This is a genomic window from Bradyrhizobium sp. YR681 (assembly GCF_000282615.1).
Taxonomy (GTDB): Bacteria; Pseudomonadota; Alphaproteobacteria; order Rhizobiales; family Xanthobacteraceae; genus Bradyrhizobium.
On the sequence record NZ_AKIY01000054.1, the window covers coordinates 1 to 46,843 of the forward strand.

Below are 46,843 nucleotides of genomic sequence, written 5' to 3' on the forward strand. Positions count from 1 at the left end.
GGGCGGCCGTCCGCCACTCAAGCGCATCCGCTTCCTCGAAGTGCCGGAGGTCGCGAGCCGCATCAACGGGCTGCTCTCGGGCGAATACCAGTTCGCCTGCGACATTCCGCCGGACCAGATCGCCGGCATCGAGAAGAACTCCGCGTTCGAGGTGCAGGGCGGCACCATCCTCAATCACCGCCTGACCGTGTTCGACAAGAACCACGCCGTGCTCGCCAATCCGCTGGTGCGCCGCGCCTTCACCCATGCGATCGACCGCCAGGCCATCGTCGACAGCCTGTGGGCCGGCCGCACCCGCGTGCCGAAGGGCCTGCAGTGGGAGTTCTACGGCGACATGTTCAACGCCGACTGGAGCGTCCCGGCCTACGATCCCAAGCTCGCGCAGGATCTGCTGAAGCAGGCCAATTACAAGGGCGATCCGATCCCGTACCGTCTGCTCAACAACTACTACACCAACCAGGTCGCGACCGCGCAGGTGCTGGTCGAGATGTGGAAGTCGGTCGGCCTCAACGTCCAGATCGAGACCAAGGAGAACTGGTCGCAGATCATGGAACGTGCGCCGACGCGCGCGGTGCGCGACTGGTCGAACTCGGCCGCCTTCAACGATCCGGTCTCGTCGTTGGTCGCCCAGCACGGCCCGAACGGCCAGCAGCAGCAGATCGGCGAATGGACCAACGTGGAGCTGAACAAGCTCTCCGAATTCCTGGAGACCTCGACCGACCGCGCCGCCCGCAAGAAGGCATTCCACCGCATGCTGGAGATCGCCGAGCGCGAGGACCCCGCCTACACGGTGCTGCACCAGAACGCGACCTTCACGGCCAAGCCGAAATCCATCAAGTGGAAGGCCTCGCCGGCCTTCGCGATGGATTTCCGCGCCGGCAATTTCGAGGTCTGAGGTGGCACCGCTGGTCAGCATTGAAGGCCTGAGCGTCGCCTTTGGCGGCGTGCCGGTGCTGCGTGGCGTCGATCTCGCCCTCGGCAAGGGCGAGGCCCTCGGCCTCGTCGGCGAGTCCGGCTCCGGCAAGTCGGTGACGTGGCTTGCCGCGCTCGGCCTGTTGCCGCGGCATGCCAAGGTCGCGGGCTCGGTGCGGCTCGACGGGTGCGAGCTCCTCGGCGCGCCTGCGGCCGAACTCGACCGGATCAGGGGCGGGCGGGTCGCCATGATCTTCCAGGATCCGGCGAGCGCGCTCAATCCGGTGCTGACCATCCGCAAGCAGCTTTGCGAGGCCTTGGCCTTGCATCGCGATCTCTCCGGCGAGGCGGTGAAGGCGGAAGCGCGGCGGCTGCTGGATATTGTCGGCATTCCCGATGCGGCGCGGCGGCTGTCCGCCTATCCGCATGAATTCTCCGGCGGCCAGGTCCAGCGCATCATGATCGCGATGGCGCTCGCCGGAAACCCTGACGTGCTGATCGCGGACGAGCCGACCACCGCGCTCGACGCCACCATCCAGGCGCAGATTCTGGAGCTGCTCTCGACCATCCGCCGCGAGATGGGCATGGCGATGGTGCTGATCAGCCACGATCTCGGCGTGGTCGCCGAAAACTGCGACCGCGTCGCCGTGATGTATGCCGGCCGCATCGTCGAGCAGGCGCCCAGCAACCAGCTCTTCGCCGACCCTGTCCACCCCTATGCGCAAGGCCTGATTGGTGCGCTGCCGCCGCTCGACGGGCCGCGCCGGCGGCTGACCGCCATTCCCGGAACGGTGCCCGATCCTGCGCACATGCCTGATGGATGCGCCTTCGCGCCGCGTTGCGTGCTGGCAGCCGAGCCGTGCGGCCTTGCGGCCCCAACCCTCGCGCCGATCGCAAACGACCGCGCCGTGGCCTGCATCCGCGCCGAGGCTTCGCGCCGCGCGCTGCTCGGGATCGCGGCCGAATGAGCGCGCCGCTCGTCGAGGTGTCCGCGATCTCGCGCAGCTACGCTATGCGCTCCGGAATGTTCGGTCGTAGCACGGCCGTCCATGCGGTCGACGGCGTCTCGCTGTCGATCCGCAAAGGCGAAACGCTCGGCCTCGTCGGCGAGTCCGGTTCGGGCAAATCCACCACGGGGCGGATCGTGCTCGGCCTCGAGTCGCCCGATCGCGGCGAGGTGCGGTTCGACGGCAAGCCGATGGCCGCGCCCGGGACGGCCGCCTGGCGTGCGCAGCGCGCGCGGATGCAGATGATCTTCCAGGACCCGCTTGGCGCGCTGGACCGGCGCTTGCCGGTCGCCACTCAAATCCGTGAGCCGCTGGACATTCACGGTCTCGGCACGCCCGTCGGGCGCGAGGAGCGCGTCCGCGAATTGCTGCGCGCGGTCGAGCTGACGCCGGCGCATGGTGTGCGCTATCCGGGCGCGCTCTCGGGTGGACAACGCCAGCGCATCGTGCTGGCGCGCGCGCTCGCCACGAAGCCGGAATTTCTCGTCTGCGACGAGCCGGTCAGCGCACTCGACGTCTCGATTCAGGCCCAGGTGGTGAATCTGCTGTGCGATCTCCAGGCGCAACTTGGGCTGACGCTGCTGTTCATCAGCCACGATCTGCGCGTCGTCAGGCAGATCAGCAATATCGTCGCGGTGATGTATCTCGGCCGCATCGTCGAGATCGGGAGTGCCGACGATCTGTTTGCGCGTCCAGAGCATCCGTATACGCAGGCGCTGGTGTCGGCCTCGCCGGCGCCGGGCCGCCGCAGCGCCGGCCGCATCGTGCTCGCAGGCGATCCGCCGAACCCGGCTGCGCGCCCCCAAGGCTGCGCCTTCCATCCGCGTTGCGCGCGCGCGATCGCGCGGTGTGCGAGCGAGGTGCCGGTTCTCTCGGCCGTCGGCGGTGACAGGCAGGTCGCGTGCCATCTCGTGACGGGCCCGCAGCTCGCGACGCAGGACGCGGCGTGATGGGGCGTTATTTCGCCATTCGGATCGGACGCGCCGCCCTGACGATCGTGCTCGTCGTCACCTTCGCCTTCGTCGTGCTGCGCCTGTCCGGCGATCCCGCGCTGATGATCCTGGGACCGGAGGCGCCGCCGGAGGTCATCGCGGCCTTCCGCAAAGCCTGGGGCCTCGATGATCCCATCTGGTTCCAGTATCTCGATTACTTTCACGCCATCGCCAAGGGCGAGCTCGGCCGCTCCATGCGCGACGGCAGGCCCGCGATCCAGCTCGTGCTGGAGCGGATCCCCGCAACATTGGCGCTGACGCTGCCGGCCTTTGTCTTCAAGGTCGCGCTCGGCGTTCCCGCCGGCATCTACGCCGCGCTGCATCGCGGCTCGGGAATCGACCGTGTCGTCATGATGACGGCCGTGGCCGGGTTCACCGTCCCGAGCTTCGTGCTGGCGCTGATCCTCGTTCTCGTCTTCGCCGTGCAGCTCGGCTGGCTGCCCTCGGGCGGGCAGGACAGCTGGCGTCACGCCATCCTGCCGATCGCGACGCTGAGCCTCGGCGGCGCCGCGGTGCTGGCGCGCTTCACCCGCAGCGCGATGCTGGAGGTGCTGGGCCAGCCTTATATCCGCACCGCCTCCGCCAAGGGCGTGCCGTGGCGCAAGGTGGTGACCTCGCATGCGCTGCCGAATGCGGCGATCCCGACCGTCACCATTCTCGGCTTCATGGTGGGAACGCTGATCGCGGGCGCGGTCGTGGTCGAGAGCGTGTTCTCGTGGCCGGGGGTAGGGCGGCTTCTCGTCGTTGCGGTTGCCAATCGCGACCTCGCCGTCGTGCAATGCATCCTGCTGCTGGTGGCGCTGACCATGGTGACGTCGAACCTGATCGTCGACTTTCTCTACGGCTTCCTTGATCCGCGCCTGCGCGCCAAGGGAGCGCACGCATGACCGACGCGACATTGAAAGACACGACTGTCCGCCGCCGCGTCAGCCTTCCCACAATCCCGGTCTCGGTGGCGCTCGCCGTCGCCTGGATCGTCGCGATGCTGGTGATCGCCGCGCTCGCCGAGAAGATCGCGCCCTATGGCTATACCCAGCTCGACCTGCGCAACCGGCTCTCGGCGCCCGGCAATGTCGCGCACTGGCTCGGCACCGACGAGCTCGGCCGTGACGTGCTGTCGCGCCTGCTCGTCTCGATCCGCATCTCGCTGCTGATCGCCTTCGGCGCCACGGCGATCTCGGCGATCGTCGGCACCACGCTCGGCTTTCTCGCCGCGCATTTTCGCGGGGTGGTCGAGCAATTCGTGCTGATGCTGTCCGACTTCCAGGCCAGCATGCCCTTCCTGATCATGGCGCTCGCGGTGCTCGCCTTCTTCGGCAATTCTCTGCCCTTGCTGATCGGCCTGATGGGATTTTTCGGCTGGGAGCGCTACGCCCGCATCGCCCGGGGCCTTGCCATCTCGGCCAACGCGCAAGGCTATGCGGCCGCCGTCCGCCAATTGGGGGCGACGCCGCCACGGATTTACCTTCGGCACATCCTGCCCAACATCGCCTCGACCCTGATCGTCTCGACCACGCTTGTTTTCCCCGAGGTGATCCTGATGGAATCGGGCCTGTCCTTCCTCGGCCTCGGCGTGCAGCCGCCGATGACCAGCCTCGGCAACATGGTCGGCTATGGTCGCGAATACCTGACCCGCGCACCCTGGATCATGCTGGCGCCGGCGGCGACCATCGTCGTGACCACCCTGGCGGTCTCCGTGATCGGCGACTGGCTGCGCGACCGGCTCGATCCGACCCTGCAATAACGGCAAAGTGCGCTTCCGTAGCCCGGATGGAGCGAAGCGAAATCCGGGGCCGCTTTATCCGCGGCGCGAATCCCGGATTGCGCTTCGCTCCATCCGGGCTACGACGGGCTACGAAGAGCCCGCGCCGGGAGCAGGGGAGCCCTGTCCGGCCCAAGTTCCCGTTGCGCCGGCCCAGTCCGTGCGCTATCCGGCCACAAAGGCCTGAGGCGGCTTCCATATTTTCCCGCCCGGCTGCCCAACCGAGGACGGAAACCGCCATGCCAGCCTATCGCTCCCGCACCACCACCCACGGCCGCAACATGGCGGGCGCCCGCGGCCTCTGGCGCGCGACGGGCATGAAGGACGGCGATTTCGGCAAGCCGATCATCGCGGTGGTCAACTCCTTCACCCAGTTCGTGCCCGGCCATGTCCATCTGAAGGACCTCGGCCAGCTCGTCGCCCGCGAGATCGAGCAGGCCGGCGGCGTGGCGAAAGAGTTCAACACCATCGCGGTCGATGACGGCATCGCCATGGGCCATGACGGCATGCTCTACAGCCTGCCGTCGCGCGAATTGATCGCCGACAGCGTCGAGTACATGGTCAACGCGCATTGCGCCGACGGCATGGTCTGCATCTCCAATTGCGACAAGATCACGCCCGGCATGCTGATGGCCGCGCTGCGGCTCAACATCCCCGCCGTGTTCGTCTCGGGCGGCCCGATGGAGGCCGGCAAGGTCAAGCTCCAGGGCAAGACCAAGGCGGTCGACCTCATCGACGCCATGGTGGCCGCGGCCGACTCCAAGGTCAGCGACGAGGACGTCAAGGTGATCGAGCGCTCGGCGTGTCCGACCTGCGGCTCCTGCTCGGGCATGTTCACCGCCAACTCCATGAACTGCCTGACCGAGGCGCTTGGCCTCGCGCTGCCCGGCAACGGCACGGTGGTCGCCACCCACGCCGACCGCAAGCGCCTGTTCGTCGAGGCCGGCCACACCATCGTCGATATCGTGCGCCGCTATTACGAGCAGGACGACGCCTCGGTGCTGCCGCGCAACATCGCGAATTTCACGGCGTTCGAGAACGCGATGACGCTGGACATCGCCATGGGCGGCTCCACCAACACCGTGCTGCATCTGCTCGCCGCCGCCCATGAGGGCGAAGTGAAGTTCAGCATGCAGGACATCGACCGGCTGTCGCGCCGCGTGCCCGTGCTCTGCAAGGTCGCGCCGTCGGTCGCCGACGTGCATGTCGAGGACGTGCATCGCGCCGGCGGCATCATGGGCATCCTGGGCGAGCTCGACCGCGCCGGCCTGATCGACACCTCGGTCTCGACCGTGCACGCGCCGACCATGAACGACGCGCTGGAGCGCTGGGACATCAAGCGTTCGAAGAGCGAGTCCGTCCGCACCTTCTTCCGGGCCTCGCCCGGCGGCATCCCGACCCAGGTCGCCTTCAGCCAGGAGCGCCGCTACGACGAGCTCGATACCGATCGCGAGAAGGGCGTCGTGCGCAATCTCGAGCACGCCTTCAGCAAGGACGGCGGCCTTGCCGTGCTCTACGGCAATCTCGCGCAGGACGGCTGCATCGTGAAGACCGCCGGCGTCGACGCCTCGATCCTGAAGTTCTCCGGCCCCGCGCGCGTGTTCGAAAGCCAGGACGCGGCGGTGGAAGGCATCCTCGGCGGCAAGGTCGTTGCGGGCGAGGTCGTGGTCATCATCTATGAAGGCCCGCGCGGCGGCCCCGGCATGCAGGAGATGCTGTATCCGACCAGCTATCTGAAATCGATGGGCCTCGGCAAAGCCTGCGCGCTCGTCACCGACGGACGCTTCTCCGGCGGCTCGTCCGGCCTGTCGATCGGCCATCTGTCGCCGGAAGCCGCCGAAGGCGGCAACATCGGTCTCGTGCGCACCGGCGATATCATCGCCATCGACATCCCGAACCGCAGCATCACGCTGGAAGTCTCCGACGAGGAGCTCGCCAGCCGCCGCGCCGCGGAAGAGGCGAAGGGCGACACCGCCTGGCAGGCGGTGGGCCGCAAGCGCAACGTCTCGACCGCGCTGCAGGCTTACGCCGCGCTCACCACCAGCGCCGCGCGCGGCGCGGTGCGCGAGGTGAAGCGTCGCGCGAAGTAGGCGCGCCTGCGTCTCGCCGCGAACTGTGACCTCATCCTGAGGGCCCGCCAAAGGCGGGCGTCTCGAAGGATGGCTACGGGGCAGGTCGCGGCTCGCTTCGTCGGGGCGCGATTCCGCGCATGGTCAACAAGTGCTGAACGGCCGGCGAAAGCCGGCCGTTCGCATTAAGGACGTCCCCATGAACTTCAGCGGGGTTGGATTTTGCGGCGTATACTTGCTGCGACCTTCGCAAATCCATTTCTGGCAACTGGGGCACCACATAATGTCTCGTACTCTTGCTGTTGTTTTGTCCACGGCCGTCGCTGCGATCTCGATGACATCAGCTGCGTCCGCCGGCTGCTACAATTGCTACACCCCGCCGCCGTGCCAGACCTGCTACCAGCAGCAATACGTGCAGCCGCAATACCGTACCGTCGACGAGACCGTGATGGTGTCGCCGGGCGCGACCGTCGCGCACCGCACGCCCGCGCAGTACCGCACCGTGATGGTGCCGCAGACCGTGATGGTCGCCCCGCCGAGCGTCCAGTACCAGCGCATCCCGCCGCAATACGCCACGCGCCAGCGCGTCGAGATGGTCTCGCCCGGCTATTCCTACTACGCCCCGGTGCAGACGGGCTGCGCGTCCTGCGGCTACTGAGCTAGCGCGGCAACGACACATTCCAGGCGGCGCTCCTGACGGGGCGCCGTTTTCCCCGTCTCCACAAAGCGCTGCATTACGCTAGGAAAGCGGGACGCCCGAGTCGGGGCAGATCAAAACGGCGCACAATCGTTCCGGTGGGAGAAGGTCTAACGAGCGGAACAGCGCTTCTCCCCGGTCGTCTCTCGATACGTCGCGCCGTTGATTCGATGTTCACCGGGTGGAGCAGATTCCCAGACGCAATCTGAAGTCCCACGTTTGCATTCGTATACATCAATGAGGTAGTTCGAATTGTTCGTGCAATAAATATGGTTGAATGCGCCATTGGCGACGGGAACTGTTTTACAGCTGATCAGGCTCTCCCAGCCTTGGGGGCAAACCCCAGCGCTCGGGGGCTTGGAATTCTGTGCAGCCTGTTTGATGGCCGCAGCGGCTGATTGGGCCTCTGCAAACTTTTTTTCCGGGTCTTGCGCGAATGCCGCCTGTACGTTTGTGATGCAGAACTCAGAATTAGGTCCATAAGTCGTCGCGAAAGCGGATTCACCGCTCTTTTCGTCGATCGCGCTACAAACTGCTTCGGCATGCTCGCGTGAGCCAAACTCAAACGCGTCTGGATCTATCCTATAGCAAGCGCCGTTCCTACAGTTGGGATGATGCTCCCATTTTTGAGAGGTTGGGGCGCTGGCACGTGGGGGCGCGTTTTGCGCCGGCTGCTGTCGTGAAGGACGCGCTATTTCGCTCGACTGCCCCTCGTCTTCGAGCCGATCCTTTCGTTTTGCAATAGCCAGCGCATCTTCGTAGGGGATACAGCCCGCCGGCCCGCCCATTGCTGGGTTCGCAGAATTTGTTATCAGGTTCGAGCAGAAGAAAACCCGCTTTTCTCTCTGACACTCACGAAGCGTTGGATACAGCCTTATTTTCTCACTTTCTCGCACCCAGGATTTACTAGAGTATTCTATGCAGCGGTCAGCGCTTGCGGGCGCCGATACAAATAGCAATCCGACTGCGATGACGGCCTTTCGCATTAAACCCTCAAACATCTGAGCGGAACCCGCGTCTCTGAAGCGCCGAAAAGCTTAAAGCGCCAGATTAAAGAGCAAGACGGTCCATAATGGTCGATGTGAAAAATGGTGTCCCCGAAGAGAACGAGGTCGACGGCCTTTTCCGTTCGAAGCTGGACACACTTATCGGAGGGGCAGACGATCTCTCCGGGCACAGATCCTGGCCTTTCGAATAGCGTGCTACTTTCGACAACGGCCGTACCGTTGCGATAAAGAGTTATGTGCGCGCTTAGTTCGACGTTGTGAACTCTGGTGCCGCCGCGACATTCCGAGAAGTCGTCGCTGCAGACTGTCGTGACGCCGGCTCGCGCCGAAACACTGTATTCGTAGTCTTTTAGGGGAGGCCCCGCTGCCGTGGGTGAAGTCGATCCCCCTGGCCCTGTCCGCGTCTCAATCACCGAACTCTTCTGCGGCTCAGTTCGGGGACCTAAGCTTCCCAATGCTGCAAATGCTACGACCCCCAAAATGGCGAATACGCCGATCCAAGCATAGCCGACAGTATTTTCATTCTCGCTAGCAGATGCCCGATCAGCACTGCCCCCGCTCATTTCTGGCGAGCTAAGGTCGGCATCCGTTGATTTGCTTGCAACGGATTGACGAAGCAGACGCTCAAGCTCCTCAGAAACCGCCTCCACACTCAGGTTCTCGCCTGCCAAGTCTCCCCGGCCAATAGCTGTGGGGCTACGAAGTGGACGGGCCCCGTGGTCAAATGCATCTCGCTCTCCGTTGTCGGCCTGAAGGGCCAACTCGGATCGATGAGATCGGGGTTCTTCATCATAAGCTGCCTTTAACGGCCCCCCTCCGTCGACCGGGTCGGCTGCGTTGTGACGAGCGTCCACACGAGGAGTTTCCGGCTTAAACGCTATGTACACGCAGAAGGCCAATGCTGAGGCAATCAGGCCACTGAATACTAGAGCTGCGCCCCCAAGAAGATTCAAATACAAAAGCGCCATGCAGCTTCCGACAACCGCAAGCGCCCATTTCACAAGGGACTTCAAAAGACGCGCACCGTTTAGGAAAACCATTCAGCAGCAATGCCTCAATCATAGGTGAATTGTGGCTGCTTTACAAGCTACCGTTGTGCGACAATCCCGGCGGAAACTCCAAAAAATAGAAGAATTTTTGGGGCTTTTCAGGATCCGACCGGTGTCGTTTCGTTACGAAATCCAAGTCCAACTTCATTTTTTGCACCGCAGGCGGGCTGCCAGCGAAGGTTTCACCTTTGACACCCCTCACGAGGCCCGGAATTGGAGGTGAACCCAAACCGGGCCTCGTCACCAGCGAACGCCCTGGGAGATGCCGCCAGTATCCGGGAGTGCTGAGGACGACAGGCTAGCCGAACAGGCTGGCGCTCGCCTGACAGACCGCCGGATCACGAGACGTTGCGCAATCGATTCCCGTTGCGCGGGACGCGCTTTCGATGAGAAGCGTCTCATGACAAAGCTGGATGCGTCTCGGCATGGTCGGGATCGCGAGAGGAAGCATGGCGGATATATTTTGCACTGACGACGCACTCGCCTACGAACGCAGCCGGACGCATGTTGCCCCCGGTCAAGGCATGATGCTCGACGATGTCTACCGTTTGGCGCATCTGCCTTTGGTCGCCCCTCACGATACTCGCGTGATCGCAGCGAAGGAAGGCACCGCTTACGACATGGGACGCCACCCAACGACTTACTCCGTGGTGCTGCCCGTGTCGGCTGATGCACTCGAAGCCTCGCCGGCCTATCAGGCGCTCGATACGGAACTGCGGAGGGCGCCGTTTGCTCGCAAGATCGCCTGGCAGGTGCTGGACAGACGGCGGGAGCGTCTGCACGCAACCATCTGCGGCGGCCTCGGCTCGGAGCCGCCGGCCATCGAACCAGGCCGTCACGTGGCGCTGGCCGGGCTCGGACCCATCAGCGTCGAGGTCCGTGGGCTGTTCTCCGGGAATGTGAACCGGGGGCGGCTCTACCTGAGGGTCTACCCCGAGCAGCGCGATGGCATGAACCTCTTCCATGCCGTCCAGCGCGTGCTTGGTCGCCCGACAACGGACCTTTATGTGGTCGGACTCTGGAATCTGATCGACGATCTCGATCCCGACGAGGCCGCAATTCTGGCGGCGATGATCGAGCGCTGGTGGTCGCGGACGTTGCTGCGGATCGAGGCAGACGAGCTTTGGCTGCTCGGCGCACGCGACGACCTCGTGCTGGATGCGGAGATCAGCGCGCCTGCGACTGCGCTGAGGTGTCGTTCGAGGTTCCGACTAGCGACGACAAGGCGTTCCTGAAAGCGAATCTGGCTCGGCAGTGCCGGAGCAGTGCGTTGCGCCCTCGATCGCAGGATTGATCGCAGCGATCGCAGCGCTTTGAGCTTGCGCCAATCGGCGCAGGCTCATGGCTCGGCTTTAGCAGCCGGTGACCGCTTTTTCATTCGCCACCAAACGGTCGGCACTTCCTCCCGGAAACCTCGCGACCAACTGATGTAATCGGCATCGGGCGGAATCAAACCTTCCTTGATCGCCCTTGACCAGTCCGCATCTTCCAAACGCTTGTACGGCAACCCCGAATACTTCCACCGGAATCGCTTCGCGCGAGCATTGGCGTGTCTCACGCATTCCTGACCTAACTGACGAGCGAAGAATATCCCATCGTTCGCCGTAAGACCGAGGGCCTCGACCATCGAGGGATAGCGTTCGTCGATAGTTCGCGTATCCGGATTACGCAGCCCGAAAAAGCGAAACAGTACATCCCGGTCCGACATTTTTGACGCACGGAGTTCACTCAGAAGCTCGTTCCGCGCGATGATTATTCTGTTCAAAGATTCTGTTGCGGAACGAAGTTCAGCCGTAGCTGAGAGGCCCTTCGGCCCAAGGTCACATTTCTCGAAGGCTAACTTTTCGACAGCGGCCAACGGGGCGTTGACTTGTGGGAGATCATGAAATTCGAATTGAATAGGGAAGGGGACAGCGCGCGGTCCGGCGAGGTACAGCTCAAAGTCCTTTTTGGCCTGAGTGTAAGTAGCCAGCATCGGCGCTATCTGTTGCCGTTTGGCCGCGAGACATTGGTTGGCGACTACAAGGCTCATCGCATGCAGGGATCGCAGTGCGCGCAACTGATCAACGATCTCGCGCCGGTGCTGTGCGCGCGAGGTCAACCACGCACCGAACAGCGTTCCTGCCGCACCGCCGGCAACCGCTATTAATGGAGTTGGGACGACCGACCATAGTGCCGCGATACCATCCGCAAGTTCTGCCACTGAGATCATCTGGAGCGCGCCCCCGGCCCCCTACTCTAGACCTTCGCTCAGCATGTGCGGGAGCTTGGGCCCCAAATTGTCCCCAGGTTCGCGTTGCGTTCGAAACGGGTCTGCGCTAAGCGATTGAAATTACTAGTTCGGAAGGGTGGCCGAGTGGTTTAAGGCACCGGTCTTGAAAACCGGCGTGCCCGCAAGGGTACCGTGGGTTCGAATCCCACCCCTTCCGCCAGCGCGATCCGTCCGGGGTCCGTCGGTCGGGCATTCCCCCGGCAGGTCATCGGTGAATCAAACGTCCAATCCAGCCGCGCTCGACAAGCTGAAGCTCCGCATTCAGGCGTTGCGCGCCAAGACGATCGCCAATGGCTGCACCGAGGACGAGGCGCTGTCGGCCGCCGCCAAGGTCGCCGAGCTGCTGGATCGCCACGATCTGTCGCTTTCCGACGTCGAGCTGCGCGCCTCGGCGTGCGAGAGGAGGGTGTTTGAGACCCATCGCAAGAAGCGCATTCCGCTGGACGACTGCATCGGCGCGATCGCGCATTTCTGCGATTGCCGGGTCTGGCGCGAGAAGAGCGCAGCCGGCGAAAACAGCTATGTGTTCTTCGGCCTCGGCGCGGATGTCGAGGTCGCGCATTATCTGGCCGAATTGATCGACGGCGCCGTGCGCACTGAGCTTGGCCGCTTCAAGACCTCGGTCGACTACGGCAGGTTCCGGCACCAGGAGCGGCATCTGGCCAATGCCTCCTTCGCGCTCGGGATGGTGGCGTCGATCGCGGACAGGCTGATGGCGATCAAGGCCGGTCGCGATCAGGTCAACGAAAGCACCGGCCGCGGGCTGGTTGTCCTCAAGACTTCGGTGGTCGATGCGGAGTTCGACAAGCTCGACCTGAAGATCCGGACCCAGCGCAGCACCAGCCGGATGGTGTCGATGACGGCCTATGAAGCCGGCGGCGCCGCCGGCGCGTCGCTTTCCATCAATCCCGGCCTTGGTGAGGGGCGGTCAGGTACTACGCCCAAGGGGAGCTGAACGCGGCGGAGCAGGGCGCCTCGGAACGGGCGTGAGCTACTGCGCGTCGTGGTGCAGACGAAGCGATCGCGCCGGTTCACGCAGCTTTGCTAATTGGCGGTGCTGCCGCTCTTGGCCTTGGACGAGTGCTTCACAGCCGGCTTGGCCGGCGCGGCCGACTTCTTCAACGCATCATCGCCGCGGGCAGCTCCCCACGGATCGACCGGCTTCTGGTCCGGAACATTGCTGAGGGAGCGTTGATAGGCGCGCTCAGCCCGAGCGTCGTCCGCCTTTTGCGACTCCGTCTTCTCCTTGGGCTGTTCGCCATACTGTTGAACATGGTCCTGCGCCAACGCGGGGGCGGCGATCAGGGCAAGCATGACGGCGACGGCGATTTTGAGCATCAAGCAACTCCCGGTTCTGCGACGAGCATAGCACCGCGCCGATCGCGGCAGCAACGCAGACGAGCGTGAGTTGGGGGTGACGACGATCAGCATGGCGATGTCATCCCGGTTGATCGTGGAGTCCGCGGGCCCTGCGGGCAAGGGACGGCGTGGCGACCAATTTCGGAATAATAGCATTATGCCACTGTTTTGCCCGACGTGTCAAACGGCTTCGCGGGGCGGGACGCCCAAGCCGTTGATTTCAGGCGCATCGGCTACTGTGCATGGGGTTGTTTTCCAAAATCATGGCGGGGCAGGCGGCCCGCGGAACGAATCCGACCGAACCGGTCAAAGACGAGCTCATTCGCGAGCTCAGCCCGGAGTCTCTCCATCCATCTCGGTTGTATGAAATAGATCACGCTACCTCGCAAAAATATTCGCCGGCCGCCGCGGCGTGAAGGTGCGTGTTTTCGTGACATCACCCAAAAGTTGTGATTAGTCTCCGGCCGCCTTCTTCGTCTGGCATGCCCCGGGGGCTGGAATGGACACCGAAGCACTGACCGTCGCTTATGCGCGTGTGAAGGCGATCCTGGATGAAGCCGCCGGCGACAGCACCGCTGACTATGGTGGCGCAGGCCGGTTTTGGGACAACGGCGCGGCGGCGCTGGAGGCGGCCGAGATCTTCGGCATCAAGATGGTTGCGCCGGTGCCGGAGGGCCATGCCTGCTGCATCCCGCCGCATGCGCGCAGTGACGCATCCGGATTGATCAAGGGCTTGCGCGGCGACGCGCCGTTCGACGGCGGCCGGTTCCCGGCGCTGCCGTGGGGCGGCCACGCCGTCGCGCCCGGGGATATCGATCGCATCGTCGACTGGATCGACGCCGGCTGCCCCGACGATGCGACCAGCGTTGCGGTCGAGCTTGCGCCCGGCAAGCCGGCGAGGCCAGTGACGGTGAAGATCAGCGAGATTGCCGAATTCGCGGAAGCCGCCGACGGCTATTCGCCGGCCGCGGGCGTCGGCGAGCCCAGGCGGCGCATGAACATCGACTGCATGAGCGAGCCGCAGCTCGATCGCCTGCGCAGCGGCTTTCGCCAGCTCTATGCGCTCAATCGCTGGCCCGAGGACCGGCGCAGCTACAACAACCAGGCGCTGGTCCACCAGAATCATTGTCAGCACGGCTGGGAGCGCTTCCTGCCCTGGCACCGCGCCTATCTCTACGAGTTCGAGCAGAACCTCCAGGACTTCGAGCCCGGCCTGATGCTGCCGTACTGGGACTTCACCATGCCGGAGTATCGGCCGGACGAGCCGCAGAACGGCCGCATCATCCCGACCTCGATGAAGGCGTTCCTCACCGGGGAGGCGGCCGAGACGCTGGTGGCGGCGCTCGACCCCGCACCGACCGCGGCGCAGAAGAAGGCGATCCTCGCGCTCGCGAGCGACCGCGTCTATTTTACCTCGCAGCACAGTTTCTTCTGTTACCTGATCGGGACGATCGGCTACTCGGCCGTGACGCCCGATCCCGGCAACCCGAACCGCCAGCGCTTCATCGATGCGCTGCTGATGTCGAACTCGCTCTGGTATCCGCTGCGCTATCCCGCCGAATATGCCGGCGGTGGCACGATCAACCAGGTCATCCACTATCATTACCCCTCGGCCGACGACATCGCCCAGATCCTGAGCCTGAACAATTTCCGCGATTTCGGCGGCGGCAGCATCTACGACGCGGCGTTCGGCTTCCTCGACCAGAACCCGCACAACACCATGCACATCTGGACCGGCGGCCAGAATCCGGATGCGGGGCAGGCAGCCTATGTCTGCAAGGGCGGGCCGACCGCGACGGGAACGACGCCGCAGCCGGGCGCCGAGACCGAACGCCTGCGGTCGCTGACGACGCGCCGCAACAGCGCCGCGCAGGTCGGCGGCCGTCGCTTCCATGCCCGCTCGGATCTGTATTCCCAGCCCGATCTCGGCGACATGTTCAGCAATCTGACCGCGTCCTACGATCCGGTGTTCTGGCCGATCCACGTCAACATCGATCGCATCTGGTGGGAGTGGCAGAAGCTCAATCCGAACGCGTTGCCGGCCGATCTGGATTCCGTGCTGTCGCCGTGGAACTACACCATCCGCGACACGCTCGACATCGCGCCGTTCGGCTACGAATACGTCCGCAGCTCGCATTTCATGCCGGTCGGCCTCGAAGCACCGGTCAGCCGCTTCGTGTCGCAGCCGATCACCGTGCCGACGGCGGCGCGCAGCTTCAAGCGCGCGGAGATCCGCCTGCACCAGGTGCCGCAATTGATGCGCTCCTGCTTCGTGCGCGCCTTCCTGAACGAGCCCGGCGCCGACGCCTCGACGCCGATCAAGGGCAACCCGCATTACGCCGGCTACATCTCGATCTTCGGGCACGGCGCCTGCTACGGCGGTCCCGGTCATTGCGATATCCCGCCGCCGCAGCCGCGGCGCTTCGACCAGCGCGGACGCAGCCACAACACGCCGCGCAACCACCGGATCGACGTCACCGAGGCGGCGAGGCAGGCGCTCAAGAAGAAGGGCCCCTTGCAGATCACGCTGGTGGTGATCGGCGGCGATTACCAGGAGGAGAGGGAGCTTCTGAAGCTCGAGGGCGTGTCGATCAATTTCCTGGATTGAGCAAATTCCTGGATCTGGAAGGTGGCGGGGAAGTCATGGCGACGTATCGAATCCATCCGGGCATCGGCATCGCGCGCCTGGGCAACAGCGACACCGAATTCTACCTTGCACCGGAAACGCCCGCCGCGCTGCCGCTCGCCTGCGACGGTTTCGGCAATCCCCTGCACGGCCCGGATGGCGTCACGCCGGTTCCGGTCAAGACGTTCAAGGATGCGCATGGCCGCATCAAGCGCCAGGCCGCGCGCTTCCAGATCTTCGTCTATGACGATGAGTCTCCCGAAGGCAGGCCGCTGGCGCTCGGCGATGACGTCGAGGGCGGCGGCAATCACGGCGTGCTGGTCGACATCCAGTGGCGCGTCTATGTCGCCAACAAGAAGGCCTCCTGGTATCCCTTCACCGAGCTCAAGGGCGAGCATGGCTACGCCCAGGGCAGCGCGCGCCGCAATGCCGACATCACCGGCCAGGACCGCGATCTCCTGATCATCGATCCGGGCCCGCGCAGCGTGAATGCGACCACCAACCGGCGTGCTCATTTCGACCGCTCCGGCGGCCCCGGCAGCTATGCCACCACCTTTCCGCCGAAGGGGCTCCAGCCGTTCGACATCGATACGCTCGGCGAGATGATGACCGACAACAAGGGCCGTCTGATCGTGCTCGGCGGCCACGGCAATTCGGGCATGGACGTCAGCGGCAGCTTTGGTCCCAAGATCGAGGACTACGCCAACACCGACGGCTGGTATGACGACATCTCCGACGGCCCGGTGATGGCGCGGCTGATCATGTATTCGAAACAGGTCGGCCAGACCCGCTACGTCGACGTCGAGTTTCCGGCCTGGGTGGTGGTCGGCTATCCGCGCTTCGCGCCTCAGATCCTCGACATGATCACGATGGACGAGGTGCTGTACGATCTCTATGTGCGCCAGTTCGCCACCGACACCGGCATCTACGGCATCCTCGGCACCTATGACGATCCGCAAGCGATCCCGTTTCGTGACGAGGCGGCGCTGCGCCACTGGCAGGCCGGGCGCCTCGCATGGAATCGCAATTACCGGCCATGGTTCTATCGCGACATCTGGCCGATCCTGTTCCGGCCGGACGAGTTTCGCTATCTGAACGACATCCTTCAGCAGTCGAACTATCCGCACGACCAGGCGCAGCGCGGCACGTTCGATCCCAGCAAGCTCTCGCAGACACCGCGGCGCGCGACGCGGCCGACCGAGACCGAAACACCATCGGATGCGCCGCTGCGCGATGCGAGCCAGGGCGAGGCGGTCATGGCGGTCGCGGCGGTCGCAGGTCCGGCGCACCACGCCAAGGCCGACGATCCCTACGGGCCGATGCGCCGCTTCCTGTTCGATCTGTTGCGTCGCGCCGGGGAGGCGAACGCGTTCCAGGTGCAGGACCGCGCGTCGTCGCGCGTCCATTCGCTGCCGCTGATGCCGCTCTTGTGCGGCGACAATCCGCTGACCAACGAGACGCCGTCGAAATTCCTGCATCTCACCGAGTACCAGCTCTTCATCCTCGGCCAATGGGCGCGCGGCTGGTTCATCAACGAGAAGGAGGAGGGCTGGCTGCCGAAGGGCTATTCGCCGTTCGAGCCATATCCGAAGACGCCGCCGAAGACCGGTCGCGAGCTTGACCGCGGCGTGCTCAGCAACGTGCTGGGCGGCGCGTTCTGTCCCGGCGGCGAGCTCGGCTGGGTGATGCGCAATCCGTCGATCTACTGGGCACCGTATCGCATCAACGCCGATCGCAGCGTCTCGGATTTCCTCCAGAGCGCCGCCCAGGCCAATCAGTCTGGAGGCAGCGTGATCGCCGACCCGACCTTCAGCGTGGAGTCGCCGCTCAGCCAGGACAACGATTTCGAGACCGGCCTCCAGCCGGGCGATCTCACCAAGTACATGGGATTGCCCTGGCAGTCCGATTTCAACGAGTGCACGACGCAGCCGATCAACATCACCTACGCCGACTGGAACAACCTCTATCCCGGCAGCGACAATGACGAGCGGTTGCGCCGTGACGAGAAGACCTGGACCACCCTGTGGTGGCCGGCGCATCGGCCGTTGCAGTCGTTCGAGATCGCCTCGGTCTCGAACGGAAGCCCCAATTACGTCTGGACCACCTGGAGCCGCGGTGTCCCGCAGACACCGGTCGGCGACCTCAAGATGGTCACCGAGTGGGCGCGGCTCGGTTTCATCGTGCGCAATCCCTATCAGCCGGGCGCCAAGTCGGCCGACGACCTCACCTACAAGTACATCAGCGTCGAGCGAACCGCCGATCCCAAAAGCGAGGCATCATGAGCGACAATCCATTCGTCGGAAACTGGACGTATCGCAGCCTGCTCAACGATCCCGACGTCAACACGGCCTTCAACAATCTCGAATTCGGCCGTGGCACGATCGAGATCGTGACCGCGCCGATGCAGCTCCTGGTCGGCACGATCGGCGGCCCGGGCTGGTCGCTCGCCCTGAAGGGATCGCGCGCCTACGGCTCGCCGATGCAGGTGCGCTTCCAGGGCACCGGCGTCGTCGGCGGCGAGGAGTGGATCTACGATTATTGGGGCTCGCTGGTCCCGGCCTGGCCCAATGGCGTCGACGAGCGCCCGGCCATCGTCGGCTCGGTGATCCGCACCATCCCGCACAGCGGCGGCTCACCCGGCACGGTGGCGCCGGCCGGCGTGGTGGCGTCGTTCTACGCCGTCCGGGCCGACTGACCTTGGCCGCGTTCGACATCATCGTTGCAGGCGCAGGACCTGCGGGCGCTGCCGCAGTCCGCGCGCTTGCGATGTGCGCACCGGAGCTTCGGGTGGCCGTGATCGCGCCGGACCAACGGCGCGGGCGCGCGCAGGAAGAAGGTCAAGGACGAGGCCAGGGAAGAGGCGAGGTGTTGTCGCCGCTGGTCCAGCCGGTGCTGCGCCAGCTCGGCTTGTGGCCCGCTTTCGTGGCGCAGGGGTTTTCGCCGTCGCATCGGACGCTCACCGCGTGGGACGAGGCTGGCCTGACCTCGAGCGAATTGCTGCTCGAGGCGCGCGGGCCGTCATGGCGCGTCGATCGTCCGGCGTTCGACGGCTGCATCGCGATGGAAGCCTGCCGTGCCGCGGCGCGCGTCGATGCAAAAGTCTCTCAGATCGAACGCGAGGAAGACGGCTGGTCGGTCGCTTGTGACGACGGCAACAGCCATTCGGCCCGGCTGGTTATCGATGCCACGGGCCGCGCCCGCGCGCTCGCCGACCGCCGGGGCTCGCGCGCGAAAGTGCAGGACCGCCTGATCGCGGCCTATGCGGAGGCTGTAACGTCAGGACCGTCTGCCCCGGAACTGCTTGTCGAGGCTTTTGAGGATGGCTGGTGGTACACGCTGGCGCTGGGCGAGGGCCGGCGCGCCTTTGCCTGCATGACGGATTCCGATCTTGCCCGCGGCCTCAGGCTGAGCACGCCGGACGGTTGGCGCGCCGCGCTGGCGAAGACGCAATTCGTCGCGGCGGTGGCGAGCAAGGTGGTTCAATTCGAGCAGCCGCGCCTGCTCCCCGCCGGCAGCCGAACCGCCGCAAATGCGACAGGCTTCCGTTTTCTCTGCGCCGGTGATGCCGCAAGCGCGTTCGATCCGATTTCCGGCCATGGCGTCGTCAAGGCGATGCGCTCGGGCGTGTTTGCCGCCTATGCCGCCAGCGACTGTCTTGCGCGCGGAGATACCACAGCGCTCGACCGCTATGATTCCTGGGTCGCGCGCGAGGCGGCGGTCTACGCGACGACTCTGAGCGAGCATTACGGCAGCGTTTCGCGATGGGACGGGCGGCCGTTCTGGCAACGCCGGCGCGCCGACATGTCGTCGAGCAATTCTTTGAGCAGTCTCTCCGGACAATAGGGCGGACACCATGATGAAGAGCTTTGCGCGAATTGGTCTTGTCGTCGCCGCGCTCGGACCGAGCGTTTCGACATTTGCGGCGCCGGCCCCCCGTGCTTTCGAACCGCCGCCGACGCTGCCCGGACAGGGCGATGTGGTGCGTCTGGAGGCCGCAGTGGCCCCAGCCGTCGGCGGCTGCCGGCCGCAAGGGTCGATCTCGCGCAGCGGCTCGATCGTCTCCGTCGTGCTGAACTTCGTGCGCGGACGCTTCTTCATCAACAACCCCGACCCGACAGATCCGCAACCGGGCGGTCTCGATCCGGTCGAGCTGCGCTCCTATGGCGGCTGCAAGTCGGGGCCAGCGATCTTCGTCAAGCCGGGCGACACCTTGCGCGTCGACCTGATCAACCAGCTTTCGAAGGACGATCCGAGCTGCCTGCCCAATCCGCCAGCGGGTCTTGGCCTGCCGGCTTTGGTCGGATGCTTCAACACGACCAATCTGCACACCCACGGCCTGCATGTTTCGCCGGCGGGCAACAGCGACAACGTGCTGCTCAACATCGCGCCGCAGACGAAGTTTCCCTACGAGATCAACATCCCGAACGACCATCCGGCCGGCACGTTCTGGTACCACGCGCATCGCCACGGCTCGACGGCCGTGCAGGTGGCGAGTGGCGCCTCCGGCGTGCTCGTCGTGAAGGGCGAGCGGCCCTATACGCCGCCAACACCGCAGAATCCCAAGCCCCTCGCCGATATCGACACGGTGCTGCATGACGACAACGGCACGCCGCTGAAGGAGCAGCTCTTCCTGTTCCAGCAGATCGCTTACGCCTGCTTCCAGAACCAGCCAAACCAGCAGGGCGGCCCGTGGCAGCAGATCTACACCACGCAGGGGCTGTACAACGCCAACAGTCCCAACAACATCGCGAACGCGCCGTGGACGTGCCCGCTGCCGAGCAACGGCAATCCGGTCAGTCCGGGCGTCGTCGAGAATTTCGGCCTGCAACTGGACTCCTCCACGATCTGGGACACCAACGGTCGCTTCACCAGCGTCAATGGCATCGTGCAGCCGACGCTCACCGTACCGTCCGGTGAGATTCAGCGCTGGCGCTTCGTGCATGCCGGCATCCACGACACGGTCAACATTCAGCTCGTGCGCGCGACCCCGGTCGGCGCGACGAATCTGATCGCGACCTCGGCGCTGAGCGGCAATCGCCAACAGCAGAAGGCCGATCTTCTGGCGGCCTGCAACGCCTCGCCCTCCACGCTGATTCCGCAATTCGAGATTGCGAATGATGGTCTGACCCGCACGAAAGTCCGCACGATCCACGCCTCGCAAGTCGGCGGCGTGCTGGAATCGAACTACATGCAGCCCGGCTATCGCAGCGACGTCCTCGTCGTCTTTCCCTCGGACGGCGACTACTGCCTGCTCAACCAGGCCGCACCGCGGGCCGAGCGCGTCTCCAACGGCGGCGGCGGGCAGGGGCCGTCGACACCGCAATTGCTGGCTTACATCCATGTGCGCGGAGGCCAGCCCGTGACCGGCGATTTGCAGGCCTATGTCGGCAAGGCGCTGTACGATGCCAATCCGTCGCTGCCGGATGCGGTCCGCACCGGACTGCGTGACGGCGATCTGCGGCCGTGGGCACCGTTTGAAAATCTCGCGCCGCCGGCGGCCGGCAGCCAGGAGCAGCAGGCTGCCTTCGCGATCAATTTCCCGGCCTTCACGGTCAACAACAAATCATACGATCCCGACGTGGTGAACTTCACGCGTGAGGTCAACACCACGGACGATTGGCTGCTCAGCGCGCAAGGTGAGCCGCATATCTTCCATATCCACGTCAATCCGTTCCAGGTGATCGACGTCGTCACCACCAACGCCAATGGTCAGCAGATCTCGATCTACAATGCCGACGGCACCTGCAAACCGGACATCGTGTACGCCGACAAGCAGCAACTGGCGAACCAGTATTGCGGCATGTGGCACACATTCCGCGACACGGTCATCGTCGAGAACAACTATCAGATCCGGGTCAGGACGCGGTACGACCGTTACATCGGCGAGTACGTCCTGCATTGCCACATCCTCGACCACGAGGACGCGGGCATGATGGCCAACATCGCCATCGTCCCCGATCTCAACGCGCCGGGCGGCGGGCTCGGGATGGCCGGCATGCGTCACGCCAGGCCGACGGCCACACCGGCATCGGCGCCCGCCGCGGGTCACAAACATTGAGCGCGGCCAGCGCGGGGAGGGGGCGGGCGATGAAGATCGGAATCCCGGTTTACGACGGCGTCGACATGCTCGACGTCGCCGGCCCCTTCGAAATGTTCGACTGGGCCAATTTCGATGTCGAGCTCGTTGCCGCAAAGCCCGGATTGAAACGTTTTCGCAACCGGGGTTTTCCGTTCGAGGTCGCAAAATCCTTCGCGGACAGTGCCCAATACGATGCCGTCTGGATTCCGGGCGGAGACCCTGCTGCGCTCACCGAGATCATCAACGATCCACTCCGGAACTATTTCCACTTTTTGACCAGGCAGGCTGCCGGAGCGAAGTACATGTGCTCGGTCTGCGAGGGAGCCATGCTGTTCGCCGCGTCCGGTCTTCTCGACGGCTACTGGGCCACGACGCATTGGGCCTTTCTGCAATGCTTCCCGACCTACTTCCCGAACGTGAAGATTGCCGACGGTCATCCGCGTTTCGTGCTGGATCGCAATCGCCTGACCGGAGCCGGTATTTCGGCAGGCCTGGACGAGGCGCTGATGCTGATCACCCTGCTCGGCGGCACGGAGCTGGCGCGCGAGGTTCAGCAAAACACCCAATACTATCCGGATCCGCCGGTTCGAAGCGCGATCCCGCCCACGCCGCAATGTCCACTTGTCGGTGTAAAATTGCCGGAGGCGCAGCGCTAGGCCGGGCCGGCGATTATTGAGCTAATTATCTGATATTTCGAGATTTAACCGGCTGTAACGGCCTGGTTCAGTTCGTGGAACTGTTTCGCCGCGTCTGCGTTGTCTAGCCATGACTGAAGACCTTTCCTTTCGACGCAAACCCCTGACCCCCGAACAGCGCCAGGCGCGCGATGCGGCACGCCGGATCGAGGCCGAAAAGGCCATGCGCGATCACGAAGAGGCGCAGAAGGCGTTTTACGCCAACAAGGAGCGGCTGCGAGCCGAACGGCTCGCGCGCGAAGCGTCAACGGCAAAAGCCTGAGCGAACGCGCGCACCGCTGCAATATCGCCTGAGGTGTGTCCCCGGACCGGCCCTAGTGCCGGTTGGACATCCGCGTCGTGCTCAGGGCGAGCTTGAGTGCATGGACCGCGCCTGCGAACGCGCCACGGGGCGATTGCGCCTCGATCGCTTCGGCGGCAATGCGGCAATCGTCGGCGACCTTGAGCAATCCGCTTCGGGTCAGGTCCATGGTGGAGAGGGCGGCCTGCTCCAGGCAGAGGCGTTCCAGCCGTCGAAACTCGCGCAGCTCTCTGTTCATGCGTCAGCTCTCGATGTCCCCCGCGCCATGCGGCGCTGAGTCTGCTTAACGAATGGTGAATATCCGCGTAGCGGGTCTGGCTGGCGTGGGGCTGGCGGCTGTGGCGCGCGCGTCAAGCCTGGCGCGACCGGCAGGCTTGACGGCGTCTGCCTTCCGCCGGAAGCTTCAAATGATCCTCAACTGACGTGAATGACGGAGACGATCGCTCCCGGCAAGTTCGATTCCCATCAGCGAAACGCAATGGAGCTGACCATGACCACGTTCGACAAGCGCGAGCAGGGCTTTGAAGCCAAATTCGCCCATGACGAGGAGCTCATGTTCAAGGCCACGGCCCGGACCAACAAGCTGCTCGGGCTCTGGGCCGCCGAACGGCTCGGCCTCAGCGGCGATGCCGCGGCGAGCTACGCGACGACGCTGGTGACGGACAATCTGGAGCGCCAGACGATCGATGAGGTCGTGGGCAAGGTCTCTGGCGATCTCGCCGGCAGCGGCGTGTCGCGTGAGCAGGTCGCCCAGAAGTTTCAGGAGTGCCTGCATCAGGCCGTTCAGCAGCTCGAGGCCAAAGCCTGAGCGGCGCGCAGCCGCGCTCACAGCTCCATGTAGACGATCTCGATCGGCTCGCCGCCGAGGCCGTGAGAGAACTGCCCTCTGCCTGTGCTTCTGAAGCCGTAACGCTGGTAGAAGGCTTTGGCGTTGATCGTGGCTTCGAGACGGATAGGCCCGTCATGTCCCAAGCGCGCCTGGGCGACGCCGATGTCGAGCAATCGCTGTCCGAGCCCGGAGCCGGCCGCCTCGGGCAGGACGAACAGCCTAGTGACCTCGCCGGGCTCGGCATCGACGAAGCCGATGACGACGCCGTTACGAAGGCAGACGGTCATTCGCCCCTTGGCAATCAGGTCTTCGTAGAATCGGGGTGTCCGCTCGCCCATCCAGTTCTCGATCTGCGCCGGCGAATAGCATCCGCGCGCCAGACCGGCGATCGAGGCCCTTGTGATGTCGAACACCGCTCCCGCGTCGTCCGGACGCGCCGTCCTGAACGACACCTCGTCACTCGGCATGTTTGCGCATTCCTGAGTCGCTGAGCTTGTCGACATAGGCGATGCCGATCGCCGAGGCGATGAAGGTGAGGTGGATCAGGACCTGCCACATCACGCCGGTCTCGGTGAAGCCGGCGCGGTTCGAGCCGAGATTGCCGGCCTCGATGAAGGTGCGCAGCAGCGCGATCGAGGAGATGCCGATGATGGCCATGGCGAGCTTGATCTTCAGGACGCTCGCATTGACGTGGCCGAGCCATTCCGGCTCGTCGGGATGCCCCTGGAGATCGAGCCGCGAAACGAAGGTCTCGTAGCCGCCGACGATGACCATCACGAGCAGGTTGGAGATCATCACGACGTCGATCAGCGCCAGCACGCTCATCATGATCTGCTGCTCGGTGAGATCGATCGCGTGCCAGGACAGATGCCAGAGCTCCTTGAGAAACAGCACGATGTAGACGCATTGCGCCACGATCAGCCCGAGATAAAGCGGCAATTGCAGCCAGCGCGAGCCGAAGATGATCATCGGCAGCAGGCCGAGGCGCGGCGAGGGCGGGCGGGCTTCGGTGGTTGGTGCAGGCTCAACCGACATGCGGGCAGCATCCTCGCGCGCTGAGATGATCTCGCTCTCATGTAGCCCGGCAAGATGGCCGGTGGAAGACGCGAGGCGCGGTCGGGGTCTTTCGCGGCCGGCGCCGTCTCGTGTTACCGTGAAGAACGGCCGTTGCGGGAATGGTGGACGGCTTCGATCGAGAGGAGCGGACGTGTCTTGCAGCGGCTTCGGCGGTCGGCTCGGCCTGGTCACGCTTGCGGCCGCGATCCTGGTTGGCGCCGAGGTGTCGGCGACGCCGCTGACGCCGTTTCGCTACGAGGCGCAGGCGCAACGCCATTGTCCGCGTGACCGGGTGGTCTGGCTGGATTTCAGGAAAGGCGTCTATTACGCCAGGGGCCAGAGGCGGTATGGCCAGGGATTTGACGGCAGCTTCGTCTGCCTGGGAGAAGCCCGCGACAGCTCCTACCGTCGTTCGCTGTTGGGCTTGCGCTGAGCGGCGCGCCAGGCCGCTCGCGCCTCGCTATTTCTGGCCCGGCAGCTTCACCGGGACGTGCGCGGAGGTGCTGATGACCCGGGGGCTTCCGTCGGGATAGGTGCGATCACCGCGGATCAGCGATTCCAGGACCAGGAAAAATTTCTCGGCAAGCATTTGCGTCACCTTCGTTGGTGATGGCCTCTTGAAATGAGTCGAGGCGTCGAATGCGGAAATTCAATCAACTAAAAGCGAGTACCGCAATCCAAATCGGATCGCGTGCTGCGTCGCGGCGTAGTTGCGGTTAGAAATGAGGAAAGGCGTGCTGGTGCTCAGCCGAAGGCCAGCGCCACGAGGCTCGAGCAGAGAAGGATCAGGCCGCTGGCGGTCAATGCCAGGAAACCATCGGATACGAAGTCATGATTGCGCATGGGACACCTGCCGCTCTCGTCTTCGATGCTCGGTCGGATTGATTAAAATTGTCCGAACGTGCCGCCGTGAAAGAGGTGATGCTTGCCGTCCGCGCGACTGCCCTCAGGCCCTCGTGCGGTAACCTTCAAACGCATGGGCCAGGAAAATCCCCGCGCTTACCAGACCCATCAGTGCCGAAACCGTCTCGATCATCGTTAAATTCCAAATCCCGCCCTTGCAGGCGAGAAAGCGCTTGCGGCCTTGCACAGTCAAAAGAATTCCAGTGATTGTCGCGACAATGGGGGTGGAGTGAGGATTTGGCGCAACAGAATGTCCAGGAGTGGCACAGAGCAGCGGGGCGCGCTCCGTAGATCAACGGGGAGAAGCGAACGCGCCGTTTACCATCCCGGCGTGTTCGCTGTGGGCTCCCCATTTCCGCCGTGTTCGGGTTGCGTTATCCTTACTGCGTTCGACGCGGTGGTGGGCCGCCTCGGATTGGATGACCGGACAGCGCTTTCCCCGTAGCCAAAGCGGGTTGGGTACGCCTCCGGCGAAATGGTGTTTGGGGCGAATGGGGATCCGACGGTCAGATTCGGTTTTGCGGGCCGCGCGTGGTCTTGCGGCGGCAGCAACCTGCCTCGCGCTCGCCAATTGCGCCTCCTCGAACAAATTCGCCAGCCGGGTCGATCCGAAATACGGCGTGTCCTCGAGCCCGCGGGTCGTGGCTTTGGGGGATCCGGTCCCGAAGGGCGGCGGCACCTACCGTGTTGGCAAGCCCTATGTAGTGGCCGGCAGGACCTACGTGCCGGAAGAGGACGTCAACTACCGCGCCGAAGGCATGGCGTCCTGGTACGGGGATGATTTCCACGGCCGGCTGACCGCCAATGGCGAGGTGTTCGACATGGGCTCGCTGACGGCGGCGCATCCGACCCTGCCGATGCCGTCCTATGCGCGGGTGACCAATATCTCGAACGGCAAGTCGCTGATCGTCCGCGTCAATGACCGCGGGCCCTATCACGGCAACCGGCTCATCGACGTCTCGAACAAAGCCGCCGAACTGCTTGAATTCAAAGGCAATGGCGTCGCCAAGGTCCGCGTCGAATATGTCGGCCGGGCGCCGCTCGAAGGCTCCGACGACCGCCAGCTGATGGCGACCTTGCGGACCGGGATCCCGGCGCCGTCGCCCTCGATGGTCCGGGTCGCCTCGGCACGGCCCTTCGTGCCGGAGCTGCCGTCATCCAATCGCGGTGCGATCAGGGGCGAGGTCCCGATGCCGGAGGGGCGGCCCTATAGCCTCGGCAACACGTCCGCCGACGTCGCCTCGATCAATGCGACCTCTGAGATGTCGGCCTCGAGCCGCAGCCGGGGCCGGGCGCTCCAGAATGCCCGGCAGGTGTCCTATGACCAGGACGGGCGCTATGCGTCCGACAGCGCTCCCGACGCTTCTGACGGTGTCGCCGAGGCCCGCGGCATCCTGAGCGGCCGCGGCCTCTACTAAGCCTGGACAATCGGTCAGCGGCAATACCCGTCGCTGGTAGCAGATGATCAGAACGGGATGCGCGCGCGTCCCGTGAAGGTCCAGATCTGCGTGTTGCCGCCGATGCCACCGAGCTCGGCACCGAAGCCGACCGTGGAGCCACCTGCGAGCCGCGCGCCGATGCCGCCCGTGACGCGCGCCGACCAGCCCTGGAGCAATGGCGTCGAAGCGAGCGGCAAGGCGCCGGCGGCGACGATCGCGGCAGCGTCGTCCTGGGTGAAGTAGTAATCGGCATAGACGCCGGCATAGGGCATCAGCAGCACGGTATCGAGCCACGGGATGGGATAGGAGACCCTGCTGCCGGCCGAGGCGCGGCCACTGGAGAAGGTGCGGGCGGCCTGCGAAGTGCCAAGCGAATCGACATAGGCGTTCTCACGCTCCCACAGCGCGTAAACCTTGGCCGACGGCTCGATATTGAAGTTTGCCCAATTGTAGCTGCCGGTGAAGCCGGTCGCGAGCATCCAGCGATTGCCGTTGAAATTGCCCTGGGCCGTGCCGGCAGTGCCGTCATAGCCGATGCCGGAATAGGTCACGGCCACGTCGTAGCGCAGCGTCGGAATGATCTTCCAGCCGAGATAGGCGCCGACGGTCCAGCCGTCGCCCTTCAGCTTTCCGTTGATGTCGGTCTGGGTGTAGCTGAAATTCTCGTAGCCGCCGACGACGCCGACCAGCAGGTCCGGTCGGGCCCGGTAGGTCAGGCCCGACAGGAGATTGATCTGCTGGCCGTAGAGCGTGGCCTGGTTCGCCCCCTGACCGATATTGCCGGACGAGCCCCAGCGGTCGATGCCAGTGCCGCGCACGTCGATCCAGAACAGCCAGTCCTTCTGCTCCTTGAAGCGCGCCGCCGGTGCCTTGGTCGGCGCCGCCCGGTCGATCGCGGCAAAGGCCTCGTTGATCCGCGAGGAGCCGCGCCCGCGGCCTCCGGAATAGGCGTTGGAGCCTTGAGAGGCGGATTGCTGATCGGATTTGGGCTTGTCGTCCTCATCGCCGTCGGGCGCGGCGGCGAAATTGACGCGCAGCCCGCCCGCGCCGGGCGTGATGTATTGCCCGCCCTCGCTAAAACCCTCGGAGATCGCGGTGTCGATCGATCCGGAGATCGCCTGTCCCGAGCTCTGCGCCACGATCTTGGTGACGTTGACCTGGAGCGCGCGCAGCTTGGCGCTGTCGGCGGGAATGTCGACCGACTGATTCAGGGCCGGCGAGGTCGAGGCGTTGAAGGCGGGGCTGCCGTTGTACTGCGCCGTGATGGTGTGATTGCCGACGGCAAGCGTTGTCGTCGCAAAGGTGGCGACGCCGGCCGACAGCGTTGACGTGCCGATCGGCGTGGTGCCGTCGAAAAATGTCACTGTGCCCGTCGGCGTTCCGCCGCTGCTGCCCACGGTTGCCGTAAACGTCACGGAGTCGCCGTAGCTGCTCGGATTCTTCGACGACGTGAGCGCGGTGGTGGTCGTCGCCGACAGATAGGTGAACCTGTCCGCGGCCGAGGTGGGCGAGGTTCCGCCGACCGTCGTCACGGTCACGTCAACCGTGCCGGCGCCGGCCGGCGAGGTCGCCGTGATCGAGGTTGCCGAATTCACCGTGAAGCTGGTCGCATTGTTCGCGCCGAATTTCACTGCGGTCGCGCCCGTGAAGCCGGTGCCCGTGATGGCCACGGATGTGCCGCCGATCGCGGATCCGGAGGTCGGCGAGATCGAGCTGACCGTTGGTGCCGGCGTGTAGCTGAATTGATCCGATGCCGACGTTGCGGATGTCCCGCCTGGCGTCGTCACGGTGACGTCGACCGTGCCGGCGCCAGTGGGCGATGTCGCGGTGATCGAGGTCGCTGAATTGACCGTGAAGCTGGTCGCATTGGCGGCGCCGAACTTCACAGCGGTTGCGCCGGTGAATGCGGTGCCGGTGATGGTGACCGACGTGCCGCCCGTCGTCGGGCCTGCATTCGGCGAAACCGACGTCACGGTCGGCGCTGCGGCGTAGGTGAATTGATCGGCGGCTGAGGCGGCCGACGTTCCGCCAGGTGTCGTGACGGTGAGATCAACGGTGCCGGTGCCCGCCGGCGATGTCGCGGTGATCGAGGTCGCGGAGTTGACCGTGAAGCCCGTTGCGTTCGTCGCCCCGAACTTCACGGCGGTCGCACCGGTGAAATTGGTGCCGGTGACAGTCACCGAGGTGCCGCCGGCGAGCGGACCGCCCGTCGGCGAGATCGACGTCACGGTCGGTGCGGCGAAATAGGTGAACTGGTCCGCCGCTGACGTCGGCGAGGTGCCGCCCGTGGTCGTCACCCTGACGTCGACCGTGCCGGTGCCGGCCGGCGATGTCGCGGTGATCGATGTGGCAGAGTTCACCGTGAAGCCCGTGGCCGCCGTTGCACCGAACGTTACGGCCGTTGCGCCGGTGAAATTGGTGCCCGTGATCGTGACCACCGTGCCGCCGGTCGCGGGCCCCGCCGTCGGCGAGATCGACGTGACCGCCGGCGTGGCGACATAGGTGAACTGGTCGGCGGCCGATGTCGCCGAGGTGCCGCCCGGGTTGGTCACGCGGAGGTCCACGGTGCCGGTCCCCGCGGGTGACGTCGCGGTGATCGATGTCGACGAATTGACCGTGAAGCTCGTTGCAGCGGTTGCGCCGAAGGTCACCGCCGTCGCGCCGGTGAATCCCGTGCCCGTGACGGTCACCACCGTGCCGCCGACCTGCGGGCCCGCCGTTGGCGAGATCGAGGTGACGGTCGGAGCGGAAATATAGGTGAATTGATCCGCAGCAGACGTTGCCGACGTCCCACCTACGGTCGTCACCCTGACATCCACGGTGCCGGTCCCGGCCGGCGACGTCGCGGTGATCTGGGTTGCCGAATTGACCGTGAACCCCGTCGCCGCCGTTGCGCCGAACGTCACGGCCGTTGCGCCCGAGAAATTGGCGCCGGTGATCGTGACCGTGGTACTGCCGGCGAGCGGGCCTGATGTCGGAGAGATCGAGGTGACCGAGGGAGCGCCGACATAGGTGAACTGATCAGCCGCCGATGTCGCGGACGTCCCGCCGCCGGTTGTCACCCTGACGTCCACGACGCCGGTGCCGGCCGGTGAGGTCGCGGTGATCGAGGTCGCCGAATTGAACGTGAAGCCGGCCGCCGCCGTCGCGCCGAAGGTCACGGCGGTGACGCCCGTAAAGTTGGTACCGGTGATCGTCACCACCGTGCCGCCAGCCTGCGGGCCCGCAGTCGGCGAGATCGAGGTAACGGTCGGGGTGGGGATATAGGTGAACTGGTCCGCCGCCGATGTGGCCGACGTGCCGCCGGTTGTCGTCACCCTGACGTCGACCGTGCCGGTTCCTGCCGGTGATGTCGCGGTGATCTGTGTCGCCGAATTGACGGTGAAGCCAGTCGCAGCCGTTGCGCCGAACGTCACGGCCGTTGCGCCGGACAAATTGGTGCCGGTGATGGTGACGGTGGTGCCCCCGGCACCCGGGCCCGATGTCGGCGAGATCGAGGTCACGGTTGGTGCGGGAACATAGGTGAATTGGTCGGCCGCCGAGGTGGCCGACGTTCCGCCCGCAGTCGTCACGGTGATGTCGACCGTGCCTGTGCCGGCCGGCGATGTCGCGGTGATCTGGGTTGCCGAATTGACGGTGAAGCCGGTCGCAGCCGTCGCGCCGAACGTGACCGCGGACGCGCCGGACAGGTTCGTGCCGGTGATGATCACAGTCGTGCCGCCGGTCTGCGGTCCCGATGTCGGCGAGATCGACGTCACGGTCGGCGGCGCGGCATAGGTGAACTGGTCCGCCGCCGAGGTCGCGGATGTGCCGCCGGGTGTCGTGACCCTGACGTCCACGGTGCCGGCGGCGCCGGCGGGCGCGGTCGCCGTGATCGATGTCGCCGAATTGAAGGTGAAGCCGGTGGCAGCCGTCGCGCCAAACGTCACGGCGGTGACGCCGGTGAAATTGGTGCCGGTGATCGTCACCGACGTTCCCCCGGCCGTGGGGCCTGTTGTCGGGGAGATCGAGGTGACTGTGGGGGCCGCAATGTAGGTGAACTGGTCCGCCGCCGACGTCGCCGAGGTGCCGCCCGCAGTCGTGACTCTGACGTCCACGGTGCCGGTCCCCGCGGGCGAGGTCGCGGTGATCTGGGTCGCGGAATTGACGGTGAAGCCGGTTGCCGCGGTCGCCCCGAACGTCACGGCGGTCGCGCCGGAGAGGTTTGTGCCGGTGATGGTCACGGTGGTGCCACCACCGCCCGGGCCCGTTGTCGGCGAGATCGAGGTGACAGTCGGCGCGGCGACATAGGTGAACTGGTCGGCGGCCGAAGTTGCCGACGTGCCGCCCACGGTCGTCACCGTGACATCAACCGTGCCCGTGCCTGCGGGCGAGGTGGCCGTGATCTGGGTATCGGAATTGACTGTGTAGCCCGTGGCATTGGTGGCGCCGAACTTCACGCCGGCAGCGCCACTGGTCGTGCTCAAGCCAGTACCGGTGATGATGACCGTCGTGCCGCCACCCGTTGGACCGGCGGTCGGCGTAATCGACGTCACGGTCGGCACGGGGACATAGGTGAACTGGTCCGCGGCCGAGGTCGGCGATGTCGAGCCGTTGGTGACGGTGACATCGACGGTGCCGGCGGAGCCGGCCGGTGCGGTTGCCGTGATCTGCGTATTGGAATTGACGGTGTAGCTCGTCGCGTTCGTGGCGCCGAACTTGACGCCGGCGGCGCCGGTCGTTCCGGTAAAGTTGGTGCCCGTGACGACCACCGACGTGCCGCCGGCCACCGGTCCTGATGTCGGCGAGATCGACGTCACCGTGGGGCTGGGCAGATTGATGGTGAACACGAACGCGGTGTTCGCGATCGAACTGCCGGTGCAGCCTCCGTTGAAATCGCTGCAGCCCGGCGCGTAATAGAGCGTGATCGAGTCCGCTCCGCCGCCGGTCTTGGCGTTCAGCGTGATGTCGATCTCGGCCTGGCCGGCGTTCGCGCTTTGACCGTTTTGATTCGGGTTGGTCGGATGAAATGTATAGGTCGCCTTCGCCGTCGTTGGATTGTAGTCGGCCGCTGTGAGCTGCTGGTTGCCGCCATTGGTGCCGCTCGAATTGGCGATCGGCGCATTGTAAAACGAATCCGTCCCCGCGACGGAATAAAGGCCCCATACAACGGAGTCATCGGCAGGGGCGGAGACCGTGCCGACAGTAAAACACAGGCGGTAGGTCTGGCCGACCGACGTGAAGTTGACCGTTACGCCGGATGTTGAGTTGGTCGTTTGATCGCAAGCCGCGTTCGCCGCGGCCATTGCGCCGAGCATCAAGACGGCCGCGATGCAGATGCGTTGAGCCGCCCGCCAGACAGAGCGCAATATCCGCGAAGGCATGGCTCCACCATCGCGTGCCGGGACCGCCAATTCCCCGATTATGTCTGGCACGGCCACCGCAATTGCGTGACTCACCGGCCCCCCTTGGCGGCAGCTCTCACCAGAGCATCCGCCTAAATCCCTGATTGTGAAATTATTCGCGTATATTGTTGCGTGCATTTGGACGAGACGCGCCGGGCAACGCAAGCGCGCAAGGCCCCCAAACTGCTGGAACCAAGTCGCGGGCACCACTTTCCGGCGAACCGTTGCGCGGCAGCAACAAAAGCGTGCTTGGGTAGCAATCTCGACGGGAGCGCCTGATGCGCCAATTTATGGTTGCGCTTGTGCTTGACTGTCAACGCAGGCTGATCAACAATCTCGACGAGTGGGCCGTAAGACATTCATTCTTTAATTTAAGTATTGCCGTCGCGGAATGCATCATCGCGCGACGGGTCGCTAGTTTATTTGGGGAGGGGTCATGCCGTACCAGCCTGTTCTCGGCCAGATTATGCCTTTTGCGGGCGCAGTGATTCCCAGGGGCTGGGCGCTGTGTAACGGCGCGCTGCTGGCGATCCAGCAAAACTCCGCGCTGTTCTCGTTGCTCGGTACCTACTATGGCGGCAACGGAACGACGACGTTTGCGCTTCCCGATCTGCGTGGTCGCGCGATCCTCGGCTCGAGTGGCGGCGGTGGCTCATACCCGGTCGGCATGGTCAGCGGAACGAATTCGGTCACCCTGATCACGTCGCAGCTCCCGGCTCACAACCATCTCGTTCAAGTGTCCGCGACGGCCGGAGCCGGACGTGGAAACGTCCCTCCCAACAACAATGTCTTCGGGACGAACTCCTTGCCGGCGAACAATCCGACGATGATTTTCGCTGTGCCCGGCGCTGGCGACACGCCTCTGGCGGTCGGCACCAACCTGGTGAATGAGGGCCGGGGCCAGGCGCACAACAACCTGCAGCCCTATCTCGCGATCAGCTATCTGATTGCGATGCAGGGGACGTATCCGTCGCGAGACTGACCGCTGCGCGACTGGATTTGCGCGATCGACATCCTCCGCATCGACGCTTCGAACTTCTACGCACGCACCCATCAAATTGAAAAAATGGCGTGCACAAGCAAAGGATCATAGGCGATGGCAGATCCGTTTATCGGCGAGATTCGACTGTTCGGCTTCCCACGTATTCCCAACGGGTGGCTGGCCTGCGCCGGACAATCGCTGCCGATTTCACAATATGACACGCTCTACGCCGTCCTCGGCACGACCTATGGCGGCGACGGTAACACCACCTTCAACCTTCCGGATCTTCGCGGCCGCGTTGCGATCGGACAGGGGCAGGGCAATCCGAACTATGTGCTGGGGCAGGTTGGCGGTGAGGAGCAGCACACGCTGGTCGAAGCCGAAATGCCGGCCCATAGTCATGCGCTGGTGTCCTCCACCGCGATTGGAACGGCGGTCACGCCCGCGCAGACACTCCATCTTGCCACGGCGTCAGGAGGCGAACTCTACGCGCCAGTAGCGAACGCCGGAACGTACGCCACGATGGCTGCCTGCGTCGCCACGGCGGGCAACAGCGTCGGGCATGACAACATGATGCCGACCGTCGTTGCCAATTATTGCATCTGCTACGCAGGCATCTTCCCTTCGTCCGGCTAGGCTGCGCGCGCATCAATATTCAGTCTCGAGGTAGACACCATGTCAGATCCGTTCGTTGGAGAAATCCAGGCCTTTCCGTTTGCTTTTGCGGTCGGCGGCTTCAACCAGGCTTGGCTCCCCTGTGGCGGCCAGCTCATGCCGATTCAGCGTTTCACGGCGCTGTATTCCCTGATCGGCACCTATTACGGCGGCAACGGGACGACCAATTTCGCCTTGCCGAACCTGAACGGCTCGGTCGCGATCAGCCAGGGCCAGGGTCCGGGATTGCAGAACCGCCTCATCGGCGAGATCGTCGGCAGTGCTCAGGTGACCTTGACGGGCGATAACATGGCGAGGCACTCGCACGTCCTGCAACTCGGCAATAAGGCCGCGCAGGGCGCAACGGCTGGTCCCGGCACGCCGGGGACCACGGTGGCGATCGATCCCGGCTTCAACGGTTTCACGGCGCCTCCTGGGACTCTGACCTTGGCGCCCAACGCCGTCGCGCTCACCGGGCAGAACCTTCCTCACGACAACACGCAGCCCACCCAGGCGATCGTCTGGTGTATCGCCTATGCAGGAATTTTTCCGTCCTTCTCCTGAACCATCTTGCGTGCGCGACGGCATGATTGGCGATGCGCGGCTCGACATCGTCCCGGACGATCCGGCTCTGCGGCTCCGGCCGGCAGGTCCGGTCGACGAGCCGTTCATCCGGCATCTGTTCGAGGAGGTCCGGGCGGGGCAATTCGCCGCGACGGGTTTGTCCGGGCCGATCGTGGGCCAGATCATCGCGCAGCAGTTCCGCAGCCAGGCGGCCGGCTATGCCGCGCAATTTCCCGACGCGATCTCGCTGATCGTCACGCAGGACGGGACCGCGATCGGCCGGTTGCTGCTCCATTGCGCAAGCGAGCGCTGGCACATCGTCGACATCGCGCTGCTGCCGCTCGATTGCGGTCGCGGCACCGGCACGAAGATCCTTGACGCTCTCGAAGCAAGCGCGCGGCAGCGGGGTGTCGGTGCGCTGACCCTCACGGTGCTCTCAGGCAATCCAGCCGCGCACAGGTTTTACCTGCGGCACGGATTTGCCGAGAGCGGGCAGGCGGGTGCCGCCCACATCGCGATGAGAAAGGACCTCGCTTAGCGCGCTGCCTCGCGCAGGAATTTCAAGAGCGCGGCGTTGACCTCGTCGGGCCGCTCCTGCTGCACCCAATGGCCGGCGCCCTCGATGATCAGTTTCCGCGTCAGGTTGGGCAGCACGCGCTCGAGCTCGTTGACGCGCTTGGCGCCGATCAGGCCGGTGATGACGGCGTCTTTCGAACCGGCAATGAAGAGCGAAGGCTGATGAATCTGTGCGTCCTGCCAGGGCGCCGTCAGCTCCCAATTGCGATCGAGGTTGCGATACCAGTTCAGCCCGCCGCGGAAGCCGGACCTGCGGAAGGTGTCGGTGAAATAGGCGAGGTCCGCCTCGCTGAGCCAGCCGGGCAGCGGTTCCTCGGCACTCGCGTGGCCGAGAAAGCCCTTGCCCTCCTCCACGAACATGGCGGCTGAGGGATCGGCGAGGCCGCGGCCGCCGAGCACGATGCGCATGGTGCGGGCGACGTCGTGCTCGAACTCGGCCTCGGCGACACCAGGTGCCTGGAAATACTGCCAGTAGAAATTGGTGACGCCGTTCTGTCGCAACAGCTCGAGCGGCTTGCCGCGGCCGCGGAACGGCGGCGGTACGCTCAGGCCCGCGACCGCCGTAAAGATGTCCGGCCGGAACAGCGCCGCGTGCCAGGCAACCGGCGCGCCCCAATCGTGGCCGACCACCATCGCCTTGGTCTCGCCGAGCGCCTGCACGAGGCCGACGACGTCCCCGACAGTGTCGAAGATCGAGTAGGCGGCGACGTCCGCCGGCGCCGCGCTTTGGCCGTAGCCGCGCATGTCGGGGGCGACGACGTGAAACCCGGCGGCCGCCAGCGTGAGGATCTGATGGCGCCAGGAGTACGACAGCTCCGGCCAGCCGTGGCACAGCACCACCAGAGGGCCCTGGCCGGCTTCGCGAATGAACAGATCGATCCCGTTGGCCTTGATCACGCGGGTGGACGACATCGCTTTTCCGCCTTGTTTCAGGGGTTTGGTCGACAAATATGAGGTGCCACGATAGGGGCGCGGCGAGAATCGTGCAATCTCGGGTTCCGGCCGCCAGCCTCGTGTTGTTCGCGCCGGTTCCTGCTGTTAGAACGCCGCTCTCAGGGCTTGGCCATGGCATTTCGTCTTTTTCCGCTCCGTCGCAGCCGGTTCACCACCGAGGTGCTGTTGCGCGGGTTGCTCGCGACAGTTCTGGTGGTCGGCATCGGCTCGGGCGGGGCGCTCTACGCCGCCAACCAGAGTGTCCAGGGCGCCAAGAAGGCGGAAGATTCCGGTTTTGACGGCGACGCCCCCACCGCGATCCTGATCGAGGCCTCCAGCGGCGGCGTGCTGTTCGAGAAGAACGCCGACGAGTTGCGCGCGCCCTCCAGTATGATGAAGCTGATGACGGCGGAAGTCGTCTTCAACGCCATCAAGAAGGGCGACATGAAGCTGACCGACGAATACCGGATCAGCGAGAACGCCTGGCGCAAGGGCGGGGCCCCCTCGGGCGGTTCGACCATGTTCGCCGCCATCAACAGCAAGGTCTCGGTCGACGATCTCCTGCACGGCGCGATCATCCAGAGCGGCAACGACGCCTGCATCGCGCTGGCCGAAGGCATGGCCGGTAACGAGAAGATCTTCGCCGCCGACTTCATGACCAGGCGCGCCCGCGAGCTCGGCATGACCAGGTCGACCTTCGGCAATTCCAACGGGCTGCCCGACCCCGGCAACAAGATGACGGTGCGTGAGCTCGGCATCCTCGCCCGCCACATCATCCTGGACTTTCCGGAGTTCTACAAACTTTTCGGCGAGAAGGAGTTCACCTGGAACAAGATCCGTCAGCCCAACCGCAATCCGCTGCTCAATTCGATGGAAGGCGCCGACGGTCTGAAGACCGGCTACACCAAGGAGGGCGGCTATGGCATGGTCGGCTCGGCGGTGCAGAACGGCACGCGGCTGATCGTCGTCGTCAACGGTCTGGAAGACCCCGAGGATCGCGCCACCGAAGCCAAGAAGATGCTGGAATGGGGTTTTCGCAATTTCGAGACCCGCACGCTGATCGCGGCCGACCAGCAGGTCGGCTACGCCAAAGTGTTCGGCGGCGACAGCCGCTCGGTCAAGCTGGTCGCCAAGACGCCCGTGAAGGTGATGGTGCACAAGAACGGCAGCGACAAGCTGATCGCGCGTGTCGTCTATAGCGGTCCGGTGCGCGCGCCGGTCGAGGCCGGCCAGAAGGTCGGTGTCGTCAGGGTCTGGCGCAGCGGCAATATTGCGGTGGAGACGCCGGTCTACGCGGCCGAAGCTGTTGGCTCCGGTTCGACCATGCGCCGCGCCATCGACGGCGCCAGCGAGCTCGTCATCGGCATGTTCCGCGCAGGCGCCGAGAAGCTGTGATCATGAGTGAGAGTGCGGGACAGCGGCGGTCCGGACGCGGACGCTTCATCACCTTTGAAGGCGGCGAGGGCACCGGCAAGTCGACCCAGATCAAGAAGCTTGCCGATCGGCTCAAGGCAGCAAGGATGCGCACCCTCGTGACGCGCGAGCCGGGGGGATCGCCGGGTGCCGAAATCATGCGCCATCTGGTGCTGTCGGGCATGGGCAAGCTGCTCGGGCCCGACGCCGAGACCCTGTTGTTCGCGGCCGCCCGCGACGACCATGTCCGCACCGTGATCGCGCCCGCGCTCAGCCATGGCACCTGGGTGCTGTGCGACCGTTTTGCCGATTCGACGCGGGCCTATCAGGGCAGCCTCGGCAGCGTGCCGGCGGGGCTGATCAACGCCATGCAGCGGGTCACGATCGGGGACCTCAAGCCTGACCTCACCATCATCCTCGATCTGCCGGTCGAGATCGGCCTGCAACGCGCCGCGGCGCGCCGTGGAAGCGGCACGCCCGATCGGTTCGAGGGCGAGCAGCTCAGCTTTCACCAGGGCCTGCGTGAGGCCTATCGCAAGATCGCCGCGGAAGAGCCGGCGCGCTGCGTGCTGATTGACGCCAATTCCGATCCCGACACGGTCGCAGGCCGCGTCTGGGCCGCGCTGCGCGATCGTCTTCTGCCGACGCCGGCCTCGGCGGTGTCGGCATGAGCCCGCGTCAGGTCGAGCGTGAATCCGCCGTTCCGCATCCGCGCGAGACGAGCATCCTGTTCGGCCATCGCGAGGCCGAGACGGCACTGCTGGCGGCCTATCGCAGCGGGCGCATCCCGCATGCCTGGCTGATCGGGGGGCCGCAAGGCATCGGCAAGGCGACGCTGGCCTATCGGATGGCGCGCTTCGTGCTCGCGCATGGCCAGCCGCTGGCACCTTCCGTGCAGCGTGCCGAGACCCTGGCGATCGATCCTGATGACGCCGTGGCGCGGCAGGTGGCGGCAAGCTCGCACGGCGGGCTGCTCACGCTGGAGCGCACCGCCAACGACCGCGGCGTGATGCGGACCGTGATCACCGTGGATGAAACGCGCGAGACCATCGGGTTCTTCGGCTCGACGGCCGCTGCCGAAGGCTGGCGCGTCTGTATCGTTGACACTGTCGACGAGCTCAATCCGAATGCGGCCAACGCGCTGCTCAAGATTCTGGAGGAACCGCCGCAGCAGTCGCTGTTCCTGCTGGTGAGTCACGCGCCTGCGCGCGTGCTCGCCACAATTCAGTCACGCTGCCGCAAGCTGCGCCTGCGACCGCTCGGAACGGACGAGGTGATCGGTGCCGCCGCTGAAGCGGCCGGCCTCGCTCCGACTGACCTCGCTTTGCGCGAAGCCGCGGAGGCCTCAGAGGGCAGCGTCGCGCGGGCGCTGACGCTGCTCGGCGGCGATGCCCTGAAACTGCAGCAGCGCACGGCGGCGCTGCTGGCGCGACTGCCACAGGTCGATCCGCGCGAGTTGCACACGCTCGGGGAGTCGCTCGGGACCAGCGACCGCGTCGCGCTCGCGGCCTTTATCGACGGCATCGATCGCTGGATCGCCGAACGGCTGCATGCGGACGAGGCGAATGCCAACCAGAACCTGCCGCGCCTTGCGCGCCTAGCTGAGGTATGGGAAAAGATCGTCCGCGCCGCGCGAGACACCGAAACCTACAATCTGGAGCGAAAGCCCTTGGTGTTCTCGGTGTTCGGCTGGCTGGCGGACGCGACGCGCTAGAGCATGATCCGGAAAATGTGCAGCGGTTTTCCGAGAGGATCATGCGCAAAACAATAACCTAACGCAGGTTCGATTCCAGATTTTCGAGAAGCCGGTAAAGGAATTCATCGTGGCAACGCGAGCTAAGAAAACCGTCAAAGCCAAGAGCAGCAAGAAGAAGGCTGCCAAGAAAGCCGTGAAGAAGGCCGTGAAGAAAGCCGCAAAAAAGGCTGTGAAGGCGCGTGCGTCCAAGGCCGCCAAGAAGGTCAAGAAGACCAAGAAAGCTGTCGCCAGGAGGGGCGTGAAGAAGAGCGCTGCGAAGACGGCAAAGAAGGCCGGGAAGACGGCTGCGAAGAAGCAGGTCGTCGCCAAGAAGGTTTCGAAGACAAAGACCGCCGGCAAGCCAGCCAAGGCTCCCGAGAAGAACAAGGCTCCAGCGAAGAAGGTGGCCAAGAAAGCGAGGGTGATCGCTCCCGCCGTGACCGCCGCACCGGCTTCTGTTGCTACGCCGCCGAAAGCTGCGAAGCCCAAGGTATCGAAACCCGGGGCGCCGCAGGCTCCGAAGCCCGTTGCAGTCGCTGCTCCGCAGGCCAGTGCGCCCGCATCTGCCCCCGCGCGCGACAACGTCTTCTACGTCACGACCGCGATCGCCTATCCCAATGGCAGCCCGCATATCGGCCACGCCTATGAGGCGATCGCGACCGATACGCTGGCGCGTTTCGCCCGGCTCGACGGCAAGGACGTGTTCTTCCTGACCGGTACCGACGAGCACGGTCTGAAGATGATCCAGACCGCGCAGAACGAAGGCCTGACGCCGTCTGCACTCGCGACCCGCAACGCCGCCCGCTTCAAGGCGATGGACGAGCGGCTCAACGTGTCGTTTGACCGTTTCATCCGCACCACCGAAGAGCAGCACCACCGCTCCACCCAGGAAATCTGGCGGCGGATGGAGGCGAACGGCGACATCTATGCCGACGTCTATTCCGGCTGGTACTCGGTCCGGGACGAAGCCTATTACTCCGAGGAAGAAACGCGCCTGAATGACGACGGCGTGCGCCTTGGCCCGCAGGGAACGCCGGTCAACTGGGTCGACGAGAAGAGCTACTTCTTCCGCCTGTCGAACTACCAGGACAAGCTGCTCAAGCTCTACGAGGACAATCCCGATTTCATCGGTCCGGACTCGCGCCGCAACGAGGTGGTGAGCTTCGTCAAGGGCGGCCTGCGCGATCTCTCGATCTCGCGCACGACGTTCGACTGGGGCGTCAAGGTGCCCGGCGACGAAGAGCACGTGATGTATGTCTGGGTCGACGCGCTCACGAACTACATCACCGGCGTCGGCTTCCCTGACGAGAGCGACACAAACTGGCGCTATTGGCCGGCCGATGTGCACATCATCGGCAAGGACATCATCCGCTTCCACGCGGTGTACTGGCCCGCGTTCCTGATGTCAGCCGGCATCCCCGTGGCGAAGCGGGTCTATGCCCACGGCTTCCTGTTCAACAGGGGCGAGAAGATGTCGAAGTCGGTCGGCAACGTCGTCGATCCCTTCAACCTGGCCGACCAGTATGGCGTCGACCAGATGCGCTATTTCTTCCTGCGCGAGGTGCCGTTCGGCCAGGACGGCAACTACAACCACGAAGCCATCGTCGCGCGCATCAACGCCGATCTCGCCAACGACCTCGGCAACCTTGCGCAGCGCTCGCTGTCGATGGTCGCCAAACAGCTCGGCGGCGTGCTGCCCGAGCCCGGCGAGTTCAGCGACAACGACAAGGCGATTCTGGCGATGGCTGACGGCATGCTCGCAGCAAGCCGCGAAGCGATGGCGACGCAGCAGATCCATCACTGGCTCAACGCCGTGTGGGCCGTGGTTGCGGAAGCCAATCGCTATTTCGCGGGCGAGGCGCCGTGGGCGCTGGCCAAGACCGATCCCGCCAGGCAGAAGACGGTGCTCTATGTCACCGCCGAAGTCGTGCGCCAGATCGCGATCCTGGCCCAGCCGGCGATGCCGACGGCATCAGGGTTGCTGCTCGACAGCCTCGGTGTCCCCGCCGGCGAGCGCGATTTTGCCATGCTCGGCGGCGCCAAGCGGATTGCACCGGGCTCGACGCTGCCGGCGCCGACCCCGGCGTTCCCGCGCTACATCGAACCGGCGGCCTGAGGCGTCCGGGCGATGCTGGTCGACAGTCACTGCCATCTGGATTTTCCGGACTTCGCGGAAGATCTCGACGGGATCGTGTCGCGCGCGCGTGCGGCCGGCCTCACGCGCATGGTCACGATCTCGACGCGGGTGCGAAAGCTCAACCAGCTTCTCGCCATCGCCGAGCGGTTCGACGACGTCTATTGCTCGGTCGGAACCCATCCGCACAACGCGGATGAGGAAGACGGCATCACGCCGGACGAGCTGATCGCGCTGACGCAGCATCGCAAGGTCGTCGCGCTCGGCGAGGCCGGGCTCGACTATTTCTACGACAACGGCTCGCCGGAGGCGCAGGCGAGGGGCTTTCGTGCCCACATCGCGGCCGCGCGCACCACCGGCCTGCCGCTGGTGATCCATACCCGCGAGGCCGACGAGGATTGCGCCCGCATCCTGGAAGAGGAGGCGGCCAAGGGATCGTTTGACGCCGTGCTGCATTGTTACACCGGCGGGCGCGAGCTGGCGCTGAAGGCGGTGTCGCTCGGGCTCTATATCGGCTTCACCGGCATCCTGACCTTCAAGAAGTCGGAAGCCCTGCGCGCGCTCGCGGCGGAGCTGCCGTCCGATCGTATTCTGGTTGAAACCGACTCGCCCTATCTTGCGCCGGGCAAGTTCCGGGGCAAGCGCAACGAGCCGGCCTATGTGGTCGAGGTCGCCAAGGTGCTTGCCGAAACCCGCGCCGTGTCGTTCGACGAGATCTCACGCCAGACCACAGAAAACTTCTTCCGCCTGTTCTCCAAGGTGAAAGCTTGAGGTTGGAAGCCGCATGACGCTGACGCTGACGATCCTGGGCTGCGGCTCCTCCGCCGGCGTGCCGCGCCCGGCACTCGGCTGGGGCGCCTGCGATCCCAACAACCCAAAAAACCGCCGTCGCCGCTGCTCCCTGCTGGTCGAGCAGACGTCACACCACGGCACCACGCGCATCGTGATCGATACCTCGCCCGATCTGCGCGAGCAGCTGATCGACACCCATGTCGACCATATCGATGCGGTGTTCCTGACCCATGAGCATGCCGACCAGACCCACGGCATGGACGATCTGCGCTCGGTCGTGCTGCACATGCGCAAGCGCATTCCGGTCTATCTCAACCAGTCGACCGCGAAGGACATCATGGCGCGGTTCTCCTATTGCTTCATCTCGCCCGAGGGCAGCGACTATCCGCCGATCCTGCACCGGCATTCGATCGAGGCCGGCGGCACGCAGATCATTGGCGGCAAGGGTGGGGAGGTCTCGATCACCGCCTTCCTGGTCCAGCACGGCCAGATTCCCGCATTGGGCTATCGCATAGGCAATGCCGCCTACACACCTGACCTCAACGACATCCCGCCCGAGAGTTTTGGCGCGCTGGAAAACCTCGATCTCTGGGTCGTCGATGGCCTGCGCTATACCCAGCATTCCAGCCATTTCAGCATCAACGACGCGCTGTCCTGGATCGAGCGCTTCAAGCCGAAGCGCGCCGTCATCACCAACATGACGGCTGATGTCGACTACGAGGTGATCCGGCAATCGTTACCCGCGGGCGTGGTGCCTGCCTATGACGGGATGCGGCTGGAGACGCACTGAGCCAATCCAGTGGAAATTTGCCGCATGGCGGCATGCTCCTTGCTTTCGCAAGCGCCATCGTGTTGGTCTAACGTCTGAAAGACAGGCGTGGGCTGGTGGCCATAATCAAGCTTGATTGCGCCACAGGATGAGGATGGGGGCCGCGTGGCAGGGCACGGCGACGACGTAAATTCTGTTGGACTGGTCCGGCGCGCTCTGGATCTGCTCTATCTTGCCTCGGGCGTTGCCGCTGGCGCGTTCCTGGTCGCGATCTTCGCCATCATGATGGTGATGTCGGTCGGGCGGCAGTTCGCGCTCAACATCCCGGCCGGAGACGATTTCGCATCCTGGTGCATGGCCGCGATGGCGTTTCTCGGTCTTGCCCACACCTTCAAGCGCGGCGAGATGATCCGCGTCGGCCTGCTGCTGGAGCGCCTGCACGGACGGACCAAGCAGGTCGCGGAGATCGTGGCGCTCGGAATTGCAACCGCATTCATTCTCTACTTCACCCGACATGCTTTGCAGATGACCTACGACTCCTGGCGCTTCAACGATGTGGCGCAAGGCGTCGTCGCGCTGCCGCTCTGGATTCCCCAGCTCGGCTTTGCCGGGGGTCTTGTAATCCTGTCGATCGCGCTGATCGACGAGTTGGTCAACGTCGTCGGCGGCAACCGGCCGAGCTACGAGAGGGGCTCGCCGGACGAGACGCCTGACGAATTCATCGAGCGGATCTCGCAGGGCGGCGGAGGTTGACGATGGCCAATCTCGGCATGATCGAGCTCTCCTTCATCCTGCTCGGCATCATGATCCTGCTGCTCGGAAGCGGCGTCTGGATCGCGGTCTCGCTCGGGCTCGTCGGCTTCGTGGCGATGGCGCTGACCACGAGCCTGCCGCTCGGCTCGGTGCTCGCGACCACGACCTGGAGCGCGAGCTCGTCCTGGACGCTGGCCGCACTGCCGCTGTTCATCTGGATGGGCGAGATCCTGTTCCGTACCAAATTGTCCGAGGAGATGTTCCGCGGCCTGTCGCCCTGGGTCCAATGGCTGCCGGGACGGCTGACACATGTGAACGTGATCGGCTGCGGCATCTTCGCGGCGGTGTCGGGATCGTCGGCCGCGACCTGCGCCACCATCGGCAAGATCGCGCTGCCCGAGCTCGACAAGCGCGGCTACGACAAGGGTCTCAGCCTCGGCTCGCTCGCCGGCTCCGGCACGCTCGGCCTGTTGATCCCGCCCTCGATCCCGATGGTGGTCTACGCGGTCACGGCGAACGTTTCCGTGCTCCAGGTCTTTCTCGGCGGCTTCCTGCCCGGTGTGCTCGTGATGGTGCTGTATTCCGGCTACATCATCATCTGGTCGCTGCTGAACCCCGGCAAGGTTCCGCCTCGCGATCCACCGATACCGTTTCGCCGGAAACTGCAGGAATCCGCCAAGCTCATCCCGTGCCTGCTGCTGATCCTCGCGGTCTTCCTCTCGCTCGTGCTTGGTTTTGCGACCGCGACCGAATGCGCCGCATGGGGCGTTGCCGGCGCGATCCTGCTGGCGTGGTGGAGCGGCACGCTTACGCGCAAGAATTTTCTCGAAAGCATCATGAGCGCGACGCGGCTGACCTGCATGATCATGCTGATCCTGGCCGGTGCGGCGTACACCACGGCGGCGATGGCCTATACCGGTATCCCTGCTGCGCTCGCCACCTGGGTGCAGGGGCAGCAGCTGACACCGGGCATGCTCGCGCTGTATTTGAGCATCATGTACATCATTCTGGGATGCCTGATCGACGGCATTTCTATGATCGTGCTGACGGCGGTCATCGTGCTGCCGATGGTCAAGCAGGCCGGGCTCGACCTGGTCTGGTTCGGCGTCTATCTCATCATCCATGTCGAGATGGCGCAGATCACGCCGCCGGTTGGCTTCAACCTGTTCGTGCTTCAGAACATGAGTGGCCGCGACACTTTTACCGTTGCGCGGGCGGCGTTCCCGTTTTTCGTTCTGCTGCTGGCCGCCGTGTTCATCATCACCGAATATCCGCAGATCGTGCTGCTGCTGCCAAAGCTCGCGTTCCCCGACTGATCTCAATTTAGACCGTGAGGAGAAGTTCGATGAAGTCTCGTTTCATTCGCGCCGCGGTGCTTGCCGGCGTCACGCTGGCGGCGACGCCTGCCTTGGCCCAGACCAAATGGAATCTGCCGGCAGCATACCCCGCCGACAACCCGCACTCGGAAAATCTGGTCGCGTTCGCCAAGGACGTCGACGCCGCGACGTCAGGCAAGCTTCAGATCACGGTCCATCCCGGAGCCTCGCTGTTCAAGGCGCCCGACATCAAGCGCGCGGTGATGACCGGGCAGGCGCAGATGGGCGAGGTGCTGCTGTCGATCCACGAAAACGAGGATCCGATTTACGGCGTGGACGTCGTGCCGTTCCTTGCGACGAGCTTTCCGGATGCGATGAAGCTTTATCAGGCTTCGAAGCCGCTGATCAGCAAGAAGCTCGAAGCGCAGGGGCTGAAGCTGCTGTTCGTCGTGCCGTGGGCGCCGCAGGGCGTCTACGTCAACAAGCCGCTTGCCACGATCGAGGACATGAAGGGTCTGAAATGGCGTGCTTACAACGTCGGGACCGCGCGCATCGGCGAGCTGGTCGGCGCCCAGTCGGTCACGATCCAGGCAGCCGAGCTGCCGCAGGCACTCGCGACCGGCGTGGTGAACTCCTTCATGTCGTCGGGCGGCACCGGCTACGATTCCAAGGCGTGGGAGTCGCTGAAATATTTCTATGACGTGCAGGCCTGGATCCCGAAGGACTACACCTTCGTCAACAAGGCCGCGTTCGAGGCGCTCGACAAGCCGACCCAGGAAGCCATCCTCAAGGCCGCCGCCACCGCCGAGACGCGCGGCTGGAAGGCCTGGGAAGAGAAGGCCAATTGGTACATCGATCAGCTCAAGGCCAAGGGCATGACGGTCGAACCGCCCAGCCCGGCGTTGAAGGCGGGCTTCCAGAAGGTCGGCGAGCAGCTCACGGCCGATTGGCTCAAGAAGGCCGGCGCTGACGGCCAGGCCTTGATCGACGCCTACAAGAAGATGTGAGGGCGCAAAGTCACCAGGCGTAGCGAAGCACGGCCCTGCCGGTGTAGGAGCGGACCAGGCTCGACACTTCGCTGTCGAGGTTTGCTGCGGCCGACCAGCCGTTCAGATCGCGAAGCTCGAGCGCAACGCCCGTCAGCGCGGCATTCGGCGCCAATGCCGTGCCGCCGACGATAAAGCCCTGGCCGGGCAGGGACTGGAACGCGGCGGGGATCGACTGCCCCGCGCTGAAATCATGCGCCCAGGCGAGCCGTCCGCGCAGGTTCATCACGCTGCCAAACAGCGCAAGGGACGTGCTGGTGCGCAGGCCGAGCTCGGCGCGGGTGTCGGTGAAACTGTCTGCGCCGGGCGCCGGGGAAGACGGATCGGCGGCGTAGGCCGGCTGCGCGGTATTGTTGGAGGGCAGGCGGAACGTCGTGATCTGAGCGGCGGCGTAGGGCGTGATACCGAGCCAGGGCATGGCAACGCGATAGCCGCCTTCGAGCCGGCCGGAATACGCGTTGGCGTTGACGGCCACGTTGAGCTGGCTCGTGCCGGCCGGCGTGACCTGATAGTCACCAGTGATGGCCTGCCAGCCATAGGCGAGCGCGGTTGCGACATAGGCCGGTCCGACCGAGTGCCTGACGAAGGCGCCGGCCTGGAACAGATCCGAGCGGCCGCTGGAAAAACTGTTGGCATAGCCCGTGCCGCCGCCGGCGAGCGCGAAACCCATCCGGGTTTGCGGCGACAGCGCATAGTCAGCGCCGACCACCGTGCCAAAGCTCCGGCTGGCGGAGCCGC

The 46,843-nt window shown here is 64.8% G+C and carries 42 protein-coding genes and 1 tRNA gene; 33 read left to right on the forward strand and 10 right to left on the reverse strand.

Going from position 1 to position 46,843, the window contains the following annotated elements:
* The 7 genes from PMI42_RS07185 to PMI42_RS07215 form a co-directional block, all read left to right on the forward strand.
* Positions 1–895 (forward strand): ABC transporter substrate-binding protein (locus PMI42_RS07185; RefSeq protein WP_008132080.1); only part of this gene is annotated, 895 nt, incomplete at its 5' end.
* Position 896: 1 nt separating this feature from the next.
* Positions 897–1,880 (forward strand): ABC transporter ATP-binding protein, encoded by a 984-nt coding sequence (locus tag PMI42_RS07190; protein WP_008132083.1) that lies wholly within the window; start codon positions 897–899, stop codon positions 1,878–1,880.
* Positions 1,877–2,869 carry an ABC transporter ATP-binding protein gene (locus PMI42_RS07195; protein WP_008132084.1) on the forward strand — a complete coding sequence of 331 codons (993 nt, stop codon included), beginning with the start codon at positions 1,877–1,879 and terminating at the stop codon, positions 2,867–2,869. The genes PMI42_RS07190 and PMI42_RS07195 overlap by 4 nt, the downstream gene beginning before the upstream one ends.
* Positions 2,869–3,798, forward strand: coding sequence for an ABC transporter permease (locus PMI42_RS07200; RefSeq protein WP_008132087.1), 930 nt, complete (start codon positions 2,869–2,871; stop codon positions 3,796–3,798). Before PMI42_RS07195 ends, PMI42_RS07200 begins: the two co-directional genes overlap by 1 nt.
* Positions 3,795–4,655 carry an ABC transporter permease gene (locus PMI42_RS07205; protein WP_008132089.1) on the forward strand — a complete coding sequence of 287 codons (861 nt, stop codon included), beginning with the start codon at positions 3,795–3,797 and terminating at the stop codon, positions 4,653–4,655. Before PMI42_RS07200 ends, PMI42_RS07205 begins: the two co-directional genes overlap by 4 nt.
* A 257-nt stretch (positions 4,656–4,912) precedes the next feature.
* Complete coding sequence (gene ilvD / locus PMI42_RS07210) at positions 4,913–6,763, forward strand: dihydroxy-acid dehydratase (RefSeq protein ID WP_008132092.1); 1,851 nt, start codon at positions 4,913–4,915, stop codon at positions 6,761–6,763.
* Positions 6,764–7,076: 313 nt separating this feature from the next.
* Positions 7,077–7,400: a hypothetical protein gene (locus PMI42_RS07215; protein WP_008132093.1), complete on the forward strand. Its 324-nt coding sequence runs from the start codon at positions 7,077–7,079 to the stop codon at positions 7,398–7,400.
* A gap of 149 nt (positions 7,401–7,549) precedes the next feature.
* On the opposite strand, the gene PMI42_RS38980 is transcribed toward PMI42_RS07215, so the two are convergent.
* Positions 7,550–8,425 carry a hypothetical protein gene (locus tag PMI42_RS38980; protein ID WP_008132096.1) on the reverse strand — a complete coding sequence of 292 codons (876 nt, stop codon included), beginning with the start codon at positions 8,423–8,425 and terminating at the stop codon, positions 7,550–7,552.
* 1,483 nt (positions 8,426–9,908) lie between these two features.
* Here PMI42_RS38980 and PMI42_RS07225 point away from each other — a divergent pair.
* On the forward strand, positions 9,909–10,730 hold the full coding sequence (locus PMI42_RS07225) for a hypothetical protein (RefSeq protein ID WP_157195722.1): 822 nt from the start codon (positions 9,909–9,911) through the stop codon (positions 10,728–10,730).
* 104 nt (positions 10,731–10,834) lie between these two features.
* Here PMI42_RS07225 and PMI42_RS07230 read toward each other — a convergent pair whose 3' ends face one another.
* Positions 10,835–11,707, reverse strand: a complete 873-nt coding sequence (locus tag PMI42_RS07230; RefSeq protein WP_008132103.1) for a hypothetical protein — start codon at positions 11,705–11,707, stop codon at positions 10,835–10,837.
* Positions 11,708–11,837: 130 nt separating this feature from the next.
* Between PMI42_RS07230 and PMI42_RS07235 the strand changes: the two genes are divergently transcribed.
* Positions 11,838–11,927: transfer RNA gene (locus tag PMI42_RS07235), tRNA-Ser, on the forward strand.
* 51 nt (positions 11,928–11,978) lie between these two features.
* Complete coding sequence (locus tag PMI42_RS07240; RefSeq protein WP_008132106.1) at positions 11,979–12,722, forward strand: DUF7168 domain-containing protein; 744 nt, start codon at positions 11,979–11,981, stop codon at positions 12,720–12,722.
* A gap of 89 nt (positions 12,723–12,811) precedes the next feature.
* On the opposite strand, the gene PMI42_RS07245 is transcribed toward PMI42_RS07240, so the two are convergent.
* Entirely contained in the window at positions 12,812–13,105 is a 294-nt protein-coding gene (locus tag PMI42_RS07245) for a hypothetical protein (RefSeq protein WP_008132108.1), read from the reverse strand.
* A 520-nt stretch (positions 13,106–13,625) separates the two neighbouring features.
* Between PMI42_RS07245 and PMI42_RS07250 the strand changes: the two genes are divergently transcribed.
* The 7 genes from PMI42_RS07250 (at position 13,626) to PMI42_RS07280 (ending at position 22,788) form a co-directional block, all read left to right on the forward strand.
* On the forward strand, positions 13,626–15,734 hold the full coding sequence (locus PMI42_RS07250) for a tyrosinase family protein (protein WP_008132110.1): 2,109 nt from the start codon (positions 13,626–13,628) through the stop codon (positions 15,732–15,734).
* A 35-nt stretch (positions 15,735–15,769) separates the two neighbouring features.
* A complete protein-coding gene (locus PMI42_RS07255; RefSeq protein ID WP_008132112.1) occupies positions 15,770–18,034 on the forward strand; it encodes a LodA/GoxA family CTQ-dependent oxidase in 2,265 nt (754 codons plus the stop codon).
* On the forward strand, positions 18,031–18,447 hold the full coding sequence (locus PMI42_RS39985; RefSeq protein ID WP_008132114.1) for a hypothetical protein: 417 nt from the start codon (positions 18,031–18,033) through the stop codon (positions 18,445–18,447). Before PMI42_RS07255 ends, PMI42_RS39985 begins: the two co-directional genes overlap by 4 nt.
* A gap of 2 nt (positions 18,448–18,449) precedes the next feature.
* Positions 18,450–19,595 (forward strand): NAD(P)/FAD-dependent oxidoreductase, encoded by a 1,146-nt coding sequence (locus PMI42_RS39990; protein ID WP_283805795.1) that lies wholly within the window; start codon positions 18,450–18,452, stop codon positions 19,593–19,595.
* A 10-nt stretch (positions 19,596–19,605) separates the two neighbouring features.
* Complete coding sequence (locus PMI42_RS07270; RefSeq protein WP_008132120.1) at positions 19,606–21,810, forward strand: multicopper oxidase family protein; 2,205 nt, start codon at positions 19,606–19,608, stop codon at positions 21,808–21,810.
* A gap of 29 nt (positions 21,811–21,839) precedes the next feature.
* Positions 21,840–22,487, forward strand: coding sequence for a DJ-1/PfpI family protein (locus PMI42_RS07275; RefSeq protein ID WP_008132122.1), 648 nt, complete (start codon positions 21,840–21,842; stop codon positions 22,485–22,487).
* A gap of 109 nt (positions 22,488–22,596) precedes the next feature.
* Entirely contained in the window at positions 22,597–22,788 is a 192-nt protein-coding gene (locus PMI42_RS07280; RefSeq protein ID WP_035964785.1) for a hypothetical protein, read from the forward strand.
* Positions 22,789–22,840: 52 nt separating this feature from the next.
* On the opposite strand, the gene PMI42_RS07285 is transcribed toward PMI42_RS07280, so the two are convergent.
* Positions 22,841–23,065, reverse strand: coding sequence for a hypothetical protein (locus PMI42_RS07285; protein ID WP_008132124.1), 225 nt, complete (start codon positions 23,063–23,065; stop codon positions 22,841–22,843).
* Positions 23,066–23,317: 252 nt separating this feature from the next.
* Here PMI42_RS07285 and PMI42_RS07290 point away from each other — a divergent pair, with 252 nt between their 5' ends.
* Positions 23,318–23,635, forward strand: a complete 318-nt coding sequence (locus PMI42_RS07290) for a DUF1476 domain-containing protein (RefSeq protein ID WP_008132125.1) — start codon at positions 23,318–23,320, stop codon at positions 23,633–23,635.
* A gap of 17 nt (positions 23,636–23,652) precedes the next feature.
* Here the strand turns inward: PMI42_RS07290 and PMI42_RS07295 are convergent, their stop codons facing one another.
* Together PMI42_RS07295 and PMI42_RS07300 are read right to left on the reverse strand one after the other, a co-directional pair.
* Positions 23,653–24,123: a GNAT family N-acetyltransferase gene (locus PMI42_RS07295; protein WP_008132126.1), complete on the reverse strand. Its 471-nt coding sequence runs from the start codon at positions 24,121–24,123 to the stop codon at positions 23,653–23,655.
* Positions 24,113–24,691 carry a TIGR00645 family protein gene (locus tag PMI42_RS07300; protein ID WP_008132127.1) on the reverse strand — a complete coding sequence of 193 codons (579 nt, stop codon included), beginning with the start codon at positions 24,689–24,691 and terminating at the stop codon, positions 24,113–24,115. The genes PMI42_RS07295 and PMI42_RS07300 overlap by 11 nt, the downstream gene beginning before the upstream one ends.
* A gap of 172 nt (positions 24,692–24,863) precedes the next feature.
* Between PMI42_RS07300 and PMI42_RS07305 the strand changes: the two genes are divergently transcribed.
* Positions 24,864–25,145 carry a hypothetical protein gene (locus PMI42_RS07305; protein WP_008132128.1) on the forward strand — a complete coding sequence of 94 codons (282 nt, stop codon included), beginning with the start codon at positions 24,864–24,866 and terminating at the stop codon, positions 25,143–25,145.
* 27 nt (positions 25,146–25,172) lie between these two features.
* Here PMI42_RS07305 and PMI42_RS40630 read toward each other — a convergent pair whose 3' ends face one another.
* Positions 25,173–25,301: a hypothetical protein gene (locus PMI42_RS40630; RefSeq protein ID WP_008132129.1), complete on the reverse strand. Its 129-nt coding sequence runs from the start codon at positions 25,299–25,301 to the stop codon at positions 25,173–25,175.
* 805 nt (positions 25,302–26,106) lie between these two features.
* Here PMI42_RS40630 and PMI42_RS07310 point away from each other — a divergent pair.
* Positions 26,107–27,033, forward strand: coding sequence for a septal ring lytic transglycosylase RlpA family protein (locus tag PMI42_RS07310; RefSeq protein ID WP_008132131.1), 927 nt, complete (start codon positions 26,107–26,109; stop codon positions 27,031–27,033).
* A gap of 47 nt (positions 27,034–27,080) precedes the next feature.
* On the opposite strand, the gene PMI42_RS07315 is transcribed toward PMI42_RS07310, so the two are convergent.
* Positions 27,081–32,351, reverse strand: coding sequence for an IPT/TIG domain-containing protein (locus PMI42_RS07315; RefSeq protein ID WP_008132132.1), 5,271 nt, complete (start codon positions 32,349–32,351; stop codon positions 27,081–27,083).
* A 523-nt stretch (positions 32,352–32,874) separates the two neighbouring features.
* Here PMI42_RS07315 and PMI42_RS07320 point away from each other — a divergent pair.
* The 4 genes from PMI42_RS07320 to PMI42_RS07335 all read left to right on the forward strand — a co-directional run bounded on the left by PMI42_RS07320 (position 32,875) and on the right by PMI42_RS07335 (position 35,176).
* Complete coding sequence (locus tag PMI42_RS07320) at positions 32,875–33,420, forward strand: phage tail protein (protein ID WP_008132133.1); 546 nt, start codon at positions 32,875–32,877, stop codon at positions 33,418–33,420.
* Positions 33,421–33,534: 114 nt separating this feature from the next.
* Positions 33,535–34,056, forward strand: a complete 522-nt coding sequence (locus PMI42_RS07325) for a phage tail protein (RefSeq protein ID WP_008132135.1) — start codon at positions 33,535–33,537, stop codon at positions 34,054–34,056.
* A gap of 39 nt (positions 34,057–34,095) precedes the next feature.
* Positions 34,096–34,638, forward strand: a complete 543-nt coding sequence (locus PMI42_RS07330) for a phage tail protein (RefSeq protein WP_008132136.1) — start codon at positions 34,096–34,098, stop codon at positions 34,636–34,638.
* Between the two features lie 10 nt (positions 34,639–34,648).
* Entirely contained in the window at positions 34,649–35,176 is a 528-nt protein-coding gene (locus PMI42_RS07335; RefSeq protein WP_240535213.1) for a GNAT family N-acetyltransferase, read from the forward strand.
* Here the strand turns inward: PMI42_RS07335 and PMI42_RS07340 are convergent.
* Entirely contained in the window at positions 35,173–36,126 is a 954-nt protein-coding gene (locus PMI42_RS07340; RefSeq protein WP_008132141.1) for an alpha/beta fold hydrolase, read from the reverse strand. The two genes, PMI42_RS07335 and PMI42_RS07340, sit on opposite strands and share 4 nt — an antisense overlap.
* Before the next feature lie 153 nt (positions 36,127–36,279).
* Between PMI42_RS07340 and PMI42_RS07345 the strand changes: the two genes are divergently transcribed.
* From PMI42_RS07345 to PMI42_RS07385, 9 genes are all read left to right on the forward strand, one after another.
* On the forward strand, positions 36,280–37,542 hold the full coding sequence (locus tag PMI42_RS07345) for a D-alanyl-D-alanine carboxypeptidase family protein (RefSeq protein WP_008132142.1): 1,263 nt from the start codon (positions 36,280–36,282) through the stop codon (positions 37,540–37,542).
* Positions 37,543–37,544: 2 nt separating this feature from the next.
* Entirely contained in the window at positions 37,545–38,231 is a 687-nt protein-coding gene (gene tmk, locus PMI42_RS07350) for a dTMP kinase (protein WP_008132144.1), read from the forward strand.
* On the forward strand, positions 38,228–39,274 hold the full coding sequence (locus PMI42_RS07355) for a DNA polymerase III subunit delta' (protein ID WP_008132145.1): 1,047 nt from the start codon (positions 38,228–38,230) through the stop codon (positions 39,272–39,274). Before tmk ends, PMI42_RS07355 begins: the two co-directional genes overlap by 4 nt.
* A gap of 109 nt (positions 39,275–39,383) precedes the next feature.
* Positions 39,384–41,411 carry a methionine--tRNA ligase gene (gene metG / locus PMI42_RS07360; RefSeq protein WP_008132147.1) on the forward strand — a complete coding sequence of 676 codons (2,028 nt, stop codon included), beginning with the start codon at positions 39,384–39,386 and terminating at the stop codon, positions 41,409–41,411.
* Between the two features lie 12 nt (positions 41,412–41,423).
* A complete protein-coding gene (locus tag PMI42_RS07365; RefSeq protein WP_008132149.1) occupies positions 41,424–42,200 on the forward strand; it encodes a TatD family hydrolase in 777 nt (258 codons plus the stop codon).
* 13 nt (positions 42,201–42,213) lie between these two features.
* Positions 42,214–43,011 carry an MBL fold metallo-hydrolase gene (locus tag PMI42_RS07370; protein ID WP_008132150.1) on the forward strand — a complete coding sequence of 266 codons (798 nt, stop codon included), beginning with the start codon at positions 42,214–42,216 and terminating at the stop codon, positions 43,009–43,011.
* A gap of 144 nt (positions 43,012–43,155) precedes the next feature.
* On the forward strand, positions 43,156–43,743 hold the full coding sequence (locus PMI42_RS07375; RefSeq protein WP_008132152.1) for a TRAP transporter small permease: 588 nt from the start codon (positions 43,156–43,158) through the stop codon (positions 43,741–43,743).
* 2 nt (positions 43,744–43,745) lie between these two features.
* Complete coding sequence (locus tag PMI42_RS07380; RefSeq protein WP_008132154.1) at positions 43,746–45,059, forward strand: TRAP transporter large permease; 1,314 nt, start codon at positions 43,746–43,748, stop codon at positions 45,057–45,059.
* 29 nt (positions 45,060–45,088) lie between these two features.
* Positions 45,089–46,066: a TRAP transporter substrate-binding protein gene (locus PMI42_RS07385; protein WP_008132156.1), complete on the forward strand. Its 978-nt coding sequence runs from the start codon at positions 45,089–45,091 to the stop codon at positions 46,064–46,066.
* Between the two features lie 10 nt (positions 46,067–46,076).
* On the opposite strand, the gene PMI42_RS07390 is transcribed toward PMI42_RS07385, so the two are convergent.
* Positions 46,077–46,843 (reverse strand): autotransporter outer membrane beta-barrel domain-containing protein (locus PMI42_RS07390; RefSeq protein WP_008132158.1); only part of this gene is annotated, 767 nt, incomplete at its 5' end.

Coding starts and splice junctions, on each gene's coding strand:
- tmk (WP_008132144.1), top strand. CDS start 37,545: ATGAGTGAGAGTGCGGGACAGCGGCGGTCCGGACGCGGACGCTTCATC.
- PMI42_RS40630 (WP_008132129.1), bottom strand. CDS start 25,301: ATGCTTGCCGAGAAATTTTTCCTGGTCCTGGAATCGCTGATCCGCGGT.
- PMI42_RS07270 (WP_008132120.1), top strand. CDS start 19,606: ATGATGAAGAGCTTTGCGCGAATTGGTCTTGTCGTCGCCGCGCTCGGA.
- PMI42_RS07355 (WP_008132145.1), top strand. CDS start 38,228: ATGAGCCCGCGTCAGGTCGAGCGTGAATCCGCCGTTCCGCATCCGCGC.
- PMI42_RS07245 (WP_008132108.1), bottom strand. CDS start 13,105: ATGCTCAAAATCGCCGTCGCCGTCATGCTTGCCCTGATCGCCGCCCCC.
- PMI42_RS07205 (WP_008132089.1), top strand. CDS start 3,795: ATGACCGACGCGACATTGAAAGACACGACTGTCCGCCGCCGCGTCAGC.
- PMI42_RS07290 (WP_008132125.1), top strand. CDS start 23,318: ATGACCACGTTCGACAAGCGCGAGCAGGGCTTTGAAGCCAAATTCGCC.
- PMI42_RS07310 (WP_008132131.1), top strand. CDS start 26,107: ATGGGGATCCGACGGTCAGATTCGGTTTTGCGGGCCGCGCGTGGTCTT.
- PMI42_RS38980 (WP_008132096.1), bottom strand. CDS start 8,425: ATGCGAAAGGCCGTCATCGCAGTCGGATTGCTATTTGTATCGGCGCCC.
- PMI42_RS07345 (WP_008132142.1), top strand. CDS start 36,280: ATGGCATTTCGTCTTTTTCCGCTCCGTCGCAGCCGGTTCACCACCGAG.
- PMI42_RS07230 (WP_008132103.1), bottom strand. CDS start 11,707: ATGATCTCAGTGGCAGAACTTGCGGATGGTATCGCGGCACTATGGTCG.
- PMI42_RS07255 (WP_008132112.1), top strand. CDS start 15,770: ATGGCGACGTATCGAATCCATCCGGGCATCGGCATCGCGCGCCTGGGC.
- PMI42_RS07330 (WP_008132136.1), top strand. CDS start 34,096: ATGTCAGATCCGTTCGTTGGAGAAATCCAGGCCTTTCCGTTTGCTTTT.
- PMI42_RS07320 (WP_008132133.1), top strand. CDS start 32,875: ATGCCGTACCAGCCTGTTCTCGGCCAGATTATGCCTTTTGCGGGCGCA.
- PMI42_RS07385 (WP_008132156.1), top strand. CDS start 45,089: ATGAAGTCTCGTTTCATTCGCGCCGCGGTGCTTGCCGGCGTCACGCTG.
- ilvD (WP_008132092.1), top strand. CDS start 4,913: ATGCCAGCCTATCGCTCCCGCACCACCACCCACGGCCGCAACATGGCG.
- PMI42_RS07340 (WP_008132141.1), bottom strand. CDS start 36,126: ATGTCGTCCACCCGCGTGATCAAGGCCAACGGGATCGATCTGTTCATT.
- PMI42_RS07285 (WP_008132124.1), bottom strand. CDS start 23,065: ATGAACAGAGAGCTGCGCGAGTTTCGACGGCTGGAACGCCTCTGCCTG.
- PMI42_RS07325 (WP_008132135.1), top strand. CDS start 33,535: ATGGCAGATCCGTTTATCGGCGAGATTCGACTGTTCGGCTTCCCACGT.
- PMI42_RS07300 (WP_008132127.1), bottom strand. CDS start 24,691: ATGTCGGTTGAGCCTGCACCAACCACCGAAGCCCGCCCGCCCTCGCCG.
- PMI42_RS07195 (WP_008132084.1), top strand. CDS start 1,877: ATGAGCGCGCCGCTCGTCGAGGTGTCCGCGATCTCGCGCAGCTACGCT.
- PMI42_RS07365 (WP_008132149.1), top strand. CDS start 41,424: ATGCTGGTCGACAGTCACTGCCATCTGGATTTTCCGGACTTCGCGGAA.
- PMI42_RS07370 (WP_008132150.1), top strand. CDS start 42,214: ATGACGCTGACGCTGACGATCCTGGGCTGCGGCTCCTCCGCCGGCGTG.
- PMI42_RS07280 (WP_035964785.1), top strand. CDS start 22,597: ATGACTGAAGACCTTTCCTTTCGACGCAAACCCCTGACCCCCGAACAG.
- PMI42_RS07380 (WP_008132154.1), top strand. CDS start 43,746: ATGGCCAATCTCGGCATGATCGAGCTCTCCTTCATCCTGCTCGGCATC.
- PMI42_RS07215 (WP_008132093.1), top strand. CDS start 7,077: ATGACATCAGCTGCGTCCGCCGGCTGCTACAATTGCTACACCCCGCCG.
- PMI42_RS07250 (WP_008132110.1), top strand. CDS start 13,626: ATGGACACCGAAGCACTGACCGTCGCTTATGCGCGTGTGAAGGCGATC.
- PMI42_RS07275 (WP_008132122.1), top strand. CDS start 21,840: ATGAAGATCGGAATCCCGGTTTACGACGGCGTCGACATGCTCGACGTC.
- PMI42_RS07225 (WP_157195722.1), top strand. CDS start 9,909: ATGCGTCTCGGCATGGTCGGGATCGCGAGAGGAAGCATGGCGGATATA.
- PMI42_RS07315 (WP_008132132.1), bottom strand. CDS start 32,351: ATGCTCGGCGCAATGGCCGCGGCGAACGCGGCTTGCGATCAAACGACC.
- PMI42_RS07295 (WP_008132126.1), bottom strand. CDS start 24,123: ATGCCGAGTGACGAGGTGTCGTTCAGGACGGCGCGTCCGGACGACGCG.
- PMI42_RS07200 (WP_008132087.1), top strand. CDS start 2,869: ATGGGGCGTTATTTCGCCATTCGGATCGGACGCGCCGCCCTGACGATC.
- PMI42_RS39985 (WP_008132114.1), top strand. CDS start 18,031: ATGAGCGACAATCCATTCGTCGGAAACTGGACGTATCGCAGCCTGCTC.